At 41.8% G+C, this 57671-nt stretch carries 45 protein-coding genes, 1 tRNA gene, 1 other RNA gene and 1 pseudogene; 34 read left to right on the top strand and 14 right to left on the bottom strand.

Going from position 1 to position 57671, the window contains the following annotated elements:
• Positions 1–386: pseudogene (locus JMX63_RS05470) on the bottom strand (transposase); the annotation flags it as partial.
• 166 nt (positions 387–552) lie between these two features.
• Here JMX63_RS05470 and JMX63_RS05475 point away from each other — a divergent pair.
• Positions 553–1227: a hypothetical protein gene (locus tag JMX63_RS05475; protein ID WP_406947828.1), complete on the top strand. Its 675-nt coding sequence runs from the start codon at positions 553–555 to the stop codon at positions 1225–1227.
• A 48-nt stretch (positions 1228–1275) separates the two neighbouring features.
• Here JMX63_RS05475 and JMX63_RS05480 read toward each other — a convergent pair whose 3' ends face one another.
• From JMX63_RS05480 to JMX63_RS05490, 3 genes are all read right to left on the bottom strand, one after another.
• Positions 1276–1839, bottom strand: a complete 564-nt coding sequence (locus JMX63_RS05480) for a hypothetical protein (protein WP_227543690.1) — start codon at positions 1837–1839, stop codon at positions 1276–1278.
• Between the two features lie 436 nt (positions 1840–2275).
• On the bottom strand, positions 2276–2686 hold the full coding sequence (locus JMX63_RS05485; protein ID WP_134292608.1) for a hypothetical protein: 411 nt from the start codon (positions 2684–2686) through the stop codon (positions 2276–2278).
• A 327-nt stretch (positions 2687–3013) separates the two neighbouring features.
• Entirely contained in the window at positions 3014–5428 is a 2415-nt protein-coding gene (locus JMX63_RS05490) for a YgiQ family radical SAM protein (protein ID WP_134292609.1), read from the bottom strand.
• A gap of 612 nt (positions 5429–6040) precedes the next feature.
• Here JMX63_RS05490 and JMX63_RS05495 point away from each other — a divergent pair.
• Positions 6041–7324 (top strand): ammonium transporter, encoded by a 1284-nt coding sequence (locus tag JMX63_RS05495; RefSeq protein ID WP_101204289.1) that lies wholly within the window; start codon positions 6041–6043, stop codon positions 7322–7324.
• 10 nt (positions 7325–7334) lie between these two features.
• On the top strand, positions 7335–7967 hold the full coding sequence (locus JMX63_RS05500; protein WP_201571472.1) for a hypothetical protein: 633 nt from the start codon (positions 7335–7337) through the stop codon (positions 7965–7967).
• A gap of 134 nt (positions 7968–8101) precedes the next feature.
• Here JMX63_RS05500 and JMX63_RS05505 read toward each other — a convergent pair whose 3' ends face one another.
• On the bottom strand, positions 8102–8860 hold the full coding sequence (locus tag JMX63_RS05505; protein ID WP_201571474.1) for a YidX family protein: 759 nt from the start codon (positions 8858–8860) through the stop codon (positions 8102–8104).
• A 162-nt stretch (positions 8861–9022) separates the two neighbouring features.
• Positions 9023–9490, bottom strand: a complete 468-nt coding sequence (locus JMX63_RS05510) for an Lrp/AsnC family transcriptional regulator (RefSeq protein WP_101204277.1) — start codon at positions 9488–9490, stop codon at positions 9023–9025.
• A gap of 241 nt (positions 9491–9731) precedes the next feature.
• Here JMX63_RS05510 and rarD point away from each other — a divergent pair, with 241 nt between their 5' ends.
• Positions 9732–10754 carry an EamA family transporter RarD gene (rarD, locus tag JMX63_RS05515; RefSeq protein WP_227543691.1) on the top strand — a complete coding sequence of 341 codons (1023 nt, stop codon included), beginning with the start codon at positions 9732–9734 and terminating at the stop codon, positions 10752–10754.
• 172 nt (positions 10755–10926) lie between these two features.
• Here the strand turns inward: rarD and smpB are convergent, their stop codons facing one another.
• Positions 10927–11403: an SsrA-binding protein SmpB gene (gene smpB, locus JMX63_RS05520; protein ID WP_057758370.1), complete on the bottom strand. Its 477-nt coding sequence runs from the start codon at positions 11401–11403 to the stop codon at positions 10927–10929.
• 251 nt (positions 11404–11654) lie between these two features.
• Here smpB and coaD point away from each other — a divergent pair, with 251 nt between their 5' ends.
• The 19 genes from coaD to JMX63_RS05615 all read left to right on the top strand — a co-directional run bounded on the left by coaD (position 11655) and on the right by JMX63_RS05615 (position 31565).
• The gene (coaD, locus tag JMX63_RS05525; protein ID WP_102078894.1) at positions 11655–12173 is read left to right on the top strand and encodes a pantetheine-phosphate adenylyltransferase; all 519 of its coding nucleotides are present in this window, start codon (positions 11655–11657) and stop codon (positions 12171–12173) included.
• A gap of 121 nt (positions 12174–12294) precedes the next feature.
• Positions 12295–12543 (top strand): YfhL family 4Fe-4S dicluster ferredoxin, encoded by a 249-nt coding sequence (locus JMX63_RS05530; protein WP_021814308.1) that lies wholly within the window; start codon positions 12295–12297, stop codon positions 12541–12543.
• A 55-nt stretch (positions 12544–12598) separates the two neighbouring features.
• On the top strand, positions 12599–13939 hold the full coding sequence (bioA, locus tag JMX63_RS05535; protein WP_227673248.1) for an adenosylmethionine--8-amino-7-oxononanoate transaminase: 1341 nt from the start codon (positions 12599–12601) through the stop codon (positions 13937–13939).
• On the top strand, positions 13936–14652 hold the full coding sequence (bioD, locus tag JMX63_RS05540) for a dethiobiotin synthase (protein ID WP_201571476.1): 717 nt from the start codon (positions 13936–13938) through the stop codon (positions 14650–14652). The genes bioA and bioD overlap by 4 nt, the downstream gene beginning before the upstream one ends.
• A 74-nt stretch (positions 14653–14726) precedes the next feature.
• Positions 14727–15093, top strand: an RNA gene (rnpB, locus tag JMX63_RS05545) — RNase P RNA component class A.
• A gap of 121 nt (positions 15094–15214) precedes the next feature.
• Positions 15215–15291: transfer RNA gene (locus JMX63_RS05550), tRNA-Met, on the top strand.
• A 283-nt stretch (positions 15292–15574) separates the two neighbouring features.
• The gene (locus tag JMX63_RS05555; RefSeq protein WP_227673249.1) at positions 15575–16330 is read left to right on the top strand and encodes an ABC transporter permease; all 756 of its coding nucleotides are present in this window, start codon (positions 15575–15577) and stop codon (positions 16328–16330) included.
• A gap of 14 nt (positions 16331–16344) precedes the next feature.
• Positions 16345–17016, top strand: a complete 672-nt coding sequence (locus JMX63_RS05560; RefSeq protein WP_201571480.1) for an ABC transporter ATP-binding protein — start codon at positions 16345–16347, stop codon at positions 17014–17016.
• Positions 16985–18100, top strand: coding sequence for a capsule biosynthesis protein (locus JMX63_RS05565; protein WP_201571482.1), 1116 nt, complete (start codon positions 16985–16987; stop codon positions 18098–18100). Before JMX63_RS05560 ends, JMX63_RS05565 begins: the two co-directional genes overlap by 32 nt.
• 55 nt (positions 18101–18155) lie before the next feature.
• Positions 18156–19928, top strand: coding sequence for a polysaccharide biosynthesis/export family protein (locus tag JMX63_RS05570; RefSeq protein WP_201571483.1), 1773 nt, complete (start codon positions 18156–18158; stop codon positions 19926–19928).
• 75 nt (positions 19929–20003) lie between these two features.
• Positions 20004–22487, top strand: coding sequence for a capsular polysaccharide biosynthesis protein (locus tag JMX63_RS05575; RefSeq protein WP_201571485.1), 2484 nt, complete (start codon positions 20004–20006; stop codon positions 22485–22487).
• A gap of 145 nt (positions 22488–22632) precedes the next feature.
• Positions 22633–23874 carry a capsule biosynthesis protein gene (locus JMX63_RS05580; protein ID WP_182176697.1) on the top strand — a complete coding sequence of 414 codons (1242 nt, stop codon included), beginning with the start codon at positions 22633–22635 and terminating at the stop codon, positions 23872–23874.
• Positions 23875–24237: 363 nt separating this feature from the next.
• Complete coding sequence (lepA, locus tag JMX63_RS05585) at positions 24238–26037, top strand: translation elongation factor 4 (RefSeq protein ID WP_101204270.1); 1800 nt, start codon at positions 24238–24240, stop codon at positions 26035–26037.
• Positions 26038–26139: 102 nt separating this feature from the next.
• The gene (lepB, locus tag JMX63_RS05590; RefSeq protein ID WP_201571488.1) at positions 26140–27042 is read left to right on the top strand and encodes a signal peptidase I; all 903 of its coding nucleotides are present in this window, start codon (positions 26140–26142) and stop codon (positions 27040–27042) included.
• 131 nt (positions 27043–27173) lie between these two features.
• A complete protein-coding gene (locus tag JMX63_RS05595; RefSeq protein WP_227673250.1) occupies positions 27174–27566 on the top strand; it encodes a DUF4845 domain-containing protein in 393 nt (130 codons plus the stop codon).
• Positions 27567–27669: 103 nt separating this feature from the next.
• Positions 27670–28467, top strand: coding sequence for a ribonuclease III (rnc, locus tag JMX63_RS05600; protein WP_057758394.1), 798 nt, complete (start codon positions 27670–27672; stop codon positions 28465–28467).
• A 346-nt stretch (positions 28468–28813) separates the two neighbouring features.
• Positions 28814–29779 (top strand): GTPase Era, encoded by a 966-nt coding sequence (gene era, locus JMX63_RS05605; RefSeq protein ID WP_227526679.1) that lies wholly within the window; start codon positions 28814–28816, stop codon positions 29777–29779.
• Between the two features lie 63 nt (positions 29780–29842).
• On the top strand, positions 29843–30724 hold the full coding sequence (locus JMX63_RS05610; protein ID WP_201571491.1) for a DNA repair protein RecO C-terminal domain-containing protein: 882 nt from the start codon (positions 29843–29845) through the stop codon (positions 30722–30724).
• A gap of 67 nt (positions 30725–30791) precedes the next feature.
• The gene (locus tag JMX63_RS05615; protein ID WP_201571492.1) at positions 30792–31565 is read left to right on the top strand and encodes a pyridoxine 5'-phosphate synthase; all 774 of its coding nucleotides are present in this window, start codon (positions 30792–30794) and stop codon (positions 31563–31565) included.
• A gap of 20 nt (positions 31566–31585) precedes the next feature.
• On the opposite strand, the gene JMX63_RS05620 is transcribed toward JMX63_RS05615, so the two are convergent.
• On the bottom strand, positions 31586–32314 hold the full coding sequence (locus JMX63_RS05620) for a GspH/FimT family pseudopilin (protein WP_201571493.1): 729 nt from the start codon (positions 32312–32314) through the stop codon (positions 31586–31588).
• A gap of 583 nt (positions 32315–32897) precedes the next feature.
• On the opposite strand from JMX63_RS05620, the gene JMX63_RS05625 reads away from it, so the two are divergent.
• The 3 genes from JMX63_RS05625 to mscL all read left to right on the top strand — a co-directional run bounded on the left by JMX63_RS05625 (position 32898) and on the right by mscL (position 37127).
• Positions 32898–34193: an OmpA family protein gene (locus tag JMX63_RS05625; protein ID WP_201571494.1), complete on the top strand. Its 1296-nt coding sequence runs from the start codon at positions 32898–32900 to the stop codon at positions 34191–34193.
• A gap of 348 nt (positions 34194–34541) precedes the next feature.
• Complete coding sequence (gene typA / locus JMX63_RS05630; RefSeq protein ID WP_057758402.1) at positions 34542–36392, top strand: translational GTPase TypA; 1851 nt, start codon at positions 34542–34544, stop codon at positions 36390–36392.
• A 279-nt stretch (positions 36393–36671) separates the two neighbouring features.
• On the top strand, positions 36672–37127 hold the full coding sequence (mscL, locus tag JMX63_RS05635; protein ID WP_057758404.1) for a large conductance mechanosensitive channel protein MscL: 456 nt from the start codon (positions 36672–36674) through the stop codon (positions 37125–37127).
• 114 nt (positions 37128–37241) lie between these two features.
• Here the strand turns inward: mscL and JMX63_RS05640 are convergent, their stop codons facing one another.
• From JMX63_RS05640 to cysM, 6 genes are all read right to left on the bottom strand, one after another.
• Positions 37242–37682, bottom strand: coding sequence for a hypothetical protein (locus JMX63_RS05640; RefSeq protein ID WP_201571495.1), 441 nt, complete (start codon positions 37680–37682; stop codon positions 37242–37244).
• Between the two features lie 290 nt (positions 37683–37972).
• Complete coding sequence (mutM, locus tag JMX63_RS05645; protein WP_201571496.1) at positions 37973–38914, bottom strand: bifunctional DNA-formamidopyrimidine glycosylase/DNA-(apurinic or apyrimidinic site) lyase; 942 nt, start codon at positions 38912–38914, stop codon at positions 37973–37975.
• A 55-nt stretch (positions 38915–38969) separates the two neighbouring features.
• Entirely contained in the window at positions 38970–41507 is a 2538-nt protein-coding gene (locus tag JMX63_RS05650; protein WP_201571497.1) for a RelA/SpoT family protein, read from the bottom strand.
• Between the two features lie 423 nt (positions 41508–41930).
• Complete coding sequence (rlmD, locus tag JMX63_RS05655; protein ID WP_201571503.1) at positions 41931–43502, bottom strand: 23S rRNA (uracil(1939)-C(5))-methyltransferase RlmD; 1572 nt, start codon at positions 43500–43502, stop codon at positions 41931–41933.
• A 62-nt stretch (positions 43503–43564) separates the two neighbouring features.
• A complete protein-coding gene (locus JMX63_RS05660) occupies positions 43565–44389 on the bottom strand; it encodes a 3'-5' exonuclease (RefSeq protein WP_057758412.1) in 825 nt (274 codons plus the stop codon).
• Positions 44390–44537: 148 nt separating this feature from the next.
• On the bottom strand, positions 44538–45491 hold the full coding sequence (cysM, locus tag JMX63_RS05665) for a cysteine synthase CysM (RefSeq protein WP_201571538.1): 954 nt from the start codon (positions 45489–45491) through the stop codon (positions 44538–44540).
• Positions 45492–46096: 605 nt separating this feature from the next.
• On the opposite strand from cysM, the gene JMX63_RS05670 reads away from it, so the two are divergent.
• The 8 genes from JMX63_RS05670 to JMX63_RS05705 all read left to right on the top strand — a co-directional run bounded on the left by JMX63_RS05670 (position 46097) and on the right by JMX63_RS05705 (position 57215).
• On the top strand, positions 46097–49756 hold the full coding sequence (locus JMX63_RS05670) for a hybrid sensor histidine kinase/response regulator (RefSeq protein WP_201571505.1): 3660 nt from the start codon (positions 46097–46099) through the stop codon (positions 49754–49756).
• Positions 49757–49979: 223 nt separating this feature from the next.
• Positions 49980–50792 carry a crotonase/enoyl-CoA hydratase family protein gene (locus JMX63_RS05675; RefSeq protein ID WP_101204229.1) on the top strand — a complete coding sequence of 271 codons (813 nt, stop codon included), beginning with the start codon at positions 49980–49982 and terminating at the stop codon, positions 50790–50792.
• A gap of 354 nt (positions 50793–51146) precedes the next feature.
• Positions 51147–52406: a multidrug effflux MFS transporter gene (locus JMX63_RS05680; RefSeq protein ID WP_201571507.1), complete on the top strand. Its 1260-nt coding sequence runs from the start codon at positions 51147–51149 to the stop codon at positions 52404–52406.
• A 357-nt stretch (positions 52407–52763) separates the two neighbouring features.
• On the top strand, positions 52764–53633 hold the full coding sequence (locus tag JMX63_RS05685; RefSeq protein ID WP_201571509.1) for a transporter substrate-binding domain-containing protein: 870 nt from the start codon (positions 52764–52766) through the stop codon (positions 53631–53633).
• A 12-nt stretch (positions 53634–53645) separates the two neighbouring features.
• Complete coding sequence (locus tag JMX63_RS05690; RefSeq protein ID WP_201571510.1) at positions 53646–55826, top strand: ATP-binding protein; 2181 nt, start codon at positions 53646–53648, stop codon at positions 55824–55826.
• 61 nt (positions 55827–55887) lie between these two features.
• Positions 55888–56250 (top strand): response regulator, encoded by a 363-nt coding sequence (locus JMX63_RS05695; RefSeq protein WP_057758425.1) that lies wholly within the window; start codon positions 55888–55890, stop codon positions 56248–56250.
• Positions 56251–56280: 30 nt separating this feature from the next.
• A complete protein-coding gene (locus JMX63_RS05700) occupies positions 56281–56730 on the top strand; it encodes a chemotaxis protein CheX (RefSeq protein ID WP_057758427.1) in 450 nt (149 codons plus the stop codon).
• Between the two features lie 35 nt (positions 56731–56765).
• Entirely contained in the window at positions 56766–57215 is a 450-nt protein-coding gene (locus JMX63_RS05705; protein ID WP_057758429.1) for a chemotaxis protein CheX, read from the top strand.
• Positions 57216–57671: the final 456 nt, after the last annotated feature.

A 57671-nucleotide genomic window follows, 5' to 3' on the forward strand; every position in this document is an offset into this window, starting at 1 on the left:
GTAATAGCTTGATAACTTAACACTTAGCACGCGGCACATAGTGATGATGCGAAAGAGGTGCTGGTTATCTTTGATGAAGGCGTACCTGACTAGCTGTGCCTTGCAAAGTACGCCGTCGCCTTTTTTAGAATTTCGCGCTCCTCTTCGGCTACTTTAAGCTGCCGCTTGAGCTGCTTTATTTCTTGAAGAGCACTCATAAGATCAGGATCATATTGTTCTGTGCCAATAAGCTTGCCTTGATTGGCTTTGTTCTGCCAGTTCGATAACGTTTGCATCGCTATGCCAAGTTGCTTGGCTGTGGCTGAAACATTACCGTTATTGTCTGCTATTTTCTTAACGGCTTCTGCTTTAAATTCGTCACTGTAGGTTCTTACTTTCTTGGTCATGGTAAACTCCAGTTAATACGCTTAGTTTACCAAGTTTAGTTGTACGGTTTCTTCAGCATAGCTCAATCAGTTTCGATTATATGGAAAAGAAGATAACAAAGAAGCTTCTGGTGTTAGCTTGGTTTTTAATAAAGATTTCTTTAAAGAGAATGACTCCCAGTCCTGTATGAACAATATATTTATTAATAGAACGATAAAAAATGTAAAAAATAATTCAGATGAAGGTGATAGTTCAGCTAAGAGAATAGAAAAGCAATCAGTCATGAGATGCGTTTATATTGATCCTACCTCCGACTATATCCATCTAGCTCAACGCAACCGGTTAACATTTTTCCGTGAGTTTGGTCGTGAAAATTTGGAAGGAGGTAGTATCCCTAAAGCTGAAATTGAGTGCATTGAATATGAGAATTATATAGACAAGAAAACCGAAGATTTTAGAGAGGCGTTTATAGAGTTAAAAAGTATTTATAACGATGCTATAGATAAGAAGAAATCTTTAAAAAAACTAAGTAAAGAAGATTCAGATAAAATAGATAGCTTACTGGATATGATAATCTTACCTCTAAAATATCTAGTCAAACATTCAGCTTTTCAAGAAGAGCAAGAATGCCGTATGGTATATATCACCTCACTTGATGACCCTAAAGTTAAAATGGATTTTGGCAAGTTTCTATACGTAGAGTACGAACCAGAGGTAAAAGCGAATTTAGACAAAATTTACATCGCACCAGCTGCAACGCAATATCAGCCTTACTTAGCGAAGCTATTATGTGGTACGAATAGTTTAGGAAAAAAAATAAAAATCGAACTCTCAAACAATCCTTACCGCCATACTTCGTAATAAAATAGTAGCGTGTGTCATATAAGTCAAAACACACGCTATTAATCTTTACTCACTCATTTCCCCATGCGCCTTCACATCACCTTTCTTACCATCTGGCTGAATCACGATAGGTAGCACCAGTCCTTTGGCAAAGTCATCAGACAGCACATAATCATAGCGACTGGCAGCGACATCAGGCGTGGTATGAATGATAAGCGTCATCTCATTGCCATCGGTTAGCTCATGTGAGACATAGGTTTCGCTCAGCTGATCTAATGCTTTCGATAGCGCTTCGTTACTTGCCATGCTCACCGTCAGATTATGCTGAGCGGTCGCAGCGTCCACTTTGAAGTAATCTGCATAGTCTCGGACGTTTTGACTATCGATGGCAAACGGATACTTATAATTGGTAGGGTCAGCAGGCTTTGCACCGCTATCTACCAGTGACCAGTCGATGGTATCGGCTGCCGATGCAGTTGGATCTGTTGCTGTCTCCGCAGTTTGCTCAGTGGCATCGACGGAATCGGTAGCATTGTCACAGCCTATTAGCGCCCACATGCTTGCCGTTGCAATTACCATCATACTTATCAGACGCTTTGCCATCGAGTTACCCTTTTGATTGTTGGTCATGATTGATTTTCTTTACCTGCTATTTTGACAGCTTTCTTTGTGCTTCTCTAGCGAAATACATCAGATGGTAAGTTTTGATATAGTCTAATCCTCTATAAAAGAATGACAACGTTAACCTCGCTTGCAGTATCACAGTTACATCTGCACTCGGCTGCCTTATACTACTTTTTAATTTAATCAACTATATAGTCAAGTCTATATAAATCCGCTACATCGTCATCCTCGCTAAGCATACTAATGTATAACTTGCACTCGGTTTCCTTGTATCGAAATTATATTGAACTGACTGTACAACTATCTATCTGATACTGATTTTTATAGCCATTTTTATAAAAACATCAAACGAACACGCATAAAAAAGCAGCCACTATTTAATGACTGCTTTTTGTCTATTACGACTATTTGTCTATTACGATATGAGCGTATCTTTAACTGATTAGATTTGGCAGTTTACTTGGTATTCTTTACCATCAGCCCATTTCATCGCAAAAATACCTTTGTCACCTTTCATGTGCCATGCATAGACGACTTCTGGGTTTGAGTCGTTTACATAGCTTGCGACTTCGCCTTTCACTTTACCATTTAGGATGATTGGCTGCTCAGCCCATTTTACTTTTGGTAGGGTAGCGTTGAGCATCACTTGTTCTTTATTGATAGATTGCTTTGCCATGATTTTGCTGTCATCGGTACAGGTGTACGGTGCTGGTGCCATACGATCATAGGCAGCGGTTACTTTTTCTGGAACTGGCGTATCAGTTGCATCTGGGGTAGTGGGTGCGGTAGTCGCACAAGCGCTCAATAAGGCAAGGACTGGTAGGGTGGTCGCAATTTTAGTTATCATTTTCATAGTGCTCTCCAAAGCTTTTCGCTGATGTCATTTACTTGTTCTTAATGATGCGTTTAGCATATGAGGGTTATAGTAGCGAAAACGAACTATTTCAATGTTAGAAATTGTTCATTACCTGTTAGCTTCGTTACCCAACCGCTGTCTAATGTAACTTGCAATTTGCGACATGGTGAAAAGTAAGCCGTGTTAGCTATGAAGTGCGCGTCTATAAAATTGGTGCATAAAAAAGCGTCTATCACCGAGTGGCTGATAGACGCTTTTGTTTTACTTAACACGCGTTAGATTGAGCGTGTACTTTTATACTATGAACATTACTTGCTATGAATACTACTTGGTTTTACGTGGTGGCAGACCAGTATGCTGAGTCTGGAAATTGCCTTTGCTGACTTTCTTCTTACTGTTGTTTGACGAGCCATTACTACGCTTCACTGAGTCATTGCCAACACGGCTATTCTTTTTGCGCGCTGACTGATAAGTATCTTGCGCGGCATCACGCCCTTCTAAACTGGCGTTAAATGGTGGAATCAAGCAACCACGATTTTTACCAATCAAGTCACTACGACCCATGTCTTGTAGCGCTTTACGTAGTAATACCCAGTTTTTTGGATCATGATAGCGCAAGAACGCTTTATGCAGTTTGCGCTGCTTACCAGACTTGACGATATCCATGTCACCTTCATCACGGCTGACCTTATGTAGCGGATCTTTGTGCGTGTGATACATGGTAGTCGCGGTCGCCATTGGGCTTGGATAAAACGCCTGTACTTGGTCAGCACGGTAGCCATTACTTTTGAGCCAAAGCGCAAGGTTCATCATATCTTCATCTTTGGTTCCCGGATGGGCGGCAATAAAGTAAGGAATCAGATATTGCTCTTTGCCCGCTTCTTGGCTGAACTGTTCAAACATGGCTTTGAACTGATCATAGCTGCCCATGCCAGGTTTCATCATCTTCGATAGCACGCCTTCTTCAGAGTGCTCAGGCGCAATCTTGAGGTAACCACCGACGTGATGACTGACCAATTCTTTCACGTATTCAGGATCTTTTACTGCCAAATCATAACGCAAGCCTGAAGCAATCAGGATTTTTTTCACGCCTTTGATATCACGCGCTTTGCGATATAGCTTAGTCAAATTACTGTGATCGGTAATCAGGTTTTCGCAGACGTCCGGATAGACACAAGACGGCTTACGGCAGTTCTTTTCAATCGTTTCGTCTTTACAGCTGAGGCGGTACATGTTGGCTGTTGGGCCACCAAGGTCAGATATCACACCAGTAAAGTTCGGTGCAGTATCACGAATCGCTTCTACTTCGCGCAAGATCGAATCTTCTGAACGGCTCTGGATAATACGGCCTTCGTGCTCAGTGATCGAGCAGAAGGTACAACCACCAAAACAGCCGCGCATGATATTGACCGAAAATTTAATCATGTCATAAGCAGGGATACGCGCATCGCCATAGCTTGGATGCGGCAGGCGTGCATACGGCAAGTCAAACACATAATCCATCTCTTCTGTCGAGAGTGGCACTGGTGGCGGATTGAGCCAAACGTCGATAGAGGTATGCGAGTTACCAGCACCGCTACTATGACGTTGCACGAGCGCACGGGCGTTACCTGGATTGGTCTCTAAATGCAGAATACGACTTGCATGAGCATAAAGCACAGGGTCCGATTTGACATGCTCATAGTCAGGCAGACGAATGACGGTTTTTTCACGTGGTGGCATTTTTAGCTTATGCTTACGTGCGGTCATTGGCTTATCAAAACCGCGCATTTGCACCACTTGCGTCTCTTCATCGACTTGTTCAGCGTTGATAACTTTATTGGCAACTGGCTCAGCGACAAAACCCTGATATTGCGATGACATAGATGAAGGCATGGCTTGGCCAACAGGCGAGTCCGATGGTTTGTTCTGCTCAATTGAACAGCTATCAACGTCTTCGGTCATCACATAAGGGTTGATAATTGGATCGACACGACCGACAGTATCGACATCGTTACTCGCAACCTCAGTCATGTCTTCTTGCCAATGACGACGAGTCGGAGTCAATAAATAAGCCGTACCGCGCAATTTACTCATCTGCTCAAAGCTATAGCCTTTAGACAGACCATGTACCACATCGACGATCGCACGCTCAGCATTACCATATAATAAGACATCAGCACGCGCGTCTAGCAAGATACTACGGCGGACTTTGTCTGACCAATAATCATAATGAGCGATACGGCGTAGACTGCCCTCAATACCGCCCAAGATAATAGGCACATCAGGATACGCTTCGCGGCAGCGCTGGCTATAAACGATAGCGGCACGGTCAGGGCGTTTGTTTGCCACGTTGCCTGGTGAATAAGCGTCATCGCTACGAATCTTGCGGTCAGCGGTATAGCGGTTAATCATGCTATCCATGTTACCTGCGGTCACGCCATAAGCGTAGACAGGTTTGCCCAGTTCCATAAAGGCGTCTTTGCTCTTCCAGTCTGGCTGAGCAATAATACCCACGCGAAACCCTTGCGACTCTAATAGACGACCGATGATCGCCATACCAAAGCTTGGGTGATCGACATAAGCATCACCTGAAATGATGATGACATCACAGGCATCCCAGCCCAAATCATCCATCTCTTTGCGACTCATAGGCAGATAGGGCGCAGGCTCGTAGCAGCTCGCCCAGTGTTTGTCGTAATCGAAAAGAGGTTTTGTGCCTTGTTTAAAGGCGGTGCGGGCGATGGTATCGGCAGACATGGGCGGACCTGTTGAATAGAAAAATGGCACTAAAAAAAGCCGTTATTTATTAAAAATATTAACGGCTCATTTAAAAGCGCTCATTTTAACATGAATTCAACTCACTATGCGACCTATTCTATGATGGGTGATTAATGATAAGTTATTGATAGCATGAGATAAACTGCTCATGCAAAGTAAGCTGTCAGCACAGCAAGATAATGGCAAAAGTAGTCTAGGCAGAACAGTCGCATAATTGGCGCTATAAACCTTATATTAAGTAATATTCTCCATCCTCGTTCAATTCATAATTACATGAGTACAAGCACAATAATCAAAATATGAATTTGGTTAATACTAATCATTTGTTTTCTTATACTTATGACTTTTCTTAATTTCTCATAGTAGATTTTGGCACAGGTTTTGCTCCACCCCTGTTAGGGCTTATTTGTGCACACTGATGAGTGAAAATGGTGCACCGATAAAATTTGAACGGCTAGATAAGTGTTTGGAGATAAAATGAGAACATCATCTGTTGGACTGGACACGATAAAGACATTATTAAAACTATTACAACCATTAAAACTATCGCTAAGTAATAGGCTGGTGCTAAGTACAGTATTGTTTGCAGCAATGGGTAGCGCCCAAGCTGCTGAGGCCGACACATTGACCGTGGCACAGCTGCTCGAATATCAAAATATCGCTTGGATTATCTGGGGCGGGGTATTGGTGTTCTTTATGCAGGCAGGTTTTGCTCTACTTGAGAGCGGATCAGTACGAGCGAAAAACGCGGTAAACGTGATGATGAAAAATTACACTGACATGTGTATCGGCGGTCTAGCGTTCTACTTGGTGGGTTTTGGGCTGATGATGGGTACCAATCACTCCGGATTTGTCGGCACGGATCACTTTATGCCAGTCGCGTTATCCAATATGGACTGGGCATTGATGTTTTTTCAGATGATGTTTGCAGCGACAGCGGTGACGATTGCGAGTGGTGCGATGGCAGAGCGCGTCTCGTTCATCGGCTATGCAGTCGCCGCCTGTTTGATTTGTTTGTTTATCTATCCTGTATTTGCCAGTTGGGTGTGGGGCGGATATTTCGGCGGTACAGGTTGGCTAGCTGAGCTTGGCTTTATTGATTTTGCTGGGTCTACCGTTGTGCATTCTATCGGTGGTTGGTTGGCGCTGGCAGGTATCTTGGTCATTGGCCCGAGGCTAGGCCGCTTTGCACCTGATGGCACGCCAAGACTCATCGCAGGTCATAACATGACGTTGCTAGCGCTAGGCGGATTTATTCTATGGTTTGGCTGGTTCGGCTTCAATGCTGGATCGACATTATCTATCACGGGCAATATTGGTCTAATCGCAGTCAATACTTTTGTCGCAGCAGTCAGTGCGGTGGTGAGTTATATGTTGATCTCCCGATCGCTTAACAAAGCCATTTTACTTAGCGATAGTGTCAATGCCAGCTTGATTGGTCTCGTATCGATTACTGCAGGTTGTGCGACCACAACGCCTGTCTTTGCGATTATTATCGGTGCGGTTGCTTCCGTGGTATATATCTTATCGTCGCAAGCATTATTAAAATTCAAGGTAGACGATGTGGTCTCGGCAGTGGCAGTACATGGCTTTGGCGGGGCATGGGGTACACTCGCCGCAGGATTGTTTTATACAGGAGATTTATTTAACTTATCACGGCTTGGCGTACAAGCGCTGGGTGTCGGCGTGGCATTAGGCTGGGGACTGGGACTGGGTCTAGTGATGTATAAGCTTATTGATCTAAGCTTTGGGTTAAAAGCAAGCCGCTTACATGAGCAGCGAGGCCTTGATTATACCGAGCATGCAGAGCTTGGATACCCTGAGTTCCAGAAGCAAATGTTTGATTCCAAGAGTTTAACCGAGCGGCATTTATAGGAGAGAGCTGATGAATATTGATACTCAATCCGTAGACCAAGCTGTGACTGCGATGGCAGAAGTACTTGCCGATTATCTACATCCTGAAGAGGTGCGACTGCTCAAATCACAGTGGCAGCGATACTCGACGGTCTCTGTAAAAATGATGCAGCAGTGCGTCTTGGATGCGACACGGCGCTATCCTGAGCTGCAAGCTTGTAAGTCCGATATTAGGAAAGGGTTTTGGGCTACGTTGCAAGCGGACAGTCAGCAAACAGTAGAGTCTGACAGTCACAATAGCCATAATGAAACAGTCAAAGCGCCAGTCCCTGTCTCTGAGCTGGTTTTGGCGTTTTATACTGTCATAGAAGCGCTGCGTAGCCAGCTATCAGAAACAGAAAGTCGCAATCTATTTCTGACCATGCACCAAACTGTTTCGCAAGAGCGCACCTTCAAAGGGCATAGTCTTAACATCAGTCAGTTTTTAGAAGGCAATCGCCCGTCTGTACCTGATAATGAGCACCTGTTAAATAATTTGATGCAGCTGGCTTATATATGCTTATGCGACGTTGCAGGCCCTGTCGAAGCAGATGAAATGATGTTTCGAGCAGCAAAAACCGCGAAACAAAGCTATCCTAAAACATTGGTCGAAAAGTTATTCTAAAATATTAAACAAGCACGTTACGGTCGGGTACGGAATACCTTTCGATAACGTGCCTTATATAAAGGGGCTTTTATAACGTAGCTTTCATAGTGTACCCTGATACTAGACGATGAGCGGTCTAGTAGTTTAACGATCTAATCTAATAACTGAAGCGGGAAAGTAACCACGTCAAAGGCGAGGGCAAAGGGTAGCAGTACTAGCTTTTGTGCGCCATTTGGACCGCTACGAGTGACGACATCCTGCTGAGTTTGTGTATAGAAACTCACCGTATATGGTTTGGTCAGTGCGCGATAGTTTGACTGAATCAATCCTAAGTTACTAACTTGCGGATAGATAGCGCCTTTGACAGGAACGCTAAAGCAGAAGCGCTGAGCATTGATACGTTGATCACTCGCTGAGGTGCACTCTTTACCATTATTTTGCAAAAAGAACTGATAATCTGAGCGCCCAAATTCATCTTTTAATTTAGCATAAGACAATTTCATCTCACCTTGGAAGTACCCATCATTATTGGGTACATGAAAGCTCATGTCGTTATCCACTTGAATATTTTTTTGCGTGAGATTACTCAGTAAGTTCACCATTTCTGTCCCACCTTGGGTGAGGACGTAGCTGTTCTTTTCTCCTACGATAACCATTGACGCGTTTGGCATTTTTGGTAACGCATGCGCAGGACGACCAAAGGCAACAATTTGATCTTCAGACAGTATCTGCTTCGTCGTGTTCGTAGTGACATGCCCGCTATTGTCTAATAGTGAGCTAGTCGCACAGCCTGAGCTAGCTAATACCGTAGCAAACAGAGCACCTGCTATTACCCTTTTTGAATTTAATGGGTTTAACGGTTTTAATGACGCTTGCATATTCTTCTGAGTAGCATTTGTGTGGTCAGTCATGATTAGGCTTCCTTGTCTAAAAAATGGGCTTACGAAATGAGTGATTAGAGTTTGATTTTCATCAGATATTTGGTGATACCCTACAGGGTTTAGAGGCAACTTAGCTACTCATCATCCATTTTCATATGATAGATAGCCTCAGCTGAGACGGATTAATTATAATTAATCTAGCGTGATTTTGGTTCCACTCTTGGTAAAGTTCATCACAAACTGGCTTTTGAAATTGCGCACATTATTTTCGTAAGTCAGTAAGCTGCGCGTGAACTGATGATAGTCGCTCATATTCTTGGCATTGACCATCAACATAAAATCAAAATCACCCGATACTTCATAGCAGCTCATGATTCGTGATTGCGCATCCATCAAGCGCTCAAACCGATGCTGCATTGAAGTGTTAGAGCGCTCCATTTCTATCATCACTACGGCTGTCAGGCCATAGCCCACTTTGTCAGGATTGACGATGGCTACTTGTTTGGTAATCACGTCACTATCTATTAGCGCTTGTATACGCCGCTGCGCCGTCGCAATGGATACGTGCACTCGCTCTGCGACAGTTTTAAGCGGTAATGTCGCATCATCTTGCAGCAAGTTCAAAATAGCTTTATCAATATTATCTAAAGTATGGCTCATATCAGGACATCCTTAACAGCAGAGTTTTTTATCAATTTTTATAAATATTATCACTAAAAATTTTAATATAAGAAAATAACGATTTATATGATATCTATTTGAGATATTTATTCATCAATGAACTTATATAGAGATAATATATCAAATCACCCTAGTAAAATAGACTATACCAATCAGAACTGCTTTAAAAAAAGAGCTAGCAATTGGTTTTTATCATCTATTAATAGCTACGGTGCTTATCATGTCTATCTCAATGCTCTCCAATGTATTCGCTAATACGCTAGCAACGACTGTTGCACGTTTGCCACTACCTGCGATTTGGACGACAGGTAGCGCACAACAACGTACATTAATATTAGGGGTGTCTTTTGCCATACTGTCCAATGTGCTATTTGGCGTACTCTATGCCTATAGTAGTTTTTTGTCGCCATTATCAGGGACGCAGGTTTTTATCTGGCGCATGCTCGCGATGTGGGCAGCGTTGGTCGGATACCTGATGGTAAGTGGACGTCTGGGATTGCACATCGATAAATTGAAAGTGTTAAGAGGCGCTAAGCAGTGGGCTTGGCTGCTATTACCTACGCCAATATTCCTTAGCCAGTTTTGGTTATTTATGTGGGCGCCAGTGAATGGGCAAGGTGTGCAAACCGCGATGGGATACTTCTTATTCCCGTTAATGATGGTGGTGTTTGGTTGTGTCCTCTTTGGCGAAAAACTAAGCCGTTTGCAATGGTTGGCAGTGGCCTTTGCTGCATTGGGCGTGGGTAGTGAAGTTATCCGTACGCAAAGTGTCTCTTGGGCGACGCTATGGGTATGCGGTACGTATCCCGTTTACTACATTTTACGCCGACTGCAGGGAATTGGCGCAGTAACTGGGTTATTGGTTGATTTAACGATATTTGCGCCTTTTGCGCTGGCTTACTTGTTCTTCTTTGCCCCAAGTAGTTTGGCGCTAGTTAGCGGCTCTGGTTTCTTTATCATGATGCTAGTAGGTTTGGGTGTGCTCAGTGTCTTGGCGATGAAGACCAATATTGATGCCAGTCAAATGCTACCAGTCAATGTCTATGGCATGATGAGCTATCTAGAGCCAGCGTTGCTGTTTATCTTGGCAGTGACCGTACTAGGTAACCCATTTGAATCAGCAATGATCTATAGCTATGGTCTGATTTGGTTAGGTATTGCGTGTTTGATTGCTCATGGTGTTGAGCAATTGCGTCAGGCTAGTAGAAAGACAGCATTATCTCTAGAATATCAAATAGCATAAAAGGTCGCTAGCTAGATGTTATAAAGGTGACCATTTTATAAAACTACTACTGTACAAGGCCTACTTTTACCAACTAGCGTTTAAAATAGTTAGTTATAAACTGTTATAGACAACAAAAAAAGGACGACTCATAACTATTGAGCCGTCCTTTTCTATTTAGATTAAATAATGCTTAATCTAAATGCTGTTTGAAACCGCGCTGCTTATCACGTTCCCAGTCGCGATCTTTTAGCGTTTTACGTTTGTCATGCTGCTTTTTACCTAAGGCTAGGCCAATTTGGCATTTCACCAATGAGTTTTTCCAGTAGCAAGACAACGGTACACAAGCGTAGCCTTTCTGGTTGATTGCCCCAGATAGTTTTTCGATCTCACGACGGTTCAGCAGCAGTTTACGGGTACGAATACTGTCTGGACTAACGTGCGTTGAGCTCGATAGCAATGGCTGAATGTGCGCCCCAAACAAGAAGGCTTCGTTATTACGGAATATGACGTACGCTTCAGTAATCGTCATTTTTCCTGCACGAATGGCTTTGACTTCCCAACCTTGTAATGCCAGTCCTGCCTCAAAGGTTTCTTCGATAAAATACTCATGACGCGCCTTTTTATTGGCGCAAATCTGATTATCTGGCTTTTTTGATTTTTTTGACATAATTTCTCCATAAGGATGACCTAAGACACAGGCTCCTTATTTAATCAGTCCCACTAATTCCTCATCCTAATCCAATAACTAGTCTTGTTTTTTATTTCGATTATGAGATGGATGAGTCGAACTGCCTATTGTATCAAAGCCTCTGATGAAAAGGTAAATCAGCTGTTAGGACAAATGTAGCAGATAAGTATTAAGTTTGAGCAAAATTTGCTAGCATATGGCCTAATATCACCGATTATATCAGTCATGCTATGAGCCACTCTATTTCTCCCAATTCCTCAAAGCTACATACCAAAATTCTATACCCTGGTACCTTTGATCCTATTACCAATGGTCATGTAGATTTGGTCACACGCGCCGTCAAGCTATTTGATGAGGTTGTTATCGCGGTTGCCTCAGGCCATCATAAAAAACCCTTGTTCAATTTTGAAGAGCGTGTTGCTTTGGTCGAAACCGTGTTTGCAGACTTACCGCAAGTATCTGTGATTGGTTTTGAAGGCCTGCTTGTTGACTTTATGCGTGAGAAAAACGCCACGGCAGTTTTGCGTGGCTTGCGTGCAATGTCAGATTTTGAGTACGAGTTTCAGCTAGCCAATATGAATCGTGAGCTTGATGAAAACTTTGAGGCGGTATTTTTGACCCCATCTCAAAATTACTCATTTATCTCATCTACCATGATTCGTGAAATTGCCAAGCTCGGCGGTGACGTCAACAAATTCGTTCCACCTTGTGTTTTGCAAGCATTCGATAAAAAGTTAAATATTAAATAAAAGATGTTGCATTAAAGATATGCTGCTAGCACTTGCTAAAACAGTAAGGAGCAGCCATTTAGTGATAAACGTTTGAATTAGGGACAAGCCCTAATACGAGTAAAAATATAAGGAACAGTTCATGGCACTATTAATCACTGATGAGTGTATCAACTGTGATGTGTGCGAGCCTGCTTGCCCCAATGAAGCCATCTCAGAAGGGGATGATATCTATGTCATCGACCCTGATCTATGTACAGAATGTGTCGGACATTTTGACGAGCCACAATGCGTGGTGATTTGTCCAGTCGACTGTATTCCTCACGATCCCAATCATGTCGAGACTGAAAGCGACCTGCTATCTAAATACAAACGTATTACGGGTCAATAAAGTATCTATAAGCGATTGATGACGTTTGGGTTTACAACGTTTTAGGGACAACACGATGACCATGGAAATAATAACCACGCAAACAACAACCACGCAATCTATCCAAGTCACAAACGACTTTGATCAACAACACCTTTGGCACCCTTATGCCAGCCTGCCACCCACTTATTCTAATATCGTAATCGATCGAGCTGAAGGTGTTTATATCATCACCGAAGATGGCATGCGCCTGATCGATGGTATGTCGTCATGGTGGGCGAGTGTTCATGGTTATAACAATCCAAAACTGAATGACGCGCTGACTAAGCAGTTGGGTAAAATGGCGCATGTCATGTTTGGTGGGTTAACCCATCAGCCGGCGATAGATTTGGGCAAAAAACTGCTCGACATTATACCTGCTGGACTTGATGCAATTTTTTATGCTGACAGTGGCAGTATTGCGGTAGAAGTGGCGCTAAAAATGGCGCTGCAATATCAAGTAGCTGCCAAGCATCCAACCAAGCAACAGTTTGCCTCAACCCATTCAGGGTATTACGGAGACACGTGGCATGCCATGAGTGTCTGTGATCCTGTTAATGGTATGCACAGCCTGTATGGTAAACAGTTACCAATGCAGCATTTTGTCCCTGCGCCGCCACTTGGCTTTGATCGCGCATTGACAGTAGATGAGCGTGAGACGCTAGCTCAGTTTTTTGTAGAGTATGGTGAGCAGTTGGCGGGGTTTATCATTGAGCCAATTATTCAGGGCGCAGGCGGAATGCGTTTTTATAGTCCTGAATATCTACAATTGCTGCGTCAACTGTGCGATGAGCATGATGTACTATTGATTGCAGATGAAATCGCCACTGGGTTTGGTCGTAGTGGTAAATTATTTGCGTGTGAACATGCTGCTATTAGCCCTGATATCATGACCATTGGCAAGGCGCTGACGGGTGGCTATATGACTTTTGCTGCAACGCTATGTACCCGAAAAGTTGCCGATACCATTCATAATAGTGACTATCCAGCGCTGATGCATGGCCCAACCTTTATGGGCAACCCACTTGCCTGTGCAGTTGCATGCGCATCGATTGATTTGATTACGTCTTATGATATTGAAGCGTGTACCGCCAATATGCAGCGCATGATGGAACAGCAATTGGCACCAGCTACACAGTTAGAGGATGTTGCTGAAGTGCGCTGCTTGGGCGCGGTCGCGGTGATTGAGCTGCAAGAAGCGGTTGATATGCCTGTATTTCAATCTTTATTGATTGATAACGGTATCTGGGTCAGACCATTTGGTAAGCTGGTGTATATTATGCCACCCTACGTGATTACTGATAATGAGCTGACTACCTTATGCCAATCACTGCTAAAAGTAGTACGTACGTATCTAGAAGACCGAGGTCAACCATGAGTGTTCTATTTGTTTCTGGTATCGATACCGATATCGGTAAAACTTATGCTACTGGGCTGCTTGCTAAAGCCCTTATGCAGCAAGGCTTAAATGTCATCACTCAAAAGCTAGTACAGACGGGCGTATCGATCAATCCAGATAATGGTGAGATGAATATCGCTGATGATATTGTTACTCATCGTCAACTTATGGACATTCCTCTACAGCCATGTGATCTCGATTTTACGACTTGTGCTCATCGTTATAAGAAGCCAGCGTCCCCTCATCTTGCTACCAAGCTATCAGGGGAAGTGCTAAATCCTAATATGATTACCAATGCTACCAAGCGACTGCAATCTGAGTATGAGCTGGTACTACTAGAAGGTGCAGGTGGCTTACTTGTGCCGATTACAGAGAATCTACTGATATTAGATTATATTGCCGAGCAAGGCTATCCAGTTATTTTGGTCACCTCTGGTCGATTGGGCAGCATCAATCACACTTTACTGAGTTTAGAAGCCATAAAATTGCGCGGATTAATGGTACATAGCATAATTTATAATCATATTCATGATGATGCTGAACAAACGGATACTGAGATCGCAAATAGCACTATTGAGTTTATACGAAAATACTTGAACAATAATTATCCCAAAGCGCATTGGCTACAGATTCCGTATTTAAAAGATAATCTGGTCGGTAATATTGAAACACTGCCAGAAAATTTTGTTTAGCCCATTTGTATTGTCCACAAAAATAAATCCAAAAGACATTCGCAGGCAGTCATAAGTTTGCTATACTAGCGCGCTTGGTAGACTAGGCGATCGCCGCTGCACACTGGCAACAGATGAGCAGGGGAGGAAAGTCCGGGCTACATAGGGCAGCGTGCCAGCTAACGGCTGGGCAGGGTAACTTGACGACCAGTGCAGCAGAGAGTAGACCGCCTTTGGTATCTTAGGGTATTATCGGTAAGGGTGAAAGGGTGCGGTAAGAGCGCACCGCGTGAATGGCAACATCTCACGGCATGGTAAACTCCACGCGTAGCAAGACCAAATAGGCATCGGCATGGCGCGGCCCGCGTTCGATGCGGGTAGGTTGCTTGAGCGTATTAGCGATGATACGCCTAGAGGAATGATCGTCCACGACAGAACCCGGCTTATCGGTTTACCAAACCTTTTTTATTGTTTGTTATAGTAATAGTTGCAATTAATCTGAATTAAATTCATTTTTTTGCAAAAAATGCTTATTAGGGGTTGACGGCAGTCAACAGCTTGGGCATAATGTGCAGCCTAAAACGGCGATGTAGCTCAGCTGGTTAGAGCGCATGACTCATAATCGTGAGGTCAAGAGTTCAAGTCTCTTCATCGCCACCATATATAGCAGTACGAAAAAAACCAATCTATCGAGATTGGTTTTTTTTTGCCCAGAATAAATGGTTTTATAAACTAGAAGCGATTGATAGATAGCGTTTTGGATGACAATTACTTACAGATTTCTTACTAAATCATAGGTTTATCTGTCTGTATACAGATTAATTCTTGTAACTTATGTCGCGCTTACTTATCATAGGGGCTGTTTTCGGTAAAGTCCTGTAACGCCATGTCTGTCCAACTACCTCCTTATCGTCCTATCAAGCATCGCAGTGGCCTTAAAGTCATGGGTGCAGCCTTCCATGCACTGATCATGCGCGAGCTACAGACTCGCTTTGGTGGATATCGTTTAGGCTACCTTTGGGCGCCTTTAGAAATCATGTTTCAAGTTGCCATTTACCTAATAATATTTGGCGCTATCATGACTCGTGTGTTGCCTGGAATGGATTACATGCTATTTTTGGTTGCAGGTTTAGTACCATTTCGTATGATGAGTACAATAGCAACACGATCACTAGGGGCAGTAGAAGCCAATCAAGGTCTTCTAATGTACCGTTCGGTACGTCATATTGATGTCATTATTGCACGTTCATTTCTAGAGTTAGTGATTTACTTTTTTACATTTGTACTATTACTAACCATACTGGCTTTTATCGGTATTCCTATTAGTTTTGCTAATCTTCACGTGGTGTTGTTTTGCTGGCTAACCCTGTTTATATTTGGTTTTGGGCTAGCAATGATAATGATGGTGGTTGGTTATTATGGTGGTGAAATTAGCAAAGTTATTAGCTTGATTTTTACTATTTTATACTTTGTATCTGGAATTATGTATTCCATTCATATTATTCCTGAGCCATATCTAACTTATTTGTTATATATTCCATTTGTCCATAATATTGAGCTAATGAGAAATGCACTATCTCCTACTTATCCTGCATATCATATTGATATAGGATATTTTTTAAAGTGGATGGTAGGTGTTAATTTTCTAGGTTTATTGATGTATAAAGCAGTCGAAAAAGACCTTATTCGTTCAAAGTAATAGCAGGTAAATGAATGATTGAAATTAGGAACGTCTCTAAATCATTTATGACCAAACAAGGTCGGCATTATCTATTCAAAGATTTGAATCTGACTATTGGTGATAAAAAAAGTGTGGGCTTGCTTGGTCGTAATGGTGCTGGGAAATCAACACTGTTACGTATTATATGTGGACTAGATAAGCCAGATTATGGAGAGATTATTACCAACTCGACTATTTCTTGGCCAGTTGGGGTGGCAGGTGGTTTCCAAGGTAGTCTAACAGGTCGTCAAAATGTACGCTTTGTTTGTCGCTTATATTCAAGTGGTCCTTATATTGATGAAAAAATTCGTTTTGTCGAAGAATTTGCTGATATTGGCAGTTATTTTGATATGCCGGTAAAAAGCTACTCATCAGGAATGAAAGCTCGATTAACGTTTGGACTTAGCTTGGCCTTTGATTTTGATTACTATATGCTCGATGAAGCGGGTGCCGTTGGTGATGCGGCATTCCGAAAACGTAGCGAAGAGATTTTAGCGGCCCGCCGTGCACAAGCAGGATTTTTAATAGTGTCGCACAATATTGGTGATATCAAACGAAACTGCGATATTGGTATTGTACTAATGGATCAAACAGCACACGTGTTTGACGATACAACAGAAGCGATTGAGGTTTATGAAAAGCATATCCACAAAGCAAAAAAGTAAGATAATTAACTTCTCGCTGTTTATTGGCTTGGTCATTCTTCCTTGGTTGCTCGTTATATACTATGTAATGACACTGGCGCATCCGCGCTTCGTTTCGACTGCTGACGTGGTAGTGAAGCAAGTTAGTGATTCGAGCGTACCATCTGGTGGTGGTATATCAGCTCTATTGGGCGTAAATAGTACCAGTAAAGAAGACGCGACCTATTTGACAGAGTATATTTTGTCGAATGATATGGTGAAGCGACTCGATAGTAAGTTTAAGTTCCGAGACGCTTACTATGTTGATGGCTCTGATCCTATTTATGAAATAGATCCTGATGCAACCCAAGAAGATTTGCTTGAATACTTCAAAAAACGGGTTCACATTGATCTCGATGAGCAAAGCTATGTGCTTTCGGTATCAACAGAAGGCTTTGACTCAAAGTATGCTTTTGAGCTGAACAAAGCTATCTTAGGAGAGTCTGAGCGTTTTGTGAATCGTATTTCACAAGAAGTGGCTCGTGATCAATTGGCATTTGCAGAAACCCAGTTAGATGAATCAGAAGAGCGTTTAAATGACGCCAAAGAGCAGCTATTAAACTATCAGAATGAAAACGAAATCTATGACCCACAAGCCAATGCGCAAATCGTCAATCAATTAATTGGCAGCTTGCAAGCGCAATTAAGCTCGTTGCGTACCGAAGAGCGTCAGTTACTCAGTTATCTAAATCCAGATGCGCCGCAAGTGGTTTCACTAAGAAGCCAAATAAAAGCTGTTGAAGAGCAAATCACTCAAGAACAAACCAAATTGACATCACCAAATACAACCAAATTAAACCGTCAAGCGGTACAGTTTGAGACCATCAAGGCAGATGTGGATTTTGCTACCGAGTTGTATAAATTGTCGTTGTCATCGCTTGAGAAATCAAGACTAGAAGCGTTCAAGAAAATGAAAAACTTGATTGTGATCTCAACGCCCTATGAAGCTGAAGATGCAACATATCCGCGCCAAGCGTATCTCATTTGGACATCGCTTGCATTGCTCTTAATGCTATACGGATTTGTGCGTTTGGTAATGGCAGTTGTCCGTGATCACCGCAGCTAATCTTGAAAAACCAGATATCAGTAATGATCGATAGATCAGGAAAGGAATATAACTCATGAATATGAAACCACGTTCTATCGTGATAGCGACAAGCTTGGCAATGGCGGCGACTAGTATGTCTGCAACAGCTGCAAGCAGTTATGCAGATCAAATATCAGGTTCAGGCTTTGGCACAAGCAACAATAACATGAGTCAATCTCAGAACCAGAGCAATATTAACGTGTCTACCCAAGCATTTGCTGGGGCAGTGCCAGGGCAAGCAACGACTCAAGAAGCGGTTAACGCAGCAAGTTTACCAAGCCAGTCAGTTATCAATACCACGCGTCCTTATCAAGATATTAAAACTCAAGATATGATGTTCGGTGAGCAATTGTTCCGTGGGGCATTTTCGACGACTTCAGGCTCTACCTTTAATGACAGTTATGTGATTAACCCTGGTGATAACGTCCAAGTAAGAATGTGGGGCGCTTACCAGTATGCTGCTACCATGACCGTCGATCCACAAGGTAATATTTTCTTACCGAACGTTGGACCAGTCCGCGTCTCTGGTGTGCAAAATGGTAGCTTACAAAACGTGGTCAAAAGTGCTGTCAGTCGTATTTACCGCTCGAATGTAGGGGTTTATGCTTCATTAGAGCAGGCGCAGCCCGTTAAAGTATTTGTCACAGGTTTTGTTAAGCAGCCAGGTTATTACGGTGGTCTAGCAGCAGACTCGGTATTGTCTTATTTAGATAGAGCAGGCGGCGTTGACCCAACGCGCGGTAGTTATATCGACATTCAAATCAAGCGCAATGGTCAAATGCTACAGCAAGTCAATTTATATGACTTTTTGCTAGCAGGTAAATTACAGGCATTTTCATTCCGTGATGGTGATGTCATCACCGTGGCACCACAGAAAAAGACATTTGTGGTAAGCGGTCAAGTTCAAAACGAATATACCTTTGAGTTTGATGTGAATGATCTGACTATTGGTGATGTGTTGCAAGTGTCTAATCCGGCAGCCAATGCTACTAATGTCAGTATCACTCGCAGTGCAGGACGTGCACAAACGGCAGAGTACTACTCATTAAGTGAAGCCCAAAACGTTCCTGTCTATAACGGCGACCAAATGGTAGTAACATCAGATCGTTACGCAGGTACCATCGCTGTGCAGGTAAAAGGTGCACATACTGGTAATGGCGCAATGGTTGTGCCATATGGTGCGCGTCTAAAAGATATCGTGCCACAATTACAGCCAAGTCCACTGGCTAAATTAACGCATCTAACCATCTATCGTGAATCTGTTGCTGAGCAACAAAAACGCATGATTAACGAGTCACTCGATCGTCTAGAAGAATTGACACTTGCCACTCAGTCAACGACTCGTGAAGAAGCCGCATTGCGTCAAGATGATGCAGCATTGGTTAAGCAGTTCGTCGCTAAAGCTCGTAATGTTCAGACGGATGGTCAAATCGTCGTTGTGCCAAATTCGTGGCAGGATATTATTCTGCAACAAAGCGACATCATTGAGATACCAGCACAAACGTCAGTCATTACAGTCAATGGTCAAGTACGAGCACAAGGGGCACTTACCTTTAATCCTGACTATACCGTTGGGGATTATGTGGCTAACTCTGGTGGTTTCTCTGACAACGCTGATACAAAGAATATCTTAATTATTCATCAAAATGGAGCGAGCCAAGTGGTCAATACTGCGTATCGTATCCAGCAGGGTGACGAGATTATGGTATTACCGAAAGTCAAAACTAAGCGTGTGGAGATTGCGCGCGGTCTATCACAGATTGTTTATCAGTTAGCAATTGCTGCCAAGGTAGTTCTAGACCTATAACGGTTAGCCAGTCATGACTTAACGATGACTGTTGAACAGATTTAACCAAAATTAACGAGTAAAGGTATTAAAGATATGGCAAAAAAAGTAGCGAATGAAGTCAAGGTATCTGATGTGTCTACCTCTGATCATGCGCTACTTTCGCCATCGTCACAGTACCAATCACCAAAGCAATTGGCAGTGATTGGTAAGGGTATGTGTCGCAATAACTTGCTACTCTCGCAAGTGCTGCAAGCTGATATCCAGCGCTGGTATCCGTGGTCAGGCTTGCAACAAAGCCTGATAAATCGCAAGAAAAAACCACAACCTGAGGCATTTATTGGATGGGGGCATAAGAAAAGCTTCCAACGAGCTGATAAAGCTGCCACCCGTCAGGACCTGAATACTTTAAGTATTGAAGATGGATTTTTGCGTTCATTGGATTCAGGTATTAGTAGTCGCCATGGCTTAAGCGTGGTTGTCGATGATATTGGCATCTACTTTGATATGACGCACCACTCACGTCTTGAGCAGTTAGTTATTGAGCGCACCAAGAGTGCTAGCAGTAATCGCGCAGCAGGCGATGCACGTGCTCGTCATCTGATGACACGTATATGCGAAGAAAAACTGAGTAAATATAATTCTATAATCGATTGTCCATCATTGGATAAATTGATTAATGAAGAAAATATTAACGAAAAGGAAAATGTTTCACAATCACATATCCTATTGATTGACCAAGTAGCAGGTGATGCCTCTGTTAAAGGCGTTGGTGCGAATAAACGTCAATTTAAGAAGATGCTAAAATCTGCATGCCACAACCATCCTAACGCCCATATTTGGATAAAGGCTCACCCTGCGTCAAAATCAGGCTACTTATCCAACTTAAAACTGCCTAAAAACGTTAGGCTATTGACTGAGTCTCTCAATCCTATTGAGCTTCTTAAACAAGTAAGTGATGTCTATACCGTCAGCTCACATATGGGCTTTGAAGCATTGATGCTAGGAAAAAAAGTGCATTGCTTCGGGGTCAGTTGGTATAGCGGTTGGGGGCTGACCAATGACGCTAATGCGCCCAAAAGTCTACTTAAATCAGTTCAGAAACGTCGTTTAGCATCAGCTGCGATACTCCTCAATAATAGAAATTTGTCAAACTCAGCAATGTTTCCTACAACATCACATAAGACGCTTGAAACGTCACTAGAAACATTATTTTATAGTGCTTATATTGATTATAGTCGTTATGTAGATCCAGCAACGAAACAAGCTTGTGATATTGATACAGCCATCGAATGGCTAGTGACCAATCGGCGATGGCAAGCGCGCCTTGAAGGCGATTTGACGATATATGAATTTAGTCGTTGGAAGTTGCCATTTGTCAAAGCTTTCACAGCCCTACCGCGTACGACATTATTCGTTAAACCAAAACCGCGTCTAAAAAACCTTCTACATCCAGACCATTTCCGTGTCAACTACCAACAGTCTTTATTGGTATGGGGTTTAGCCAAACGTCAGCAAGTACAGAAGAAGCTACAGAGTAAACTTGCTGAACAAAGCTCGGATATGCCAGCTATTTATTGTATGGAAGATGGGTTTATCCGATCAAATGGTCTAGGTGCTACTTTATTGGCACCACTGTCTGTTGTGATAGATAAGCAAGGTATTTATTACGATGCGACCCAACCTTCAGATTTAGAAACATTGCTGCAAAATTGTCAGCCACTGAGTTCTGAACAGCGTCTTCGCGTAAAAAAACTGCAAGATAAACTGCTGAATCAGCGGGTAAGTAAATACAATGTTGGGGCTGGTATAGATGTTTCTAGCATCCAAAATAATTCGTGGATGCAGGATGCCAAAATATCTGGGAGACGTCGCGTCCTTATTATCGGTCAGGTAGAGGACGATTTGTCAGTACAGTACTGCGGCTCTACAATAAAGACAAACAGTGGTCTGATCGAACGTGTACGACAAGATAACCCAGACGCTTATTTAATTTATAAGCCGCATCCTGATGTCGAAGCGGGACTGCGAGCAGGTAAAGTATCAGAAGCTCATCTACGACAAGTTCAAGCGGTTGCCTATGATACTGCGATGCCTGATTGCTTAGAATGGGTGGATGAGGTTCATACGATCAGCTCATTGACTGGTTTTGAAGCGTTGCTGCGAGGGTTAGACGTTACCTGTTATGGATTGCCGTTTTATGCAGGTTGGGGATTGACCACAGATATTGACGGGCAGTCGTTACCGAAATATACCTATCTAAAAAGGCGTCAACGAGATATACCTTTAACTCTTGAGCAGCTAATATATGGCGCGCTTATATGTTACCCGTTGTATCGTCTGCCTGACGGCTATGGGCTGGCACAAGTAGAGCAGATGATCGATTATTTGTATCCTCCCAAAGATTTACATCTGCTTGCGAATAGTGAAGAATCGCAATCTAAAATGGCTAATACCTTAAATAGTTCAGCTAAGACTGTGACCTCGTCTTTATCTACAAAATTGAAACGTCACGCGACTATACGTTTTATGCAGCAGCGTCATCGATGGCAACAGAAATTACGTAAAATGTCTCGTTAATTTATTAGAGTAGCACCGTATAATTGCATTGCGACAAATAGGTGCTTTTTCGGTATAATCACTTTTACGCTATGTGTTTTCACACGGTTGCACGACCTTTCTCATTTTTATTTCTTATTTTCTCATTTAATGGTAGCCCTGTATTATGGCAGCTTCGATGTCTCACTTGCTTACTCATCGACATGTCTTGCTACTACAAGGAAAAATGGGTGGGTTTTTTAATCGATTTTCTTCATTCTTGCAAACTCAAGACATTAAAGTAAGCAAAATCAATTTTAATGCAGGCGATGCCTTTTTTTACCATCACGACAATACCTACGAATATACCAATACATTAGCGCAATTTTCCTCTTGGTTGCAGGCGTTCATTAAAGAAAATGCCATTGATGCAATTGTATGCTTTGGTGATTGTCGACCGCATCATACTCAAGCAGCGTGCGTTAGTGAGAAGCTAGGTATTTCATTCTTTGTTTTTGAAGAAGGGTACTTGCGTCCTGATTATATTACCTTGCAAGAACATGGGATTAACGGTTATTCACGCCTAAACACTGCTGAGATTAAAGCGCTTAAGAAAGCGAATGATCAGCCTCTATACACACATAATCGATTTTATCGCTTAAGTATCGCAGCTATCGTCTATTACATCATTGCTTGGCTTTTCAAAAACCGTTACCCACATTATTCGCATTATCGTGGTATGACTGCTTGGCAAGAGGCCATCGCTTGGTTAAAAGCACCGTGGCGGAAGCTACGAGGATATTTACCAGACAAACACCTGCAAAATAGACTGACCAAACAGGAAAGTAACAATTACTTTTTGATCAGTTTACAAGTACATAATGACTCACAGATTACCCATCATAGTGATTATCGTGATGTGGTACAGTTCATTGACGAGTCTATCGCAAGCTTTGCAAATTTTGCTAAGCAAAAACAGTTACTCGTGTTTAAACATCATCCATTGGATCGTGGTCATAGAGACTATCGGGAGTTGGTAGCTAGCCTAGCTGAGCGCTATCAAGTGTCTCATCGTGTTTTCTATGGTTGTGATATGCACCTGCCGACTTTGATGAAATACAGCATTGGCATGGTGACTATTAACAGTACGACAGGCTTGCAGTCGGTTTATCATAAGAAACCTACTAAGGTTATGGGTCGTGCAATTTACGATATTCCTAAGCTAACAGATCAAAAGCCGCTTGATGATTTTTGGCAGCAGCCTAAGGGCCCAGATAATGAATTTTATTTGAGATTTCGTGAGTACTTGATAGAGCAAACTCAAATAAATGGTGCTTTTTATGGCAGATCGCCATGGATGTATAAGTATCTGTACCAAAATGGCAGTGAAACTACAGACGTAGATATGTCTAAAACCAATTTACCCTAGTCATTTATTCGCTTTTGTTTCTAAGAAGTCATAGTAATTATAATAGTATCTATATAAAGAAACGAAGTTCAACAAGTGTAACGATTGTTGCGTTATCCTTTTTTAGCTTGTCATTTCATCTGTAAGTCACATCTCTTCTAACAAAATCGCCTTACTTTGCAGTGGAAAACTGCTAGAATACTCTTTTATGTCTACGCATAAGAGTTAATGTGCTTGGCTATGGATTTTAGACGGTGGTATTAGCCAAATTGGCTTGTTATAACGGTTAACCTTGAAAGAAGTACAAGCACGTTATCAATTGCATCTGACAATATTTATTTTTTAGTTTTATTATTCTATCACCCTTAATTTAGTAGGCGCTTTGTGACTGCATTAGCCAATATTCGTAACTTTTCAATCATTGCCCACATTGATCATGGTAAGTCGACCCTTGCCGATCGTTTTATTCAGATGTGCGGTGCCTTGCAAGATCGCGAGATGCAGGCGCAGGTACTCGACTCAATGGATATTGAGCGTGAGCGCGGTATCACTATCAAAGCACAGTCAGTAACACTGTTTTATGATCATCCAAATGGTGAGCGCTATCAGCTTAACTTTATTGATACCCCGGGTCACGTCGACTTTTCATATGAAGTGTCGCGTTCATTAGCAGCTTGTGAAGGTGCGCTATTGGTTGTTGATGCCGCTCAAGGCGTAGAAGCGCAGTCAGTAGCCAATTGCTACACAGCCGTTGATCAAGGCTTAGAAGTCATGGCGGTGTTAAATAAGATTGATTTGCCACAAGTTGAGCCTGAACGCGTCATTCAAGAAATTGAAGATATTATCGGTATCGATGCCGTTGATGCACCGCGAGTATCAGCCAAATCTGGTCTTGGTGTTGATAAGCTGCTAGAAGCGCTGGTGGAGTTTATCCCGGCACCAACTGGTGACCGTGAAGCACCACTGCAAGCACTAATTATTGACTCTTGGTTCGATAATTATTTGGGCGTGGTCTCATTGGTACGGGTGCGTGAAGGTACTATACGTAAAGGTGACAAGTTATATATCAAATCGACTCAAGAGGCACATCTGGTTGGCTCGATTGGTGTCTTTACGCCTAAGCCTGTAGATACGGGTGTTTTAGAAGCAGGGGAAGTCGGCTTTGTTATTGCGGGTATTAAGGATATTGCCGGAGCACCAGTAGGCGACACTATCACTCATGCTAAGACCCCTGATGTGGATCGTATCCCAGGTTTTAAACAAGTCACGCCACAAGTCTATTCTGGTATGTTCCCAGTAGATTCGAGTGATTTCGAAAAATTCCGTGAAGCTTTGCAAAAACTGCAAATTAACGATGCGTCGCTGTTTTTTGAGCCAGATACGTCGGATGCGCTTGGTTTTGGTTTCCGCTGTGGCTTCTTAGGTATGCTGCACATGGAGATTATCCAAGAGCGTCTAGAGCGTGAATATGATTTAGATTTGATTACTACAGCGCCCTCAGTTATTTACGAAATTGAGAAAAAGAACGGTGATGTAATCTATGTAGATAATCCGTCACATCTACCTGAGCCAAACAACATAGAAGAATTCCGTGAGCCAATTGCCCGCTGTCAGATTTTAGTACCGCAAGAATTCTTAGGCAATGTAATGACGCTATGTATTGAGCGTCGCGGCGTTCAGGTTGATATGCGTTTTATGGGTCGACAAGTACAGCTTATATTTGATATCCCAATGGGCGAAGTGGTCATGGATTTCTTTGATCGCCTAAAGTCGGTCTCACGTGGTTTTGCATCGCTAGACTATAACTTTGAACGTTATCAAGCCGATAAGTTGGTGAGAGTTGATGTACTAATCAATGGCGATAAAGTCGATGCCTTAGCGATGATCGTGCACGAAACCCAATCACGTTATCGTGGTAATGCTCTAGTTACTAAGATGAAAGAGCTGATTCCGCGCCAAATGTTTGATGTCGCCATTCAAGCAGCTATCGGTAGCCAAATCATTGGTCGTAGTACGGTAAAAGCCATGCGTAAAGACGTATTAGCAAAATGCTATGGTGGCGATGTATCACGTAAGAAAAAGCTACTGTCTAAGCAAAAAGCTGGTAAAAAACGTATGAAGCAAGTAGGTAATGTGGAAATCCCACAAGAAGCCTTCTTAGCTGTGTTGCAAGTTGATAGCTAATCGCTAAACGTAACCTAAGATAGTCATTGTAGATAACAGTCAAATGTAGTGAGTCTTATCGTAAAGATGTTAGATAAGCCGCTCGTTAATAGGCAATTTGGTATGGATTTTGATTTTAATTTAATTTTAGTGCCGTTAACTATAGTCCTAGGAATTGTTTGGCTGTTAGATAAGCTAGCGCTCAAACAGCGCAAAACTCGTGGTCGAGGTCAAGAAGGCTTACTGGTCCGCTGGGCTTATGACTTTTTCCCTGTGTTAGCAGTGGTATTGATAGTACGCTCATTTTTAATTGAGCCATTTAATATCCCATCATCGTCTATGGTGCCGACGCTATATACGGGTGACTTTATTGCCGTCAATAAGTATGCATATGGCGTGCGCCTGCCGCTAACTTATAATAAGGTGCTAGATACTGGTGAACCTGAGCATGGTGATGTGGCAGTGTTTCGCTACCCTGAAAACCCGAGCATTTATTATATTAAACGCGTTATCGGTTTGCCTGGTGACACCGTAAGCTATAGTCAAGGCACGTTATCTATCAATGATGTACCTATTGAGACTAAGTCTGTAGATTTCGCGGCAAATGCTGAATTGACTTCACAGCTATATCTACCAGGGCAAATTGGTCCAGGTCAAGTGCTGACCGAAGAGAGTGCTTCTGCAATGGGTCAGCAAGAAGAAGATGCGGCACAATATTTTGAAGAAGTACAAGGTGACAACGAGCACCTCGTGCGCTATTTAGACGGCATGAACAGTTCACAGTACGCGCCATTTTTGCAGCAACAATCGCCAGAAGTGGTTGAGTCAGAAGGTACTGAGTGGCGCATTGACGTACCAGAAGGTCAGTATTTTGTGATGGGTGATAACCGAGATCGCAGTGCAGACGGTAGATTTTGGGGATTCGTTCCTGATGAAAACCTAGCAGGTAAGGCAGTTTATATTTGGATGCATAAACCACCTGGTCTTAACCTACCAACCTTTGAGCGTAATGGTACTATCAATTAAGGCGGTGTGATTGTTTATCGGTTGATTTGTTGACAATGGTTTTATGCTAATATCGTTGCTAAATAATTAATAGCTATTTATTATTTATACACTTATTCGAAATAGTCGTTTATCTTTAGAAGGATATCATAATGCAGCAATTATCTGGTTTGGCTATGCAGCGCGGCGCCAGTGTGACAAATGTTGTTCTTATTATTATACTTTTGGGTATTGCGACTAAGTTGATAGTAGCCATCGTACCGGCTCAGATTGGTGACTATCAATTGACCAAAGTATTAAGTGCACAGTTAAAAGAAGCCAATAATAATAAAGAGACAGCCAAACAATTTGTTGAACGTGTCAACAAACAGTTATCTATCAATGCTGACTATGATACCAAGGCAGAAGAAGTATTTACCTTTACTGATAAAAAAACAGGTCAATTGGCTATCCATAAAGAATATGCAGTAACTAATAACTTTTTTAGCAATGTCGATATCGTGAATCGTTTCGAAGGTAACATCGAGATGACGATAGCAGAGTAAGTCGCAATAGTACGACATAGCACCTTCATTATATTCATAAAATATATCAAATAATATTATTAAACTAAATCTGTCAAGCAGAAGGGATAACCACAAACCACGCATGAAACCAACTTCGCACCATTCCCAAGCGGTTCCTACTTCCCAAAAAAATAGTACGTCTGTTGACACGCTTGTTGTTAGCTCAGAATTTATTCAGCGGTTAGCAGTATTAACGCGTAAGTTAGGCTACGAGTTCAATGACTTGAGTCTACCTAAACTTGCGTTAACGCATCGCTCATTTGATAGCAAAAAAAACTATGAGCGCCTAGAGTTTTTAGGTGATGCACTTTTAGGGATGATTGTGGGTGAAGCTTTATATCATCGTTATCCTAGTCAAAATGAAGGGCGCTTAACGCGTATGCGTGCGACATTGGTACGCCAAGAGTCGTTGGTAATTATCGCTCAAAATTTAGAGCTGTCTAACCATCTTATATTAGGAGTAGGTGAGCGCAAAGGTGGCGGTCGCAATCGTGCTTCTATACTGGCCGATGCCGTAGAGTCTCTAATTGGTGCTATCTATTTAGACAGCCAAGATATGGATATTACTCGCAAATGTGTTCTCTCTTGGTATGGTGATCTGATTGATAATGTCAATGACCAAAAAGCGCTGAAGGACGCCAAGAGTCGGTTACAAGAGTGGCTACAATCTAAGCAGTTTGACTTGCCCAACTACGAACTCATGGAAACGCGTGGTAATGCACCGCATCAAATTTTCGTTGTACGTTGCCATGTCAATATCAATAATTGCCCTGATATTACTGAATCTGGTGAGAGCCGCCGTATTGCTGAACAGAAAGCAGCAGAGCTTATGATTAACCAATTACATAAATTGCCAGGATCTGCCAAAAAACGTGTATAGCCGACATCCATAAACGCGTTTTTAGATGCATAGTATCTGTTTAGACTGGTTTATAACTTGGCAAACATACATTAAAACTACCTCACATATTATTCATTTTAAAACTTTAAATGTTTCTAGCCCGTTTTTAATGGTGACTAAATAAATTTACCATCAAAGACTGTTCGGCTAGTCACAAACCCTATAGGATTAACTTATGAGCAATCATACTGATTTGCCATCAAACAATGAAGACAGCACCCAAAATTTGGGTGAGAATACAGATATTGATTTAAGCCAAAACAATATCGAAGTTACCGAAGAGATTCATGCTATTGATGCAGAAGATATTGCATTAGACAATGATATGGCTATTGAAGAGTTTTTTGCGCCAAGTGGTAATACTCGGATGGCTGATGATTTTAGAGCAGGTTATGTGGCCATTGTTGGACGACCAAATGTGGGCAAGTCAACTTTGATGAATCACTTATTGGGTCAAAAGCTGTCTATTACCTCACGTAAACCGCAAACTACCCGTCATCGTATTCATGGCATTTTGTCAAACCATGAAATGCAAGCGGTGTTTGTTGATACACCAGGTATTCACCGTAACGAAGTACGTGCTATTAACGAACGTATGAATAAAGCGGCGGTATCGGCGTTAGTAGATGTAGATTTAGTACTGTTTGTTGTCGATTCAGATCAATGGCGTGACGATGATTTATTGACCTTGCAAAAGCTCGGTGAGACCAATCTAACAGTCGTATTGGTTATTAATAAGTCAGATACTCTAAAAGATAAAGGCAGCGTGCTACCACTTATCGAAACTTTCAACGATAGTTTCGATTTTGCTGATATCGTTCCTGTATCTGCACTAAAAAATCAAAACTTAGATCGTTTGCAAGAAGTGATTGCCTCACATTTGCCAGTCGCTGCGCCTATTTACGATACAGAACAAATCACAGATCGCTCTGAGCGATTTTTAGCCAGTGAAATCATTCGCGAAAAAATCATGCGTAGTGCGGGTGATGAAGTGCCATATGATTTAACCGTACAGATTGATGAGTTTAAAGATGAACCTGCCCATACTGATCCAAAAACAGGGCGTCCACGCAAAGCTTGTACTTTCATAGATGCGACTATCTATGTTGAGCGTGGTGGTCAAAAAGCCATCGTTATCGGTGATAAAGGCCAGCGTATCAAACAAGTTGGTATGGATGCTCGTAAAGATATGGAGCAGTTGTTTGGTAAAAAAATCATGTTAACTTTGTGGGTCAAAGTGAAACGTGGCTGGTCCGATGACGAGCGTGCATTGACCAGTTTGGGTTATTGATAGCGGTTAAAAACGAACGCTTCAAAAGCACTGTCTGCCTTTTAGATATTTAGGTAATAAAAAATGCGTAATGAAGCGCTCGTCGGGTATTTGTTGCATCAGCGTCCTTATCAAGAAAAGCGCGCTTTGTATTATCTTTTTTCTCAACAACACGGTGTGATACATGGTGTTGGGAAAAAAGGCGCGCCACTATTTATGCCGTTACAGATTTTTGCTACTGGCAAACGCGACTTAAAAACCTTTAGTCAAATTAATATTGCTTCGCAAGATAATACTCAAGCTGACAGTGTTCAAAAAGACAGTGTTCAAAAAGACAGTGTTCAAAAAGACAGTGTTCAAAAAGACAGTGTTCAAAAAGATAGTGTTCAAAAAGATAGTGTTCAAAAAGATAGTGTTCAAAAAGATAGTGCACCTGCTGTCTTAGAAGCCGTACCTTACGCTAATATCAGCGGTCAACATCAGTATGCTGCACTATATATAAACGAGATTCTGTGGCGGTTGTTACCTACTGAAGATCCAATGCCAGTATTGTGGCAGCATTATCAAATCAGTCTACAACAACTCAAGCAACCTCTCAATAATAGCGAGCTTCGCCTCTGTCTACGTCAGTTTGAGCAGTATCTATTTACCGAATTAGGATTCACTTTAACGTTAACGCATGACAACGTTGAAGATCCCATCGAGTATGATTGTACTTACCGCTTTTTACCGGATGTAGGTTTGCTCCCTGTATTGGTACATAATGAAGAGTCTGAGCATTTAGCCAGTGAGTCTGGACAGACTGTTTTTAAGGGTGCGGATATCATAGAAATGGCACGTTTAGGTATTACTGAACAGACGCTGAGCCATTGGTCAAAACTACATCGACATCTTATTGATCATTTGCTTGATTATCAGCCGCTACAAAGTCGTCTGTTATGGCAGCAACAGCAGCGTTATCAATAACTGCATTCTCAAATATCATCGTAGTATCAACTATATAAGTTAGGCTTAATTGTCCAAAGGATTTTTTATGAGCATCTCTGTATCTACCTCATCTGAAAACAATTCAAAAAAACCTTTGTTAGGCGTGAATATTGATCACGTGGCAACATTGCGTCAAGCGCGTGGTGTGAGTTATCCAAATCCTTTGGCTGCTGCATTATTGTGCGAAAAGGCAGGGGCAGATGGTATCACTATACATCTACGTGAAGATCGTCGTCATATACAAGATGCGGATGTTTATGAAATGGCAGGGCAGTTGTCGACGAGAATGAATCTAGAGATGGCCGCAACGGATGAGATGCTTGCAATTGCCTGCAAAGTTAAACCTTTTTGGGTATGTCTAGTACCTGAAAAGCGTGCAGAGCTAACGACAGAAGGTGGTCTTGATGTTGCAGGGCAAGTCATATCTCTAAAAGAGTATGTTCATAAACTGCAAGCCTCTAATATTAAGGTTTCCTTATTCATTGATCCTGATGACAAGCAGATTGCAGCCGCAATAGAGTGTGGCGCAGACGCAATAGAGTTGCATACTGGTGCTTATGCCGAAGCAGGCTTAGCAAATGATACTGACGTACAGTTGGCTGAACTTAAAAGACTTGAACAAGCAGTAGCTACAGCACAGAGCCTAGACGATAAATTGCTTATTAACGCGGGTCATGGTCTAACGTGTGACAATGTGAATGCTATTGCAAAGATTGATGGTATCTATGAGTTAAATATTGGTCACGCACTTATTGCAGATGCGGTCTTCGTAGGACTAGAAAGCGCTGTGACAATGATGAAAGAGGCCATGCATGAATAGGTTTGCATATACGGCATCTATTACCCATTACATTTCGTAGGGTGGTCTACGTTAAGTTTATGTTTGACGATACCGGATTGGTTAAAAGAGATTTGGTACATTGATTTATTATAAGAAGAGGTAGGGCAATATTTTATATGACCGAAGTGTCCTCGTGGTCTGCCACTATCACCCCAAAATTTAGTATAGTGACGCCTACCGCCAACTCTTAATTTCACTGTACTATATCTTAGGTTTAAGGATTGCTGAGTTAATAAGGTATCTACTTGAGAATCAAAATGCTTATTATTGTTTTTATCTACGAATAGCAGAAGCGTTTTATCACTGTTCCTATGACATTGCTGTGCATCATTCGATAAACAAACCAAGACATCCTGCCGACTTATGTAACTTTCAGCCTTTGCTAATGATAAGGTACTCTCTAGTTGATGCTTGACACGTTGCGCTTCCATCCGTGCTAAGTGCGTTAAGATGCTTGGCGCCGCAATAGCTGCAATAATTCCTAATACCATTGTCGTCACAGTTAGCTCAACGAGAGTAAAGCCGTTTGATTGCTTAGCATTTAAAATATTATCGTTTTGAAGGAGTGGTTTCCTATAAATGACAAACTTCAATAGTTTATTGAATAACCTAGATGCAATAGCTAATAAATTATCAATTCCATACCTGCCGTTTTTACAAATAGGTAAACAAAGGGTAAAAATGGCTATTCTCTTATAATGGGCCAGTATCTTACTAAGCAAGTTCATAATGCGCTACATCCTATAGCTGTTTATCTTTGAAGTAAAAACAACGTCTCACACACCCTTGTGTTGACTATCTTTTAAGCTAACCAATTGTCTAAATTCTTTAGACTTTCTCTTATTCCACTGTATATAAAACACATACAACACCTAATTACTTGATTTTCAGAAGAATATTGGTTTTTTACAATATATATGTAATATATAGCGACTGTCAAAAAATGTTTCAATTAGTGAAAGAACGACATTAACAATAGAGAAAAAATTCTAATTGTAATAAAATACTTCAAGAAAATAGCTATCAATAGACTATTCATCTATCGCAAACTGCTGTGTAAAAGATAAGAAGCGTAAGGTGTGTTAGTTCTGGGTAACTTAGACTGTTTATTGTGTTTTAGTTACAACATTATCGTGTAATAATGTGTAGCTCGTTAACGAAAAAAGTTGTAAACTGAATTAATAATCGCTAAGCTACTCCTTAATTGGTTTTGCTTTGTAACTTAAAATGCGTAAGAGATGTCTATCTTAGTACGTCTTGAGAATCGGTTTTGCTTAATGCATCACTAAAATTATCCTTTGGAGGAAGTCCATGAAATTGAATAAAATAGCTCTAGCCCTTGTTGCTGTAGCGGCTGCACCGATGGCAGCTAATGCTGGTGTTACTATTAGCCCATTGTTACTTGGTTATCACATGACTGAAGAATTCAGTGATACCTCTGACAAACAGCGTGAAGTTCTTACTACTGGTAAAAACTTATATGAAAACGCTAACGGCGATGTTATCGGTGATGGTAGCCGTGGTAATAGCAATGGTGGCGTAGCCAAAGAAAGTAGCCTATACACTGGTGCAGCTTTAGGTATCGAACTTACTCCTTCTACTCAGTTCCAAGTAGAATATGGCGTATCTGATGCAAACGGTGAAGCTTCTGAAGATTCAGCTGATGCAGGCGTTAACCGCTTTGATATCGAACAAGAAATGATTTCTGGTAACTTCTTGATCGGTACTGAAGAATTCACTGGTTACACTGATAGCGCACTTAAGCCATATGTACTAGTAGGTGCTGGTCAGTCTAAAATCAAAGTAGAGAACCAAGAACAGTATACTAATTCTAACGGTGAAGTAGTTGCTGCTGGTACTGAAGTATCAAACTCTAAAGACACTATTGGTAACCTAGGTCTAGGTGCTATGTATCGCATCAATGACGCGCTAAGCCTACGTGGTGAAGCTCGTGCGATTCATAACTTTGACAACAACTGGTGGGAAGGCATGGCTTTGGCCGGTCTAGAAGTAGTACTAGGTGGCCATTTAGCACCTACAGTAGCAGTACCACCTATGCAAGAGCCAGTAGTTGACAACACTCCAGTAGTCCTTGTTGAAGCTGATCTTGATTCTGACGGTGATGGCGTACCTGATAGCATCGATGCATGTCCAGGCACTCCAATGAACGTTGTAGTTGATGAGCGCGGTTGCCCAGTACCAGTAGACATTACTGACGAACTGAAAATGGAACTACGTGTATTCTTTGATAACGACAAGTCAGCTATCAAAAACCAGTACAAGCCAGAAATCGCTAAAGTAGCAGAGAAGATGCGTGAGTATCCTAACTCTACCGCTCGTGTAGAAGGTCATGCTTCTAAGACTGGTCCTTCAGCACGTTATAACCAACGTCTATCTGAAGCTCGTGCCGTTGCTGTTAAATCTATGCTAACTAACGAATTCGGTATTGCTCCAAACCGTCTATCAACTGTAGGCTATGGTTACAACAACCCAATCGCTTCAAACGACACTGAAGAAGGTCGTGCTATGAACCGTCGTGTTTATGCCATCATCACTGGTGACAAAACAATGACTGTTGAACAAACTAAAGATATGGTTGTTCAATAAGTATTAGCAAAATAACCGTATAGTTAAATATACAGTTACAAAAAAAGTCACCCAATGGGTGGCTTTTTTTATTTATGTATTGAGAAAAGTGAGTTATTACATAAATTTATGAATCAATAATGTTATACTAGCCACCCAAACATTCTGTAAATTAACAGTATGTACATTAGCATAGCAATCTGTATGATGAATTCGTCAGTATAGATATTTGATTGTATTGAACTTTTTTATTTGATAGCATTCTTTTCTGCGTCATCTTAGATTCAATATCTATCTGATTGATGATGAAAGTTTATTCAGCAGCGCTTACTGCTACTGCATTTTTTTAAGACGAAACGAGCATTTTATATGGCGAACGATATCAAACACCTGCGTAACATTGCAATTATTGCCCACGTTGACCACGGTAAGACAACTTTGGTTGATAAGTTATTACATCAGTCTGGTACTTTTGGCGACCGTGCAAACATTGCTGAGCGTGCAATGGACTCAGGTGATATTGAGCAAGAACGTGGTATTACCATTTTGGCTAAAAACACAGCTATCCGCTGGACAGATAAAACTTCAGAAACCGAATACCGTATCAATATTGTAGATACCCCAGGTCACGCCGATTTCGGTGGTGAAGTTGAGCGTGTAATGTCTATGGTTGACTGCGTACTTTTGGTTGTTGACGCTGTTGATGGCCCAATGCCTCAGACTCGTTTTGTGACGCAAAAAGCATTTGAACAAGGTCTAAAGCCGATCGTTGTTATCAACAAAATTGATCGTCCTGGCTCACGTCCTGATTGGGTAATGGATCAAATCTTTGATTTGTTTGATAACCTAGGTGCAAACGATGAGCAGCTTGATTTCCCAGTTGTTTATGCTTCAGCATTGAACGGTATTGCAGGTCTAGAAGCAGATGATTTAGCTGATGACATGACCCCATTGTTCAAAACTATCGTTGACGTTGTTCAGCCTCCACAGGTTGATGCTGACGCTCCGTTCCGTATGCAAATCTCAAGCCTTGATTACAACAGCTTTGTTGGTGTAATTGGTATTGGCCGTATTCAACGTGGTAAAGTTAAACTTAACACGCCAGTGACTGTCATTGATAAGCATGGTAAGACGCGTAACGGCCGTATCCTAAAAATCATGGGTTACCATGGCCTTGATCGTATTGACGTTGAAGATGCACAAGCAGGTGATATCGTTTGTATTACAGGTATCGATGCGTTAAACATCTCTGATACTATTTGTGATCCTAACAATGTTGAAGCGCTACCAGCACTAACGGTAGATCAACCTACAGTATCTATGAACTTCCAAGTAAATAATTCACCATTTGCTGGTCGTGAAGGTAAGTTTGTGACTTCACGTAACATTCGTGAGCGTCTTGAGCGTGAGTTGATTCATAACGTAGCATTGCGTGTAGAAGACACAGAGTCTCCTGACAAATTTAAAGTTTCAGGCCGTGGTGAGCTTCATTTATCAGTACTTATCGAAAACATGCGCCGTGAAGGTTTTGAGCTAGGTGTTTCTGGTCCAGAAGTTATCGTTAAAGAAGTTGATGGTAAGCTACAAGAGCCGTATGAAAACGTTGTCTTCGATATCGAAGAAGAGCATCAAGGTTCTATCATGGAGCAAGTTGGTCTACGCAAAGGCGAGATGACTAACATGGAGCTGGACGGTAAAGGCCGTATGCGTATCGAGGCGACCATACCAGCGCGTGGCTTGATCGGTTTCCGCTCTGAGTTCCTAACCCTGACTTCAGGTAGTGGTATCATGACCTCGAGCTTCTCACATTATGGTCCACAGAAGATCGGTGATGTTGGTGGTCGTTCTAACGGTGTATTGGTTTCTATGGCAAATGGTACTTGCCTAGGTTTTGCTCTATTTAACCTACAGAAACGTGGTAAGTTGTTTGCTGAACCACAGCTTGAAGTTTATGAAGGTATGATTGTTGGTCTTAACTCTCGTAACGATGATATGACTGTTAACCCGACGACTGCTAAACAGTTAACCAACGTACGTGCTAGTGGTACTGACGAAGCATTGACGTTGACGCCAGCAGTGAAGTTCACTCTTGAGCAAGCGCTTGAATTTATTCAAGACGATGAGCTAGTCGAAGTAACGCCAAAAGCGGTACGTATTCGTAAGCGCTACTTAACTGAAAGTGAGCGTAAACGTCACGGCCGTGGTAAAAAAGGTGCTTAATATCAATAATTGAATTACTTAGTGATTCATAGTATTGATATTTGACGCGAACACTTAGTGTCAGTAGTTTTACTGGCACTGAGTGATTCAAAAATGAGCAGTATAAGGTGAGCTATTAGTGGTTGACTTTATACTGCTTTTTTTTATGTTGTAATCTTGGAAAAATACAGACAGAATGAATAGTGGTATTAATGTATTCAATTATTAACATGAAAGTTAGATGTGATACTAACTATATAAATATCTATTGGTTTATAGATAAATTTTGAGGAAAAAACAATGAGTATGGTTTCAGAGTTTAAAGAGTTCGCTGTCAAAGGTAATGTGATGGATTTGGCAGTCGGTGTCATCATCGGCGGGGCTTTTGCTACCATCACAAAATCTTTGGTAGATGATATTATTATGCCAATTGTCGCTTTTATCTTTGGCGGCGAGATTAATTTTGAAAACATGTTCTTAGTTTTAGGTGATGCACCTGATGGTATTGCTATGACTTATGATGCGCTCAAAGAAGCAGGTGTACCTGTGTTGGCTTACGGTAGTTTTATTACCGTACTTATTAACTTCTTAATTTTAGCTTTCATCATCTTTATGATGGTGAGAGGTGTCAATAAAATGCGCCGTGCTGAAGAGGTGGAGGAAGTTATAGAAGAAGCAGTAGAAGAGCCATCAGAAGAAGTGAAGTTGCTGCGTGAAATCAGTGCTAAATTAAGTAATACCAGTATTACGAAATAAATTATCAAATCGTTGACAATAAAAAAGGCTAACTTCTCGAGTTAGCCTTTTTTTCTATGAAATAGTCACAGTTATTTTTGTAAACTATTTGGTGTGCCTACTAAAAGCAAATTGTTATGGAGTAACCACTACATAGTCATTGGTGTTAATCAGAATTTCTGATGGTTGATCGACAACGATACGTACTACGTTATTATCAACAACTTGAGATTTATAATAGTTGTCTTCTGCAACTGTGCAGCCTAAACAACGTCCCATCGCATCCCAAGGTTCAACAAATAGCTTCTGCTGTGCTTGATCTGCATTACCACCAATAAGTGAAAAAGGTAGGCTTACGATATAAGCTGCCGTACCAGCTACAGCATTCACGAGTTGCAGTGGCTTACCAACAATCGTATCGACTACCATCGTCTCGTATGAAGGACCGAAATCAGTTTCATCAATTTCTATAGCTGCAAAAGTAGGCTGAATAGTTACAACTACCAATCCTAAAGTTGCCAATACAGTAAAAAATCTCTGCTTAACTGTGCGTTGGGTTTTTGCTTTAACAGTCATAACGATATCCTGAAACTCATAGTAGTATGATCAATGGCTGCTGCTATCTTCACGCAGGAATCTTGCGGCAACAATAGTTAGGCTAAATATTACAGAAAAATAAATGATACGCACTATTTATGTAAGCGCTAGCACTATTAAAGCAAGATGTGCGCTAATAAGCAACAAAAATGAGAATAATCTAGTTATAGCTTTGACAATATTGGGTACTTTCAAAAGTAGATACTGTATCTAAATATTATCTTCATGTAATCTAAATATACCTCAAGCAAACAGATATCAGTTATTAGCTATTTTAACGGCTGACAATTTGGACAATAAACACTGGCCCTACCAGTAAGCTTAATGTTTTCTAGCGTCGTGCTGCAATGTAGACAGCTTTCTCCTTGTCTACCATACACATTTAAGGTTTGCTGAAAGTAACCAGTTTGACCACTTGCTACTGTGAAATCTCGTAGTGTCGAACCGCCCAACTTTATCGCTTTCTTTAAAATTTCTTTAATATGATTCACTAAAATAACAATTTGATCGTATGAAAGTTGATTGGCTGGCGTAGCAGGGTGGATGCTGGATAAATACAGACTTTCAGTCGCATAAATATTGCCAACACCGACCACGACTTCTTGCTCCATGACGACAGATTTAATCGCTCGGGAGATAGGTTTCAGTCGCTTATTCGTTTTGGTACTATCTGCCGATGACCCATTGCCATCTTGGCTAGCTAAATCAATACGCTGGATTAAGCTGTATAAATAGTCTGCGGTAAAATCTTTTGAAAGTGGTTCAGGACCTAAATGATCTAGTAGTTTACTACCGTAATTTTCATGCCATAGTAGTGAACCAAAACGTCTTGGATCATAGTAATGTAGCTGAGACTTTTTGTTAGCAGTATCATTAAAAATGACGACCAGATGATCATGTTTGCGCTTATCAGTACCATAGCTATGCTGTTGTAAGCTACCTGACATTCCTAAGTGAATAAGAAGCTGACGTGGTTCAACTTTGCTGGCTGACATTTTAGCGTTATTCTGTGCAGTTACTGGCAGAAAATTAAGAATTAGATACTTTGCTCGGCGCTCGACACTCTCTAATGTGTAATTAATTAGCTCGTCCAAGTTGTCTGGCATCATCCATCGCAGTTTTGGTTGAAATACTTTAACATCAACTACCTGTTGCCCCAACAATGGAGCAAGACTGGCTTTAGTGGTTTCTACTTCAGGTAATTCAGGCATAGTATTTTTTGACAACTCTATTATGGAATAAACAACGACTGGCTTAAGGTTTCATTTACACGACTGCACGGCGCGCGTGCAAAATACCATGTTGCTGTTCTAATTTTGCGAGCAACTTAGATAGATGCGCTAAGCCTGAGACTTCAATATGGAACTTTAAAAAAGCAATATTGTCGTCATTGCTTAACGTTTGAACTTGGCGAATATTGACGTTTTCTTTATCAATTATCTGTGTCAAATCACGTAGCAAACCGCGTCGGTCATATGCTTCGACATGAATATCAACGGGTTGATAACGCCCCGTCTGCACTTGCCAAGCGGCTTCTATCTTGCGCTCAGGGTCACGCTCGACCAGACGTAAGTACTCTGGGCAGCCTCGATTATGCACGCTAACGCCACGCGATAAAGTGATGTAGCCAGCTATCGGTTCGCCATGCACAGGATGACAACAACCTGCCAAATTGATTTCAATATTATCCAAACCATCGATATGGATTTTATACGCATCGAGCTTACCTGTATCTCGGTTATCTACATGAGGTACAAAGCTCTCTGGTGGTATTTCAGGTTCAAGGTGTAGCTGACGAGAGATATGACTGGTCAACTGATTCAGGCCAATATCACCTGTCACTAGACCCACGATAATGTCATCGGTCGTATTGACATGAAAATGCTGAATATAGTCGTTCAAATCAATACTATTAGGATGAACAGATAGGCGCTCAAGCTCTTTGCTAAGCATTTGGCGGCCTATTTCAATATTCTTATCACGGTCTTGCTTATTAAACCACTGGCGAAGTTTTGAACGGGCCCGATTGGTATGAATATAACCTAACGATGCTACCAGCCAGTCACGATTGGGCTCACGCGATGCCTTAGTGATAATCTCAACTTGCTCACCTGTTTTCAACTGGTAAGTCAGTGGCACATAGCGCTGATTGACGCGAGCTGCCTGCGCGCGGTTGCCAACTTGAGTATGCACATAGTAGGCAAAATCGAGAACGGTTGCGCCTTTTGGTAGTTCGGTAATATCACCGTCACGACTAAAGATATAAATACGTTCTAGCTCATCAAAATCAACGAGTTGCTCTTCTTCGTCAAACTCAATATCATCTATCTCTTCGCCCGCTACCACAGCTGAGCGTGGTTGATTACGTGTCTCATTGTTGATGGATAATAATTGGCGCAATGAGCTGATTCTTTGATTCAGATAATTGTCTTTCTTGTTCTTTAGCCCTTCTTTGTAATTAACGTGCGCACACATGCCAAGCTCGGCCTCAAAATGCATCTCATGAGTACGAATCTGGACTTCTAGTGACTTATTTTCTGCAATTACAGCCGTATGTAGCGAGCGATAACCATTGGACTTAGGGTTAGTAATATAGTCATCAAACTGTTCAGGAATGTAACGCCATAAGCCGTGTACTAGGCCTAAAACGTGATAACAGTCAGAAGGGCTATTGACCAAGACGCGCAAGGCACGAATGTCATAAAGCTGATCGAAAGACAAGCCTTTAAGCTTCATTTTTCGATAGATAGAGTAGATATGTTTGACGCGCCCAGATACTTCGCCTTCAATACTGGCATCTGCTAATGATTCATTTAATTTGTCTTGTACGCGCTGAATATAGGACTCTCGTTCGCTACGTTTTTCTGACAGCAGCTTAGCAATTTCTTTGTAGCGATCAGGCGCAAGATAACGGAAAGCTAAATCTTCGAGTTCCCATTTTAGCTGTGCAATACCTAAACGATGGGCTAATGGCGCATAAATAGTCATGACCTCACGCGCGACACGAGTTTGACGCTCTGGCCTAGAAAACGTCAACTCACGCATGGCGAAAGTACGTTCAGCCAGTTTTATCAGTACCACGCGCACGTCGTTGGTGACAGAGATGAGCATGCTATAAATATTTGATAGCTGATCACGTTGATTATTGACGAAATGGTCTTCTAAGCGCTTGTTGCTTTCGATAATCTCCGACAGTTTACCCATTGCAAGGGTATCTTTCACAAGCGTCAAAATATCTGGACCAAAGTTTTTTTCAACTTCAGCGAGACTGATGATTGATTTGCGCGCACTGCGATACAGCATGGCCGCGACCAATGCGTCTTCATCTTGATAAAGATAGGTCAGAATATCGGTCATACCGATACCAGTAACATAAGCGCCTGAACGCTCAGATTCACTGGTATTCATATGACTGCGAATAAACTCGCAAGCTGCACTTAGGTTGGGTACTGACTCTTGTCCAATACGTTTGGCCACATTATCTAGCCAAGTAGGTACATCGATGTTGGCTTGATCCAAGTCGACCGCCTCAAGCTCTTTGTTTGATAGCGCATTGGTATCATCCAAATACTCGTCTTCAGTGTGAGGGTCATGCAAATGATAAGTGTGTGCGGCTGAGCGATCAAAAGTAGTATGTAGCTTGTGAGTTGCCAATTGGTATTTGATGTCGAGGGGAATTTGGGCATAGCTATTGGCTGACTGATGAGAGCGTTGGCTCGCCACCAGTTGCGCCGCAAGTGTTGCACTATCGGCCTGCGTGGTCTGTCCATCCACCAACGGTAATCCTTCACGAATTTTTACCATAGCCGACTCCTCTTAGCTATTTTGAATTGATTATAACCTCATCTACTATGCACACACTCTGAATTAACGATCCATAAAGTGTCAGCTATAAACCAATACAACTGCTAAAAATGTTATTTTTAGCAGCTATAAAATGCGCGTAAAATATATAAAGCTATGAGTGCAAATGCTTGCTATGTAGCGATTGGAAACATCATCAAAAACATAGGAAGATTGTTTACTATTATCTCATTTTAAAGTGACAAATCAAGCGAGCCTCTGTACGGCTGGGGTCAATTACGCTAAATAATGGTTATTTATTAGCACAAACTTATCAAAGTTTTGAGTTATCTTAGATAATTGTAATAACGCTTAATTGTCTCTTTAATCAGGTTTAACTATTAGTTGTTATTAACTATTAATCATTTTTGAAGATTAATAATATTAAACCGCTACTTTTTCAAAGCGAGCGATAGATTCAACATGACCTGTATGGCAGAACATATCCATCACGCCGGCATGAGTCAGACGATAGCCTTGTTCTAACAATGCTTTTGTATCACGGGCAAGGGTCGCTGGATTACAAGAGACATAAACAATGCGCTCAGCATTAAATTTTGGCAAATATTGCATAATCTCCCAAGCACCAGAGCGCGGTGGATCAATCAACAGTGCATCAAAGCCTTGGTTGGCCCATGGCTTATCAGTACAGTCTTGAGTCAAATCTTGACTATAAAACTCAGTATTGTTGATACCGTTGCGACGAGCGTTGTCAGCAGCACGTTCGGTCATGGCTTCACTGCCTTCGACACCGACTACTGAGCCTGTTTCGCCAACGAGGCGCGCTAATGGCAAGCTAAAGTTACCCAAACCACTGAATAAATCTAATACGCGTTCGCCTGCTTTTAAGTCCAATAAGTCACAGGCAAGCTTGGTCATCTGACGGTTTACGGATAGATTTACTTGAGTAAAGTCAGTAGGGATAAATTCAAAAGTCAGATCATACTCTGGCAATTGATAATATAAACGACCAAATTGCTCGCTCAAATCATCAGCGTCTGTCAAAGCAATACGTTGGATGCTATCAACGCCTTTCGACTGCAAATATAGCTGCCAATTACGCGCTGCGAAAAATACTTTTAGTTTGTCTATATCAGTATCTGATAACGGTTCTAAATTACGTACGATGAGCGCAACTGGCTGATTGCCATCAGGTAGTTCTGGCAGTTGCTCACCCATTGCAAGCTCAAGCTGAGCAATCTTGTCACGGCTTTCTAGGGTGCTAATAAGTATTTTTAGGTTTTCAATCTCAAACCCAATACGTGGATCTAGGATATGACATTCATTTAGCTCTGCCAAGAAATTACTTGAACGCTCGCGAAAGCCGACAAGCGCGGTTTCTTTTTTGACGACATAGCGCACGCCCAAACGTGCTTTGGTACGATAGCCAAGACGATCGCCGACCACAGGGGCGAGCCAATTGTCAGGTTCCGCGTTGGCTTGATGCATCAGCATTTCAGCCAGTACTGACTGTTTAAAATTTATTTGTCCATCTGGCTGCCAGTGCTGCAAGTTACAACCACCGCAAGTACCGAAATGCGGGCAGGGTGGTACAGCACGTTCAGGGTTTGGGTTAGCAGTGATACTAATGGCATCGCCTTCTTCAAAGCTAGCACGGCTGTTGGTTATTTTTACTAAGGCGCTTTCACCTGGGAGGGCAAAGCTAACAAATATTTTTTTGCCGTGCTTATCTTCAGCATGACCTTCCGCAACATCAAAACCATTACCATAGACAGCAACACCGCGACCATCATGTGATAAGCCATCAATATTGAATGGAATTGGCTCTGCGTCTTTTAGACGACGACGTGTCTTTGATGATGGCTTTGATTTTTTCTTACTCGGCGGAATGACAATCGTTTGGGTGTCGTTTGTTTGAGCTTCATTCGCTTGAGCGTTACTATTTTGCGCTGCCATATCAGATGCTGTAGATGTTTTTGAATCGGTGGGTTGCATAAACCTGCCTTAATAATAAATAGCTAGAAAAGGGGAATAAAAAACTACTAATAATGCGAATTCTATAATTCGGGTGCCGATGACCAGTCAGCGATAAACTCTTGATGTCGCGGACTACCGTCAGCTTGGGTATACTTTGCCAGATAGTCATAGCTCTGCTGCTGCCAAGCATCAAAATCTTGTGAAGACAACTGTCCTGTTAGACGTAACCAGCGTAAATAAATAAGCCAAGTATTCATCACATCAGACTCACAGTATATAGATAGGGTCTGCCAGTCACCGCTACTAACAAGCGCGCCAACCATGCTGCCATCCACGTCAGTTTTACCGGGTAATCCGTACAGACTTGCGACGATATCCATGGCTTCGCGGCGACTAGCACCATACTGGCTAAACCTATCCATCAAGTCTAGATGACGTGTATGAAAACGATTAACATAGTTATCAAAGCGCATATTTTTAATACGTTCGCCTTCTTCGAACAGCCATGGTGCTGACAAATCATATTGCATGGCACGATATATCAGTACAGGTATGTCAAAGCCTGAGCCATTCCAACTAATAAGTTGCGGCAATGTCTCAATGTCGTTAAAGGCTCTAAAGAATTTGGCTAGGATTTCTTTTTCACTAAATTTATCGGCAGTCAAAGAAAATAGCGATAACTTACCATCCTTGATATACAGAGCTGAGATACAGACAATACGCTGTAGTGGCAGGCGCATAAAGTCGTGCCCTGCCTCTTGTGTACGTATGGCTGTCAGCGCGCTTAAGGCATCTGCATCGTTGAGATCGGCCAATTGCGGATAGATACGGCGTGCTGCATCGACATCGGCAACAGTCTCGATATCAAAAACCAATATAGGGTCGGATGGTAGCGCTTGTGACATAGATAATCCTGACTATTTATGAGCTGATAGTTAATTCATTATGAAAGAATGACAATATTGACCTTGCTTGAAGTATTACGTTTACATCTGCACTTGGCCGCTTTGCACTTTTTTTAAATTAACGATACTAAATGGTATTGCTTATGCATTAATTAACTTCTGCGCTGTTATCCGTATTGCTATCGTCAACGTTATATAAACCCGTTGATAAATAACGATCGCCACGATCGCAGACAATAAAAGCAATAACAGCATTAGGATTTTCTTTTGCCACTTGGGTCGCTGCCCATGCAGCTGCGCCCGAAGATACCCCAGCAAAGATACCTTCAGTCTTCGCCAATTTACGCATATAGACTTCAGCAATACGCTGATCGATATCCATCACTTCATCAATCAAGTCTGCATCAAAAATACCTGGCATATAAGCCGCTGGCCAACGGCGAATACCAGCAATAGATGCTTCTTCGTTAGGCTGTAGGCCGATGATTTTGACGTCTGGATTTTGCTCTTTTAAATAACGTGACACACCGGTAATCGTACCTGTCGTGCCCATCGAGCTAATAAAATGCGTAATTTTACCTTCGGTCTGTGCCCATAGCTCAGGGCCTGTAGTCAGGTAATGTGCTTGACTATTATCAGGATTATTAAACTGATCCAATACAACCCCTTTGCCATCTGCTTGCATCTGTAATGCCAAATCACGCGCAGCTTCCATACCTTCGTCTACTTCAATCAGCGTTGCGCCATAGGCAATCATGGCATCTTTACGCTCTTGGGTAGAGTTGGTCGGCATCAGCAACGTTATCGGGTAGCCACGCATCGCAGCAACCATGGCCAATGCAATACCAGTATTGCCACTAGTGGCTTCAATCAACATATCACCAGGCTTGATATCACCGCGTTGTTCTGCTTGATAAATCATATTAAAAGCAGGACGATCCTTTACAGAACCCGCTGGATTATTGCCTTCAAGCTTAGCTAGTACTGTGGCACCATTGGCAATGTGCTCTTGCTCAGGCAGGCGTTGAAGTTGTACCAGCGGCGTTTGACCAACGCAATCAGCGAGGGTAGTAATTTGAGTAATGAAGTTAGCATTTGACATGGCCGTAGTGGACATAAAGTATCCTTTTCTATTTTTTAAATATGTTTTTAATGGCTTGTTTTTGATGGAAGCGCTGTTTTTATTGTTTGATCATAATTTTAGACAGTCGCTTGGGTTATAGGTTTACGGTGATAAGCGAGCTAAAAACGAAAGGCATTAGAGTGCGCTCTCATATGTTATGACTATGAGCGATATATTGTGGTAAATAAAAAGTGGCTTTATTATATCATTTTGTTTTCAGCTGCGCTTATCGCATCAAGGATTAATAGTCACTGTATTAGGTCAATGTCAATGTTACGTTGAGGGTTGCAAAAGTAGGACCATTGCTGAAAGCCATATTCTCTTTGATACAGAGTAGTTGGCACTCAGTTATAGCGTTATTTATCACATGGAATGCCTAACCAGAACTTAGAGAATCCTGTTAAGATAATCTTGAGCTGTATAGTAGTTGCCTCGTCAAAATCAGTTACTTTATTAACGTTCAGTGGCTTTATTAAAAATAGCGCCTTACCCAGATGCTCTGATATGACGCGCTGCAAGTATCACGAATACTGACATTATCACAAAAATTCACGGCAAGAACCTTAGTAGAGAGTAAACCTAGCATGGCATATAAAAAACGTTTCGATACCAGTAGTGCTTATGGTCAGCTGATCATACTGGTGTTTTTGCCTATCTGTGTATTGGCAGCAGTAGGCGGCATTTTGGTATTTCACGAAACCATGCGTGCAAGCGACTCTGAGCAAGAAGTATTGGCCGAAGCGGTACTTATTCGTTATACGCCAGTCATAGCTGAACTGATTCCTGAGCTACTAGAACAAGAGCGCCAACAAGTAGGGAGTAGTGCTGAGAGGACCCAGCAAGCGGCAATGACGACGTTAGAAGGTATCCAAGATAAGCTCGGACGTATGCAGTCCGAGCAGCATGTACAGCGCATTGCTATTATTAATGAAGGCAATCAAATACTGGCAACAGTCGGTTATGGTCTCAATGAAGAATGGCCGCTAATCAGTGATTCCGCAAGCTTTTTGTCACAACGCCCAACGCCTGTAGGCACAGCGTATGGCAGTGTATTGGGAGAATTTGAAGGGCAAACGTTGTGGCTGCTCGTCGATATGGATAATGAGCCGCTCTATATTGCACGCTACCGTATTGCGATGGCGTTAGTGATTACTGGTTTGTTTACTATCTTGATTCTACTACTGAGTTTAAATATCTATTCGAAACGTTGGATCGCCCCTATTTATGAGCTGCGTTTGCAGTTACAGCGTACCCATGTTGATAATTTATACCAACCTGTACCAGTAGAGTCAGATGGCGAGCTGAATTTATTACAGCAAGATCTAGTCAGAACATTGCGCCGCTTGCATAGAAGCTTTCAAGAGCTCAAAGACCATGCCGAGCAGACTGAAGATGATTTACGTTTGGCATTTGATGAGATGGAGATGCAAAACATCTCTATTCGAAATGCACGTGATGCAGCGATTTCAACCAGCCAAGCCAAGTCTGCATTTTTAGCCAATATCAGTCATGAACTGCGCACACCATTGAACAGTATCGATGGTTTTATTAATTTGCTGGCACGTCATGGTGAGCTTAATCCTGAGCAGGACTTGTATGTACAGACCATACGTAAGTCCTCAGCACATTTGCTCGCTTTGGTAAATGATGTCTTAGATTTTTCTAAGATTGAAGCAGGCAAGCTGGTATTGGATCGCCATGAGTTCGATCTCTATGACACTATTTATGATGTGGTCGATATGCTATCTCCGGTCTCTGCGGAGAAGGGTTTACGCATGGCGGTGCTTTTTTACAATGATGTGCCGATGCGCATCAACGGCGATGCCCTACGTCTTAAGCAAGTATTGACCAATATCGTTGGTAATGCCATTAAGTTCACAGATAGTGGTGATGTGGTGGTGCGTGTTAGCTTAGATGACCACCGTGATAATTATCTGATGATTAGTGTGCAAGATAGTGGTAAAGGTATTTCTCTGGCAGATCAAAAAATGCTGTTCCAAAGCTTTAGCCAAGGCGACCCATCAATCACACGTCAGTATGGCGGTACAGGGTTGGGTCTGGTTATCTCCAAACAGTTAACACGCTTGATGGGCGGTGATATTGGGTTTCATGATAATGCTCAAGAAAATATTGCCAATCAAGGTGCGACGTTTTGGTTTCGCATGCCAGCCCATGTCGACGTGCTAGAGGCAGCCACAGGGCAGACGATTGAATTGCCAGTATTGGCGCCACTAGCAAGCGAGACCGATGAATTTAATGTACTGGTTTGGATTAATCATACCGCTTCCATACAAGTACTCAAGGCCAGCCTGCAATATTTACCGATTAAATTGACTCAAGCCAACTCATTACCGGGTGTGCTTGAGTCATTAAAAGAGCATGGTAATTATTGGGATTGGGTCATCGTTGATGATGACACGCAAGACGATATGATGGCGCTCCTCAAGCAAATTCGTCTGCATTATCAAGGCAAGCTTGCTGTGTTTGGCTATCAAGTGGCGGCTGATCAAGCACTGCTAAACCGCTATCATGCCAATATACTGTACGAACCATTAGACAAAAGACAACTCTATGCGATGCTCGATACTCAAAGCCGTAGTACGCCGCAAAGCCTGCAGGAACCACGCTGGAAAGGGGTCACTGTACTGGCAGTTGATGACCATTTGCCCAATTTACTAGTGCTTGATGCTCTATTGAGTGAGCTAGGTATTCAGGTAGTCACAGCGAGTAGTGGATTTGATGCTATTGAAATTATCAGTAAACAACAAACCAAAAATATTAAAACTGCCAAGAGCGATAAACAAAGCCTATCGAATAAAACACAACTCTCTAAAGCAGAAACACGTGATGAGATAAATAAGAAAACAAATAGCGCGTTTTATCATGAGGACACGAGCGCTGATGATAAAGCGGCTACGCAAGACAAAGACAATATTGATCTGATCTTCATGGATATTCAAATGCCGCGGATGTCGGGACACGAGGCAGCTAAGCAGATTCGAAATATCGAAAATGCGGATAGTCGTATCCCTATTATCGCTCTGACCGCGCATGGGTTGGCAGATGAACGTGACAAACTTATAGCTAGCGGTATCAATGACTATGTTGGCAAACCGATTAGCCAACCGCAGTTATTGCAAGTGCTACAGAAATGGCTTGGTCGTAAGAGTACTACACCACAATTGACCGCGCTGCCTGATACAGATTTGCAGAGCTTTGGCTTACAGAATTCTGATTTGCAGGGTGATAATTTACAAGATGCTAATGTACAAGGTGCTAACGTAAATTGTACCGACTCATCAGAGGCTGAGCTAACTGCTATTGACTCGCTGCGTGGTTACTCAATCAATGATAATGATTTATCGAACGACTTGCTCTCCAACAATGTAAATGGGCAAGAGACTCAAGCCAGTTCAGATATGTCTTCAGATACATTAACCGCTACTTATCCAATAATAAGAGGAGACGGGGTAGATCGTAATAGTACTTCTGTCAGTAGCGAGCCAAAAATTACCCGTCCACTATCCCTGAAAAAAATCCGTGATGATTATCTGCGTGATAGCCAGCCTCGTGAAGGCTATAGACGAGATACTGCGCGCGATATTCAGCCACGCTATGAGAGCTTACGTCTACAAAAACAAGGTCAGTCGCCACTACTACAATCAACAACAAAGTCTATCGACAGCTCTCAAGATAAAAGCTTTCAAGATAAAAGCTCTCAAGATAAAAGCTCTCAAGACCAAAGCTTTCAAGATAGAACAGCTCACGATAATACGACTTTGCACGAGCAAATCAATAATGACCTTAGCAACAACAATATAAGCAAAAGTGATACCTCAAACATTTTAGATTGGCAAGATGCGCTCACTCGTTCAGCGAACAAACCTGAATTGGCGGCCAAGCTGATTATCATGATGATCGATACTATCAATGATGAAAAACAGGCACTCATTCAGGCATGGGAAGCGCATGACCGAAATATGCTGGCACAAATTGCCCATCGTATATTGGGCGGTAGTCGATATACAGGTGTACCACAATTGCGTCAGGCTAGCCAAGATTTAGAAGATAAATGCCTGCTGAATGTACAGCATACGACACCTGTGCAGTTTGCAATGATTGAGCCATATTACGAGGCATTACTAACGGCGCTAGACAACTTGCAAAAGGTGGATTTATCTTCTTATCCGCAGCTTAATTATCATCGCTTGAGCGAAAATGACATGACATGGAAAATGATATAAGTTGACGGTAAGGTAAAATAGATAAAATCATTCAGATTCAGAGAGCGATAGGTAATCTTGTTAGATTTGCTTATCGCTATCAACTAGGTACTCTGTGTCTGCTGTATATGAAACTGACTATAGTATCGTGGCAGTCAGTTATTACTACGGTACAACAAAGACAAGCCTGCTAATATTGTGAATATTAGAACCATATATGTTTTATTCATTAATAAGGATTGTTATGAACGCGATTGCAAGTTACCAGTATGAGACCTTACAAGTTAGTATTACAGACAACATACTGACGGTTACCTTAAATCGTCCACATAAAAAAAATGCCATGAGCTTTCAGGTAATCAATGAGCTGATTAAGCTAGCAGGTCGCATTAGCAAGGACAGAACCATACGCGCAGTCATTCTAAATGGGGCAGAGGGGACGTTTTGTGCAGGTATTGATTTAGGAGACTTAAATCATCCAAAAAACACAGCATTTGCGCTTTGGGAATTGATTAAACCATGGCAAAGTGCGTTCCAACGAGTATGCTTGGTATGGCGTGATCTGCCAGTACCTGTCATAGCGGTGTTGGAAGGATACTGTATCGGCGCTGGACTACAGTTGGCGTTGGCTTGTGACGTACGTATCAGCCATCCTGATTGTCAGTTATCTATTATGGAAGCTAAATGGGGGTTAGTGCCAGACATGGGGCTGACCCAATCAGCATTTGGGGTCCTACGAGAAGATACTCTAAAAGAGCTCGCCATGAGCGCTCGTATCATCGATGCTAATGAAGGCAAAGAGTTAGGCTTGATTAGCCACTGTAGTGAAGCGCCTCTTGAACAGGCACAAAAGCTTGCTGCCGAATTCGCAGAGCGCTCTCCTGATGCAGTGCTAGCAAGCAAACGCGTGATAAATGCGATGTATGATCAACCTGCTAAGACTTTGTATAAAGAAAAAGCATGGCAGCTTAAAATGATGCTTGGTCGTAATCGTAAACTTGCCCTCAGAAAAGCAAAGCAGGCCAGCACCTTATTTGGCAAACGCCAATTCCGCTAAATTTTTGCTATCAGTAAATTTTCTAGTGTTATTTTCGTTTGATTCATTCTGATAAAAAAAATTGCTATCTAAGAAAATTAGACATATTTTGATAATTATTTTGACGATTTTTAATTGTTAACGGTTGTTTCGCCAATATCTTATAGCCATTGAAATGCAAGCAGATAGCACGATATAGCATTGTCTGCTTGCACCGATGTGGGTAAAGATGCACTATTGTTGTTAAAGTTATCTATTTTGATTACTGGATAAGCCAGTAAAATGACGAAAGCCTACCTAACAACACGTGCAAGCAATTAAACGTCGAAAAATAAAATATCAAAAATAATAGCCACTATATAAAACGGTCTAAATATGTCTGCTTCAAAACCCTCCCTTCCAAACAAACCTATCGCTTCTGAGCGAGTGCGCTCTGCTGATTTGCCTGTTGCATGGATTATGATGCTTGGGCTGATGGTTGCGGTAGGCCCATTATCGATTGATATGTATCTGCCAGCATTGCCATCGATGGCCGATGATTTCGGTGTTTCAACGGCCTTTATGGCCAACTCTGTCCCTGCATACTTTTTGGGCTTGGTATTTGGGCAGCTATTTTACGGACCTTTTAGTGATCGTGTTGGCCGTGTCAAACCTTTATATATAGGTATGACGTTATACGTTATCGCTTCTATCCTTTGTGCGACCACTGATAATGAGTACGTACTGTTTGCGGGCCGTACTTTACAAGCGTTGGGCGCGTGCGTCGGTGCAGTAGTTACTCGTGCCGCAATTCGAGATCGCCTCACTGCAAAACAAACGGCGAAAGCTTTTTCCATCATGATTTTAGTAATGGGCTTAGCACCCATATTGGCACCATCGCTTGGCGCGCTATTCTTACAGTTTTTTGATTGGCACTCTATCTTTTGGTTTTTAGCTGCATTTGGTGCTCTCAACTTGCTACTTACTAAGTTTTTCTTTTTTGAAACTTTGACCGAAGAAAACCGTAACGTACGTCCTGCAAGAGAAGTGCTCAGTCAATATTGGGATTTATTAAAAGACCCGACTTTTAACTATCCAGCAATTGGTGGCGGCTTGTTAATGGGAGCAATGTTTGTCTATATCAGCTCGGCCTCTGAGCTAATCATGGATACTTATGGCGTCTCAGCAACACATTTCGCTTGGTTGTTCGGAATGAATGCGGCGGGTTTTGTAGGTTTGACTCAGCTTAACCAATGGCTTACCAATCGCTTTCGAATACTAAGTATTTTACGATTTGGGGCGATGATGCAGGTTATCTCTGCGGGTGTGCTATTCGTGACTGGCTTGCTTTTAGGGACCGATGCTTGGCTACCACTAGTGCTGGCTTGTATCTTCTTTTGTATCGCAGGACTGGGGCTGACCCAGCCCAATGCTTCTGCAATTGCGCTCGCTTTTCAGAAGCGCCGTGCTGGTATGGCAAGCGCACTACAAGGCTCGTTGATGTTTTCAGTCGGTATCTTTGGTGGTTTATTATTGAACCTGTTTCCAGTCAATCCAGTCCTCAAGGTTGGTATTGCCCTGTTCTCATTAATGAGTCTCGGTTCCTTCCTGATTTGGAAAATTGATCGTAATCTCAATTTGGATGACGCAGAGTAAAAGCGTTTCGATTTTAAGATAGCTGTATTTTAAAAAGCACTCATACGTTCATAGCGTATGAGTGCTTTTTTGTGCACTCTATATATTTTTCTTCAGAGCAAAATTAGATTTTATAGATATTTTATATGATGGAATTTATTGATTATAAACAAGTATATGTTTTTTATAGTTATATGCAGCCTTTGCTATATATAGCTTACCTTAAATAATGACCAAACATAATTATTGCAATCATGAAATTAGACAAGTACTATCTAGCGTAACTTTCTGTAAGTGAATATGTATAGACATTGCTTAACCTTGCTAGATTGTCAATTAATTAAAATGTAAAACAACGTTAGGTTTCAAGGATAGATTATGAAGCAGTTATATCGAGCGTTACCGATTTTGTTGAGTGTTGGCCTATTTGGCTGTGGTAATTCTGCTACTCAAGAAAGTGCAAACGCACCAGTAAAGGAAAACACAGATAGCTTTGTGAGTAAGCTACCTGATACAGCGCCAACATTGAAAGTTGCCATGACTGGTGATTTGCCGCCTTTTTCATTCCAAGATGACTATGGCAATATGCAAGGCACTGATGTTGATTCAATTCGTGCTATTGGTGAAGAGCAGGGATTCAAAGTCGAGTTTTATAAGGAAACTTGGCAAGATATGTTCGATAGCGTTGAATCAGGAAAGCGTGATCTAGCGATTTCTGGTATTTCTTACAAAGACGATCGGGCAGTGAGATATGGTCTATCAACACCATACTTTTTCAACCCAGCTACTATCATGTATTTGGAAGGTAAGTTTGATATAAAAGGCTTAAGCGATATAAAAGGTCTAAAAGCAGGTACGTTAGAAGGCTCTAAAGAAGAAGACACGCTAAAAGAGATGGGCAGTTCAGTTGAGCTAATTTCAAGACCTACAGCATTTTTGGCGTATCAGGATTTGGTTCAAGGTAATACAGATGTCTTCTTGTACGATATGCCAGTCTTACAATATATCGTCAAAGGCTATCCTGAGCATAAAGTGAAAATTGTACCCTATGAAGCTGCAGATGCGCCTTCAGCCCAGCAAGTGGTGCTCATGGCAAAAGAAAATACTCAGCTTATCAAAACGGTTAATGAAGGTATTGCCAAACTAAAAGAAAAAGGGACATTTAAAGAAATTGAGGCGCGCTGGTTGGGTGAAGCTGACCCTGCTGAAAAGAGCGACTCTGACACCAATACTAAGCAATTGAACTAAGGAATTCTGAAGATGGCAACCGTACCTAATGTTGACAATAAGCGCTATCAAGGTCTGATTATTTCAATTGCACTATTTTTATCTCTAATCGGTGCTTTGCTTGCGTTCACGTTTTATACCTCAAATTTATTAGAACGAAACACGGCTTTAATTGACCAAACTAACCAAGTTGCAAACAGTGCACAGGCAGTAATTAAAGATCTTTTCGATTTAGACAGTAGTTATGGTGAGGATACTAACTCTCCGCACATACAACGAGTGCTAAGCCGTTTAGAACAAAATACTGCGCTAATCACTAGCTCGATTGCTGCTATTGAGCAAGGCAGTACAATTACAGATGCAGAAGGTAATAGCTATGACTTGCCAAAAATTGATGGTAAAGCACAAACCAATATTGCTGCGGCCAATGAGCAATGGAAAGCGCTAGAGCCCAAAATTCAAACATATCTAAAAGATGCTGATAATATCATGGTAACGTCTGCTGATGAATTGACGCAGGCCGTTGAACAGGCGAAAACATCAAGTTTGTTTATTAACGATTCTTTGGATAATTTGACAAAAGACGTGTTCGATAGTGCACAACGTCAAGCAACTACCATTCGTCTTATTCAGGTACTTGGTGTTGCCGCTATCTTTACCTACTTCCTAATTTTCGTATTCTTCTTTGTACGTCGTCTACGTGAGACGGATGCTGAAGCATCTGCCGCTCGTCAAGAAACGCAAGAGATTATGGAAACGGTAAATACAGGTCTTTTCCTACTTGATAAGGACTTGAATATTGGTCAACAGCATTCTCGCGCGCTGAACAATATCATCGGCTCTGATAGCTTAGCAGGGGAAAACTTTACCAATGTCTTGCGCGGTCGTATCTCTGATAAAGACCTCAAGACCACACAGCAATTCATTGAGCAGCTCTATAACCCTCGAGTGAAAGAAAAACTGGTAGATTCACTTAACCCGTTAAACAAGGTCATGCTACATAACCTATCTGAAGACAAGAGTCTTGATAATCGCTTCTTAGATTTTAAATTCTCACGTGTTTATGATAATAAAGACATTGCCCGTATCTTGGTCAACGTGAACGATGTATCAGATGCAGTCTACTTAGAACAGCGCCTAGAAAAAGAGCGTTCACAAAACGATATGCAGATTGAGATGTTAACGACTATCTTGAATGTGAATCCAAAGATTATTAATGAGTTTATTGGTAATACACAAGCGCATATCGAGAAAATGAATAATATCTTGAAAAATCCTGGTAGCTCACAATACGAGCTTGAAGGCAAATTGAAAGCTATTTATCGTGAAATGCATAGCTTAAAAGGTGAAGCATCAGCACTAAAACTACATAGCTTTACAAAGATTGCTTCTGATGCTGAAGACAAGTTACATGCATTACAAAACCAAGGTCAGTTGTCTGGTAATGACTTCTTGCCATTGGCAGTACATTTGGATGATTTGCTTAGCTTATCGAACACGATTGCGACGTTGGGTGAGCGTATCAACCGCTCAGCACCGTCAGCAGCTAAGGCGTCAACCGTACAAGCATCAGTCGCTACTCAAAATCCAGTAGCAGATCATGCAGCTAGCAATGCTGACTTCGATGGTGGGCTAGATATCGACTTAGACAATGAAGCAGATGACGATTTATTGTCTTTTTACAATGAATTTACAAAAGAAATTGCTGCAAGACAAGGCAAGCGAGTACAGCTAAAAAGTACGACGCTGACCCAAACCAGCATTCCGGCGCATCTTGCAAAGCCAATCAAAGAAATCAGTATTCAGTTGCTACGTAATGCGGTAGTCCATGGTATCGAGTCGCCAAGTGTGCGTCATACTGCTGGCAAAACTGACGTTGGGACCATTGATTTAGAAGTGCAAGACAACGGTTCAAACTTTATGTTGGTGGTGCAAGATGACGGACAGGGTATCAACTATGACAACATCCGTAATAAGCTGATTCAAGAAGGTCGTTTCGGTACGGAAGAGGCAAATCAGCTTAGCAAAGGCGACTTACTCAAACAGCTGTTCTCTTCTGGATTTTCTACCAAAGAGCACGCAGATGAAGACGGTGGCCGCGGTGTTGGACTTGATATCATCAAAGCAAAAGTAAAAGAGTATGATGGCAAGCTTAACGTAAATAGCGAGCTAGGTCAGATGACACGGTTTGTCATTACTTTACCTAAAGCTTAATCAAAATAGTAATTATATTGTCAGGGACGACAAGCACTTCATTAAAGGTAGTAGATAAGTTATGCATAAGTTAATGATTGTTGATGATTCAAATATTATTAGAAACCGTATTCAGCGCGCATACGATTCAGGAAAGTTCATGTTGGTTGCAACAGCGACCAGCGGCGTTCAAGCCATCGAAAAGTTCAATGTCCACCGTCCTGATGTGATCACCATGGACTTAACCATGCCACAAATGGATGGGCTAGAGTGTATTGAAAAAATCATCGCGATTGATCCTGAAGTACGCATTTTGGTTGTATCAGCGTTATCGGATAAAGCCACCGGCATTGAAGCACTGTCGTTAGGTGCCAGCGGCTTTTTGTGCAAGCCTTTTTCGGAAGAGGAGCTTGTAGAGTCTTTGTATGAGCTGATGCAAGACTAATACCATTCATCGACCAAAGCAGATGTCATTATGAAAGAGCAAAAGCTACAGATTTTTTTAAGTATTATTAGTAATTATTTTGACCAGTTTGGTGGAGAAGAGCTTATTGCTGATACTCCTTACTTACTAGAAAACAAACAGCCAAAAGTCCACGATTATACGGGCGTGATTGGTATATCTGGTGGCCAAAAAGGCGTGGTGTATTTTTCGGCAACGCGTGACTTGCTGTCTTCAATCTTAGACAGCATGGGCGAGACCGATAAAAGTGAAGAGAACTATGTAGATCTGGCTGGGGAAGTGGCCAATACCATCGCAGGCAATGCACGCAAAGAGTTTGGCTCAGAGTTTCATATCTCTGTACCATTTGTGTTCAAAGGTGCGCCGCAAAGTATTGTATTGCCGAACGATGAGCGTTCTTTTATTATCCCCATCACTTGGCATTCTCAAGTAGGCGAGATTGTGGTTTGTTTGCAAGATTAATGCTGCCACGTAATACAGATGGATATTAATATATTATGGTTAAAGTAGAAAAATTGGGTGTGTTTCTAAGCTCGATCAATGCGTTTTTTGCGCAAATCGATGGCTCGGAAGTGTCAATTGATACCCCTTACTTGAACAACAACAAAAGCGCGATTGGCTTTGACTATAGCGGTGTCATTAAGATATCAGGGCCTTTAGAGGGCTGCGTCTATGTCAGTGCACCAAGCGTGATGTTGCGAGAAGTCATCAAAGTGATGGGCGAGCCTGACTCTTCAATCACGATGATGAAAGATTTGTTGGGTGAAATGGCCAATACAATCTCAGGTAACGCTCGGACAGAGTTTGGTTCAGAGTTTATTATCTCTCCGCCGCACATTGTAGAGAGTGCGCCAAGCGTGTCTTATTTACCTAAAGATCGTCAAAGCTACATCACACCATTTACGTGGCGTGGTTACAAGGCGGTCATTGGTATTTGCATTGCATAAGTTATAGTCAATCACTCTGTAAACGAGTGATAACTATAAAAGAGTGACGGCGGTAACCCTGCTTGAAAAATAGCTGTTAAAAAGACAATCATGAAAAAAGCGATGCAAATGTGTCGCTTTTTTTTGTTTTATTATCGCCATAGTTTGTTTTTATCTTATTGATACGCTACAAACAAACTGCTGGAGATTTCAAGACGTTATGTGATAAAATACAGCGCAGCTATTTTTTATAATTCACTTTATAGTTTAGATTTAGGCATTTGCTTCGATCTAGCGATAGCTTCTTTTTTTAAACCAACCAATGACACACACATCATGGCAAAAAATTGCTGGGTGTTTGGCGACTTGATTAATTTGTGATCTGTTAGTGCTTTACTAATGAAAACTAACTGGTAGCAGATGCGTGTCGCTAAATAGGCTGTTTTTGTGATGTGGAGGCATAACCCAACCAATAGG

The sequence above is a fragment of the Psychrobacter nivimaris genome (assembly GCF_904846365.1).
GTDB classification, from domain to species: domain Bacteria; phylum Pseudomonadota; class Gammaproteobacteria; order Pseudomonadales; family Moraxellaceae; genus Psychrobacter; species Psychrobacter nivimaris_B.

Bases quoted from the DNA above. Each gene is read 5' to 3' on its own strand.
- JMX63_RS05475 (WP_406947828.1), top strand. From the start codon at position 553: ATGAACAATATATTTATTAATAGAACGATAAAAAATGTAAAAAATAAT.
- JMX63_RS05480 (WP_227543690.1), bottom strand. From the start codon at position 1,839: ATGACCAACAATCAAAAGGGTAACTCGATGGCAAAGCGTCTGATAAGT.
- JMX63_RS05485 (WP_134292608.1), bottom strand. From the start codon at position 2,686: ATGAAAATGATAACTAAAATTGCGACCACCCTACCAGTCCTTGCCTTA.
- JMX63_RS05490 (WP_134292609.1), bottom strand. From the start codon at position 5,428: ATGTCTGCCGATACCATCGCCCGCACCGCCTTTAAACAAGGCACAAAA.
- JMX63_RS05495 (WP_101204289.1), top strand. From the start codon at position 6,041: ATGGGTAGCGCCCAAGCTGCTGAGGCCGACACATTGACCGTGGCACAG.
- JMX63_RS05500 (WP_201571472.1), top strand. From the start codon at position 7,335: ATGAATATTGATACTCAATCCGTAGACCAAGCTGTGACTGCGATGGCA.
- JMX63_RS05505 (WP_201571474.1), bottom strand. From the start codon at position 8,860: ATGACTGACCACACAAATGCTACTCAGAAGAATATGCAAGCGTCATTA.
- JMX63_RS05510 (WP_101204277.1), bottom strand. From the start codon at position 9,490: ATGAGCCATACTTTAGATAATATTGATAAAGCTATTTTGAACTTGCTG.
- rarD (WP_227543691.1), top strand. From the start codon at position 9,732: ATGTCTATCTCAATGCTCTCCAATGTATTCGCTAATACGCTAGCAACG.
- smpB (WP_057758370.1), bottom strand. From the start codon at position 11,403: ATGTCAAAAAAATCAAAAAAGCCAGATAATCAGATTTGCGCCAATAAA.
- coaD (WP_102078894.1), top strand. From the start codon at position 11,655: ATGAGCCACTCTATTTCTCCCAATTCCTCAAAGCTACATACCAAAATT.
- JMX63_RS05530 (WP_021814308.1), top strand. From the start codon at position 12,295: ATGGCACTATTAATCACTGATGAGTGTATCAACTGTGATGTGTGCGAG.
- bioA (WP_227673248.1), top strand. From the start codon at position 12,599: ATGACCATGGAAATAATAACCACGCAAACAACAACCACGCAATCTATC.
- bioD (WP_201571476.1), top strand. From the start codon at position 13,936: ATGAGTGTTCTATTTGTTTCTGGTATCGATACCGATATCGGTAAAACT.
- JMX63_RS05555 (WP_227673249.1), top strand. From the start codon at position 15,575: ATGGGTGCAGCCTTCCATGCACTGATCATGCGCGAGCTACAGACTCGC.
- JMX63_RS05560 (WP_201571480.1), top strand. From the start codon at position 16,345: ATGATTGAAATTAGGAACGTCTCTAAATCATTTATGACCAAACAAGGT.
- JMX63_RS05565 (WP_201571482.1), top strand. From the start codon at position 16,985: ATGAAAAGCATATCCACAAAGCAAAAAAGTAAGATAATTAACTTCTCG.
- JMX63_RS05570 (WP_201571483.1), top strand. From the start codon at position 18,156: ATGAATATGAAACCACGTTCTATCGTGATAGCGACAAGCTTGGCAATG.
- JMX63_RS05575 (WP_201571485.1), top strand. From the start codon at position 20,004: ATGGCAAAAAAAGTAGCGAATGAAGTCAAGGTATCTGATGTGTCTACC.
- JMX63_RS05580 (WP_182176697.1), top strand. From the start codon at position 22,633: ATGGCAGCTTCGATGTCTCACTTGCTTACTCATCGACATGTCTTGCTA.
- lepB (WP_201571488.1), top strand. From the start codon at position 26,140: ATGGATTTTGATTTTAATTTAATTTTAGTGCCGTTAACTATAGTCCTA.
- JMX63_RS05595 (WP_227673250.1), top strand. From the start codon at position 27,174: ATGCAGCAATTATCTGGTTTGGCTATGCAGCGCGGCGCCAGTGTGACA.
- rnc (WP_057758394.1), top strand. From the start codon at position 27,670: ATGAAACCAACTTCGCACCATTCCCAAGCGGTTCCTACTTCCCAAAAA.
- era (WP_227526679.1), top strand. From the start codon at position 28,814: ATGGCTATTGAAGAGTTTTTTGCGCCAAGTGGTAATACTCGGATGGCT.
- JMX63_RS05610 (WP_201571491.1), top strand. From the start codon at position 29,843: ATGCGTAATGAAGCGCTCGTCGGGTATTTGTTGCATCAGCGTCCTTAT.
- JMX63_RS05615 (WP_201571492.1), top strand. From the start codon at position 30,792: ATGAGCATCTCTGTATCTACCTCATCTGAAAACAATTCAAAAAAACCT.
- JMX63_RS05620 (WP_201571493.1), bottom strand. From the start codon at position 32,314: ATGAACTTGCTTAGTAAGATACTGGCCCATTATAAGAGAATAGCCATT.
- JMX63_RS05625 (WP_201571494.1), top strand. From the start codon at position 32,898: ATGAAATTGAATAAAATAGCTCTAGCCCTTGTTGCTGTAGCGGCTGCA.
- typA (WP_057758402.1), top strand. From the start codon at position 34,542: ATGGCGAACGATATCAAACACCTGCGTAACATTGCAATTATTGCCCAC.
- mscL (WP_057758404.1), top strand. From the start codon at position 36,672: ATGAGTATGGTTTCAGAGTTTAAAGAGTTCGCTGTCAAAGGTAATGTG.
- JMX63_RS05640 (WP_201571495.1), bottom strand. From the start codon at position 37,682: ATGACTGTTAAAGCAAAAACCCAACGCACAGTTAAGCAGAGATTTTTT.
- mutM (WP_201571496.1), bottom strand. From the start codon at position 38,914: ATGCCTGAATTACCTGAAGTAGAAACCACTAAAGCCAGTCTTGCTCCA.
- JMX63_RS05650 (WP_201571497.1), bottom strand. From the start codon at position 41,507: ATGGTAAAAATTCGTGAAGGATTACCGTTGGTGGATGGACAGACCACG.
- rlmD (WP_201571503.1), bottom strand. From the start codon at position 43,502: ATGCAACCCACCGATTCAAAAACATCTACAGCATCTGATATGGCAGCG.
- JMX63_RS05660 (WP_057758412.1), bottom strand. From the start codon at position 44,389: ATGTCACAAGCGCTACCATCCGACCCTATATTGGTTTTTGATATCGAG.
- cysM (WP_201571538.1), bottom strand. From the start codon at position 45,491: ATGTCAAATGCTAACTTCATTACTCAAATTACTACCCTCGCTGATTGC.
- JMX63_RS05670 (WP_201571505.1), top strand. From the start codon at position 46,097: ATGGCATATAAAAAACGTTTCGATACCAGTAGTGCTTATGGTCAGCTG.
- JMX63_RS05675 (WP_101204229.1), top strand. From the start codon at position 49,980: ATGAACGCGATTGCAAGTTACCAGTATGAGACCTTACAAGTTAGTATT.
- JMX63_RS05680 (WP_201571507.1), top strand. From the start codon at position 51,147: ATGTCTGCTTCAAAACCCTCCCTTCCAAACAAACCTATCGCTTCTGAG.
- JMX63_RS05685 (WP_201571509.1), top strand. From the start codon at position 52,764: ATGAAGCAGTTATATCGAGCGTTACCGATTTTGTTGAGTGTTGGCCTA.
- JMX63_RS05690 (WP_201571510.1), top strand. From the start codon at position 53,646: ATGGCAACCGTACCTAATGTTGACAATAAGCGCTATCAAGGTCTGATT.
- JMX63_RS05695 (WP_057758425.1), top strand. From the start codon at position 55,888: ATGCATAAGTTAATGATTGTTGATGATTCAAATATTATTAGAAACCGT.
- JMX63_RS05700 (WP_057758427.1), top strand. From the start codon at position 56,281: ATGAAAGAGCAAAAGCTACAGATTTTTTTAAGTATTATTAGTAATTAT.
- JMX63_RS05705 (WP_057758429.1), top strand. From the start codon at position 56,766: ATGGTTAAAGTAGAAAAATTGGGTGTGTTTCTAAGCTCGATCAATGCG.